Below are 55,844 nucleotides of genomic sequence, written 5' to 3'. Positions count from 1 at the left end.
TCAGGATGACGATGCGCTTCATGGGGCGCGCAGTGTAGCGATCGGGCCACGACGACCTGAGACAATCGACGCTTTCGTTGTCCCGGCAAACCTCCATGCGACCCCGCGTTCTTTCGGGCATGCGCCCGACCGGCTCCCTGCACCTCGGCCACTACCATGGCGCGCTCAAGAACTGGGTGCGGCTGCAGGACCAGTACGACTGCTTCTATTTCGTCGCCGACTGGCACGCGCTGACCACGCACTACGAAGAGCGCGACGTCATCGAGAAGAACGTCTACGAGATGGTGATTGACTGGCTCGCCGCGGGCCTGGACCCGGAGAAGAGCACGATCTTCATCCAGAGCCGTCTGCCCGAGCACGCCGAGCTGTTCACGCTGCTGGCGATGGGCACGCCGCTGGGCTGGCTCGAACGTGTGCCGACCTACAAGGACCAGATCGAGAAGCTGAAGGACCGCGACCTCGCGACCTACGGCTTCCTCGGCTACCCGCTGCTGCAGGCGGCCGACATCCTGATCTACAAGGCCGCCTACGTGCCGGTCGGCGAGGACCAGGCCTCGCACGTCGAGCTGACGCGCGAAGTCGCGCGCCGCTTCAACAGCCTGTACGGCCGCGCGCCCGATTTCACCGAGCAGGTGGCGGCGGCGCTGGCCAAGCTGCCCAAGGACGACCAGCGCTACTTCGAGAAGCAGCGCAAGGCCTTCGGCGAGACCGGTGCCGCCGAGGCGCTGGCCAAGGGCGAAGGCATCCTGAAGAAGGCCGCCGCCAGCGTCGAAGGCTGGACGGCGCACGACGGCGAGCTGCTCGCCGGCCACCTGAAGGGCAGCGGCAAGACCATCCTCGTCGAGCCGCAGGCGCTGTACACCGAGAACGCGCGCCTGCCCGGCCTGGACGGCGCGAAGATGAGCAAGAGCTACGGCAACGCGGTGCTGATGCGCGACGAGCCGGACACGGTCGCGAAGAAGATCCGCGGCATGGTCACCGACCCGGCGCGTGTGCGCCGCACCGACCCGGGAACGCCCGAGAAGTGCCCCGTCTGGGCCCTGCACCAGGTCTACAGCGACACGGCGACCCAGGACTGGGTCTGCAAGGGCTGCACGACGGCCGGCATCGGCTGCCTGGAGTGCAAGCAGCCGGTCATCGACACCATCGTCAAGGAACAGCAGCCCTGGCGCGAACGCGCTGCGGCCTTCACCGCCAACCCCAAGCAGGTGCACTGGATCGTCGAGATGGGCACCGAGCGTGCCCGCACGGTGGCCCGGCAGACGATGAAGGACGTTCGCGAGGCAATGGGCATTTCTTACTGATCCCCCCCCGGAGCGCTCACGCGCTCCCCCCCAGGGGGGCGCCGCCAGCGACCCGGCAAAGCCGGGCCGCGGCGGCCGCTTGAGGCGCCGTGTGCGTGCTGGCGGAGCTTGAAGGTGCGCTGCTCTGGCAAACGCTTCTTCGCGGAGTGAATGCGCGTTGACATCCCGCCGCGGCGGGCGATGGACCGAGCAAGGAGACACGATGGCGCTGCAGACGATCGAACTCGACCCGGGCGTGGCGCCGGTGGCCACGGTCATCGTGCTGCACGGGCTGGGCGCCGACGGCACCGACTTTTTGCCGATGGCCGACGAGCTGCGGCTGGACGCGCTGGGGCCCGTGCGCTGGGTGCTGCCGCGGGCGCCGGAGCGTGCGGTGACGATCAACGGCGGCTACCGCATGCGCGCCTGGTACGACATCCTCGGGCCCGACGCGCCGCGCCGGGAAGACGAGGCCGGGCTGCGCGAGTCCTTCGCCGCGGTGCAGGCGCTGGTCGAGCGCGAGATCGCGCGCGGCGTGCCGGCTTCGCGCATCGTGCTCGCCGGCTTCTCGCAGGGCTGCGCGCTCACGCTGGGCGGCGGGCTGCGCCTGCCGCACCGGCTGGCCGGCCTGGCCGGGCTGTCGGGCTACCTGCCGCTGCCCGAGACGCTGGCCGCCGAGCGCCACCCGGCGAGCAGCGGCACGCCGGTCTTCCTCGCCCACGGGCGCGAGGACGGTGTCGCGCCGCTGGTGCGCGGCCAGGCGGCGCGCGAGGCGCTGCGCCGCGAGGGTTTCGAAGTCGAGTGGCACGACTACCCGATGGAGCACTCGGTCTGCCTGGAAGAGCTGCAGGCGCTGCAGCGCTGGCTGCTGAAAGTGCTGGCCTGAGCCGGCTTCGTCAGCCGAACCAGCCCTGCAGGTACCAGCCGCCGGCCGCGTCGTCGGCCGGCAGGCGTTCGCGGTAGACCCAGACCAGCGCGCCGTCCTCGGCCTGGGCGACGAAGTAGTCGCGCACCGCCAGGGCGCCGTCCCACCAGCCCGATTCGATGCGCTCCGGCCCGGCCAGCACACGCAGCGGCCGGCCCAGCCATTGCGGGCGCTCCTGGCGCTCGGGCAGCGGCTGCGGCGTGTCCAGCAGCCACACCGGGCGGTGCAGCGCGGCACGGCGGCGGCGTGCGGCCTCGGGCACGACCGGCGCCGCACGCGCCAGCAGCGAGGCGACCAGGGCCTGTGCCGGGTCGGCCGGCGCTGCCGGCGCAGGCGCCGGCGAGACCCCCTTCGCCGCCGCGGGCGGCGCTGGCCGACGCAGGGCGCCGGCGGCGGGCCGTGCTGGGCCGGACGCCACGCGCGCGGCACGGCCGGGCGCGGCCTGCAGCGGCAGCAGCCGCGCGCCGCATTCGGGCCGGTGGTCGGGCTGCGGCACCAGGCGCAGCACCTGCTCGTCGCCCAGGCGCGCACGCAGGCGCTCCAGCAGGCGCACGAGGCCCTGGGCCTGACCCTGGCGCGACGGGAACAGCTCGGCGTTGGGCGCCGGCGCGTGCAGCGTCTCGTGGCATTCGAGTTCCAGCTCCAGCGTCGGCGCCACCAGCTCCAGCCGGCCCAGGCGTTCGCGCAGCAGCAGCTGCAGGTGCCCGGGGTCGAGCGAGGCCTCGGCCAGCTCCAGCCGCAGCCGCGTGGCCGGCGGGGCGTCGCCGCGGTGGCGGTCGTGGTGCATCACCAGCGTGAAGGCGGCGATGCGCACCTGGCGCGCCTGCGCCCAGGCCAGCAGCCGCGCCAGCAGCACGCCGGCGCCGTGCAGCACCTGGGCCGCGGTGTCGGCACGGGCGAACAGCTCCAGCCGGCTCTCGAAGACCGCTGGCGGCACGAGGGGCTCGCGCGGGTCGGCGGCGCGGCCCAGCGTCTGGTCGAGTTCGGCCAGCAGCGCGGTGCCGAAACGGCGTGCGACGCCGTCGCGCGGCAGCGCCTGCAGTTCGCCCAGCGTGTGCACGCCCATGCCCTGCAGCACCACGGCGTGTTCACGCCCGGCGTCCAGCAGCGCCAGCGGCACTTCAGCGAGCAGCGCCTGCAGCGCCTGCAGCCGGTCGCCCGGTGCGAGCATGAAACCGGCGTGCTCGCCGCGCCAGCGCGCCAGCAGCGAGGCGCCGCGCGCCGTGGGTGCGCTGGCAAGGGCCAGCGCATGCCCCAGCGGCTCGACGGCCGCCTGCAGCCGCTGCAGCAGCCGCGGCCCGCCGCCGAAGCAGCGCAGGCTGGCGGCCACCTCCAGCAGCACCGTGGCCGGCGGCTCGGGCACGACCCTCGGCGTGAAGGCCAGCGCGGCGTGCGCCAGCGCCGTCAGCGCGGCGGCGTCGCGCACCGCATCGGCCTCGCCGTGCACCAGATCGGGGGCCAGCGCCAGCGCGGTGCCACGCCGCATTCCGGGCTGGACACCACGTTCGGCGGCCCGGGGGTCGACCGCGGCGATGCGGTGCGCCGCCACCAGCGCCAGCGGCCGGGCAGCCTCGGCCGCGCCCAGCGTGGCGCGCCAGGACTCCAGCGACAGCCGCGGGGCATGCAGTGCGATCCAGAACACGGAGCCTCCGGCGGGACGGCAGGGGAAGGCGGGAGGGCCGGCGGGAGGGCGGCCGCAAACGCCGCCATCAGGAACGCCAGCGCCGGCGCTGCCCGGGCCACCCGGTGCTCGCCCGCGCGCGAACGACGCCCGGGCTCAGCCGCCCTCGCCCTGCGCGTCGTCGATCGGCTCGGCCAGGTGGGCGCGGTTGGACGGCGCGGCATAAGGCTCGGGCCAGAACTCGACCAGGCGGCGCACACGGCCAGCGGCGAGGTCGCAGTCGAAGAACGAGATCACGCGCGCCTGCTGCACGCCGTCGGTGACACCGACGTCGGACACCGCGTCGTGCGCGCCGCCGACGACGCGGTGCACGCGAAAACGCCAGGGCCCGTTCGCCGGGTACTCCTGGTTCATGCGCACGAAACGCCCGGGACCGCGGAAACGTTCGCCCGACTGCGGCCAGTCGAGCACGAAGTCCTCGGCCAGCAGCTCGCCGACCGAAGCGAAGTCGTTGCTCGCCATGCGGCGCCAGAACTCGTGCACCAGCGCCGCTGCACCCACGGCGGGGCCGCCGGCGGCCGAAGGCGGCGAAGCATCGATCCCGGGCGGGGCCGGCACGGCAGCGCCACCGGAGAGAAAGGCGGGAGAGCTCATGCTTGTGGGTCCTCCTGTTGATGCGCCAACTCGTAGTCCAGATCGTAGAAGTGGCGGCCGTCGGGCGTGACGCGTGTGCCCGGCCGCCCGGCCAGGCTGGCGAGCGCGCCGGTGCCCAAGTCGGGCACGACGATGAGCTCCAGCCGCGGCTGGCCGAGGGCGTCGAGCGGGCCGGGGTAACGCTTGTCCAGCCGCCGGGCTGGCCGGGAGCTTGTCCAGCCGCCGGGCGGCCGGAAACTCGCCGATGCGGGTGTCAGCCTGAGGCCGAAGACGCCGGCGGCATGGTTCATCGCGGGACCTCCTGGGCGAACACGGGCCGCACCACCGCCGGCGCCGCCGCGCGGGCGCGTGCCGCGGCCGGCAGCACCGGGGGCAAGGCCAGCGCGAGCGGCTGGGCCAGCGGCGGGCCGCGGCGCTTGAGCAGGTGCACACGCAGCGCGTCGGCACCGGCGGCGCACAGCCACAGCCGCAGCGGCGCGACGCTGGGCCGGGTGCGCGCGGCGTCGTCGCGCAGCACGAAGGCCGGGCCGTCGTGCGTCTGCGCGGCCAGTTGCAGCCGGCGCAGCGCGTCGGCCGGCAGCCGCGCCGGCAGCCAGGCGAGCACGGCACCGACCTGGCCCGAGCGCAGCGCCTGCTCCAGCGCCCAGAGCACGTCGGCGGCCGGCAGCGGGCCACGCGCCCGGCCGCGCTGCGCCTGGCGGCTGCGCACGACGAACAGCCGCCCAAGGTCGAGCCCGCATTCGGCCAGCGCCCAGCCGAAAGGCAGCGCCGGCGGGTCGAACAGCATCACGCAGCCCTCGCCGCGCTGCACCGCGGCCAGCGCCGGCGCCAGCAGCCGCATCTCGCCCAGGCCGGCACGCGGCAGCAGCAGCTCGGTCAGCACTCGCGAGGGCCAGCCGCCGCCCGGCAGCACGGCGTCGAGCGCGGCGAAACCGCTGGACCAGGTGGTCTCGTGCTGGCGGCCGAGCTGGTGCGCACGCCACAGCGCCGGGTGCAGGTCTTCCAGCGCCGCGGGCCGCGGCGGCACGGCCGGCGATGCCGGCGACGGTGCTGGTGACGGTGCGGGCGATGGCGCAACCGGGGCCGCCAGCCCGGCTGCCGCACCGCCGGCCACGGACGGCGGCGACACGGGCCACGAGCGCCGCGCACGCCGCCCCTCCGCCGGCACGGCGACCGGCGGCGACGGGGCGAACAGGGGCAGCGTCTCCATGGGGGAGACTGTATGCCCATACAGTATTCGCTGCAAGCACCGCACGCCGCCCCCGGCGGCATCCGGTCACGGTCAGCCGGGCCGCGCCTCCAGCGACAACACCGCCGGTCGCCCCGGCACGTAGCGCACTTCCAGCACCGGCACCGGCTGACGCGCGAGCACCGCCGCCAGCGTCGCCGCCCGCCCGGCCTCGTCGGCGACGAAGAGGCCGACCAGCTCGCCGGCGGCCAGCGCCTGCGCCGCACGCTCGACGGCTTCGGCGTGCGCCGCCGCGTCCTCGTGCGCCGGCACCCAGGCGACGGCGCCGGCACGGCGCAGCAGCGCGCCCAGGCCGGGGCCGGCGAGCCGGCGGCGGTCGACGACCCAGCGCAGCGGCCGTGGCCCGGCGGCCGCCGGCAGCAGCAGATCGGCGCCTTCGGGCGCCGGGCCGACGAGCAGCGCGGCGCCGTCGGCCGGCGGCGGCACGCCGGCCACGCCCAGCCGGCGCAGCAGCCGGCCGTGCAGCAGCGCCAGGCAGCGCAGCAGGTACTCGGGCACGAACCAGAACACCGCGCCGGCGACGAGCGCGTTGACAACGCCGGCGACGAGGAACACGCCGGGAATCGACAGCCCCGCGCCGAGCAGCGCGCCGGCGCCCAGCGCGCTGGCGATCATGAACAGCGCGTTGAGGATGTTGTTGGCGGCGATGATGCGGGCGCGGTGCGTCACCGGGCTGCGCAGTTGGATCAGCGCGTACATCGGCACGCTGTAGACGCCGGCGGCCAGCGCCAGCAGCGTGAGGTCGGCCATCACGCGCCAGTGCGCCGGCTGGGCGACGAAGGCGCCGACCGGCATCAGCGCCGAGGCCGGCAGCGCGTGCGCGGCAAAATACAGGTCGACGGCGAAGACGCTCATGCCGGCCGCGCCCAGCGGCACCAGGCCGATCTCGACGTGGCGCCGCGACAGCGTCTCGCACAGCAGCGCGCCGACGCCCACGCCCACCGAGAACAGCACCAGCAGCAGCGAGGCCACCTGCTCGTCGCCGTGCAGCACGTCCTTGGCGAAGGCCGGGAACTGCGACAGGAAGACCGCGCCGAAGGCCCACATCCACGAGATGCCCAGCAGCGAGCGGAAGACCACCGGGTCCTCGTGCGCCAGCCGCAGATTGCGCCAGGTCTCGCTGAACGGGTTCCAGTTGATCACCAGGTCGGGCTGCGGCGCCGGCGAACGCGGCACGGCCTGCGCCACCAGCCGCCCCAGCAGCGCCACGCCCAGGCAGGCGAAGGCCACCAGACGCGCGCCGGCCTCGGGCACCGCCATCAGCAGGCCGCCGGCCAGGTTGCCCAGCAGGATGGCGACGAAGGTGCCCATCTCGACCAGTCCGTTGCCGCCGGTCAGTTCACGCTCGTCCAGGTGCTGCGGCAGGTAGGCGTACTTCACCGGGCCGAAGAGTGTCGAGTGCAGCCCCATGCCGAAGACGCAGGCCAGCAGCATGACGGCGTCGGCGTGCACGAAGCCCCAGACCGCGGCGGCCATGATCGCGATCTCCAGCGACTTGACCCAGCGCGCCAGCAGCGCCTTGTCGTGCTTGTCGGCGAGCTGCCCGGCGGTGGCCGAGAACAGCACGAAGGGCAGGATGAAGACCGCGCCGATCACCAGCCCGGCCAGCGACGGCGGCATCCAGGCGAGCTGCAGCTGGTAGGTCGCCATCACGGTGAAGGCGAACTTGAACAGGTTGTCGTTGCCCGCGCCGAGGAACTGCACGGCGAAGAACGGCGCGAAGCGGCGCTGGGCCAGCAGCGCGAACTGGTTGGGGTGGCCGCCGCTCATCGGCGCCCCCGCTGCGAAGCGCAATGCACGCTCAGGCCGCCACCGGCGCGAGCGCCTCGCGCAGGAAGGCGCCGGCCAGCGCCAGCGCGGTGTGCGCCTCGTCGAGCACGCGCCCCATCGTCACGAAGCCGTGGATCTGGCGCTCGAAGCCGACGTACTGCACGCGGTTGCCGGCGGCCGACAAGGCGTCGGCGTACTGCAGGCCCTCGTCGCGCAGCGGGTCGTAGCCGGCGGTGATGACCAGCGCACGCGGCAGCCGGCTCAGGTCGGGCGCCAGCAGCGGCGAGGCGCGCCAGTCGGTCCACGAGGCCTCGTCGGGCACGTAATGGCCTCGGAACCAGGCGATGCTGTCGCTGGTCAGCAGATAACCCTGGCCGTTGGCGGCGTGCGAGGGCGCGATGGCGCGCATGTCGGTCACCGGGTAGATCAGCAGCTGCGCGGCCAGCGGCTCGTGCGCGTCGCGTGCGGCGATCGCCGCGACGGCGGCCAGGTTGCCGCCGGCGCTGTCGCCGCCGACGGCCACACGCGCCGGGTCGACGCCGAGCGCGACGGCCTCGCGCCGCGCCCAGCGCACGGCGGCGACGGCGTCGTCGACGGCGGCCGGGAAACGGTGTTCCGGCGCCAGGCGGTAGTCCACCGACAGCACGGCGCAGCCTGAGGCCAGCGCCAGCGTGCGGCAGACGACGTCGTGCGTGTCCAGGTCGCCGATCGTCCAGCCGCCGCCGTGGAAGTAGACGAGCAGCGCCAGCACGCCCTCGCCCGGCCGGACCAGGCGCAGCGCGAGGCCGGCGTCGGTGGCCAGGTCGCGCACCTCGGCCACCGGCGGCGCGTCAGGCTGGGTGAAGGCGCGGCGCTCGGCATAGAAGCGCCGGGCCTCGGCCGGCTGCAGCGTGTGCACTGGCGGCACGCGCTTGTCGATCATCAGGTCCAGCAGCGCGCGGGCTTGGGGGTCGAGCATCGGGAGTTCCTGGCGGGACGGTGGTGTGCACGCGACGCGTGCACGAGCCGGCTGCGCCCGAGTGTAGCCAGCGCATTCCGGCCGGCCGCACGGCGCCGTATGCTCGCGCCGCCCGAGGACGAGACGATGACCCCCTGCCCCTGCGGCCTGAAGGCCGACTACGACGACTGCTGCGGCCGCTGGCATGCCGGCGCTGCGGCGCCGAGTGCCGAGGCGCTGATGCGCTCGCGTTACAGCGCCTACGTGCTGGAGCTGGAGCCCTACCTGCTGGCCACCTGGCACGCCAGCACGCGGCCCGAGCGCGTCGAGTCCGAACCCGGCCTGAAATGGCTGGGCCTGGAGGTCCGCCGCGCCCGCGAAGACGGCGACGCGGCGACGGTCGAGTTCGTCGCCCGCAGCAAGCTCGCCGGGCGCGCCTTGCGCCTGCACGAGACCAGCCGCTTCGTGCGCGAAGACGGCCGCTGGTATTACGTCGACGGCGAAATTCGATAAGAACCAGCGCGCAGGCTGGACCCGGCCGCCATCGTCCTCCTGACTGGAGCCTGCCTCTCGGAGGGAGGCTGGAGGGAGCCGTCGAACGAACTGGAGCACCCTCCCGGAGGGGGCTCGGGGGAGCCGTACGTTCACCCGCAGGTTAGGGGCTTGGCCGCCGGCCAGGCTCCTAACCGAATCGCACGGCGTGGATCGGCGGCAGCGTCGTCGCCACCGTGTGCCACTGCTCGCCGCCGTCGACGCTGGCCCACAGGCCGCCGGTCGTGCTGCCCAAGAGCAGGCTCGTGCCGTCGGCGGCCACGTCCAGCGCGTGGCGGTAGACGAGCTCGTAGCAGTCGCGCTGCGGCAGCCCGGCGCGCAGCGTCTCGAAGCTGGCGCCGCCGTCGCGCGTGCGGTTGACGGCCAGCGCGGCGCCCACCGGCACGCGGCATTCGTCCTTCACCGCCGGCACGAACCAGGCGGTGTCGGCGTCGCGCGGGTGCACCGCGACGGCAAAGCCGAAGGAGGACAGCGGCGCCTGCACACGCTGCCAGGAACGTGCGCCGTCGGACGAGCGCCAGATGCCGTTGTGGTGCTGGCACCAGAGCACCTCGGGCACCGCGGCGCAGCGCACGATGCGGTGCGGGTCCTGCACCGCCGGGTCGGCGGCGCGTTCGGGCGGCATGTACTCGGCGTGCATGCCGCGGGCGGCCAGCGTCCAGCTCGCGCCGTCGTCCTCGCTCGCCCAGGCGCCGCCGCAGGACACGCCGACCAGCAGCGCGCCCGGGCGCGACGGGTCCGGACAGATCGAGTGCAGCCCCGGCACCTCGTAGCCGCCGCCGAACCACTCGGGCCGGCCGGGCGCGTGCCACAAGGCCTCGACCAGGTGCCACGAGGCGCCGAAGTCCTCGCTGCGGAACAGCCCGCCGGGCAAGGTGCCGGCCCAGACGGTGTCGCGGTCGCGCTCCAGCGCCCAGACCTTCACCAGCGTCCAGGCCGGCCCGGGTGCCCCCTCGGGCTGCGGCGGATAGGCCGGCGTGGCGAGCTCGCGCCAGCTCGCGCCGGCGTCGTCGCTGGCGTGCAGCTTGACGCCGAAATGGCCCAGGTCCAGCGCGGCCAGCATGCGCCCACGCGCGTCGGGCGGCAGCAGCATCGACACCGGCTCGCCGAGGAAGGAGACGCCGGCCACGCGCCAGGCGCCGGCGCCGTCGTGGCGCAGCTCGAACAGGCCCTTGCGCGTCGCGGCCCAGGCGCGGTCGTGGTCCATCGTGGTCCCCTTTCAGCCTCCGGACAGCGCCTGCAGCACGTGCACCGTGCTGGCGGGCACGAGCGTGTCGTCCAGCGCCGTGCGGCGCTGCCCGTCGACGAAGACGGCGACGTTGACGCGCAGAGCACCCTGGTCGTCGAGCACGTAGCCGCGCAGCCTCGGGTGGCGCGCGAACGCGGCGGCGAGCGCCTCGCCCAGCGTGGCCGCGTCGGCCTGCACCGCGTCGACGGGGCCGACGAAGCGGGCGAGCTGCGGGGTGAAGACGACACGCGGCACCACCCCATCATGCGGCCGGCGCGGCCACCGCGCCGAACGCGAGACCGCGCCGGCGTCAGGGGATCACGGGAGCACCCTTCGGCCTGGCGGCCGGTCCCGCCCAGCGGGAGTGAGCCCCGGACAAGTCCTGAGGTCTCAGGCCACCTCGTGGCCCATGCTCGCCTGCCAGACGCGGTACCAGGCCTCGGCCGGCAGGCGCAGCGCGAGCGCCGCCGTCGCCTCGGCCAGCGCCTCGACGCGCGACGAGCCGGTGATCGGCACCGGCCGCGACGGGTGGCGCAGGATCCAGGCGTAGGCGACGGTGGCCGCCGGGACGCCGTGTTCGGCGCCCAGCGCCTGGAGCACCGCGCGCACGCGCCGCGCCTGCCCGTCGTCGCCGCGGAACAGCCGGCCGCCGGCCAGCGGCGACCAGATCATCGGCGGCAGCCGCAGGTCCAGCGCCTGCTCCAGCGTGCCGTCGGCCAGCGCCTGCATCTGCAGCGGCGACAGCTCCACCTGGTTCGTCACGAGCGGGAAACGCCGGTGCAGCAGCGCGAACTGCGAGGGTGTGTGGTTGGAGACGCCGAAGTGCAGCACCTTGCCGGCGCGGCGCAGCGCGTCGAAGGTGGCGGCGATCTCGTCGGGGTCGGCCAGCAGGTCGGGCCGGTGCAGCAGCAGCAGGTCCAGGCGGTCGGTGCGCAGCGCGCGCAGCGAGGCCTCGACCGAGGCGACGACGTGGCCGCGCGAGCTGTCGTAGGACTTGATCGTGTGCGCCGGCCGTGCGTCGCCGACCAGCTTGATGCCGCACTTGGTCACGAGGCGGATGCGCTCGCGCAGCCCCGGCGCGGCGGCCAGCGCCTCGCCGAACAGCGCCTCGACGCGGTAGCCGCCGTAGATGTCGGCGTGGTCGAAGGTCGTGATGCCGAGCTCGAGCGCCCGCTCGATCCAGCGCACGCGCGCCGCGACATCCAGGCCCCATTCGTGCAGCCGCCAGCAGCCGGCGACGACGGGCGACAGCAGGCCGTCGTGCGGCCCGGGCAAGGTGTTCGGGTCCATGCGGCGACGATAGCGCCGCCGGTGTGCCGACGTGTCGCGGGGCATCGACTTGATGACAAGCCCGTATTTGGTGCTATACTGCTAGCTGTTTCGGGGGCGTAGCTCAGCTGGGAGAGCGTCGCGTTCGCAATGCGAAGGTCAGGAGTTCGATCCTCCTCGTCTCCACCAAAACAACAAAGCCGCTGATCGCAGGATCAGCGGCTTTTTCGTTTGCGGCCGGCCCGAACCGCCGGGCGGCTCGGGCGGGGTTCAGGCGGACACGCGGGAGGCCTCGGCGTCGAGCTTGAAGATCGACACCACACGCGCCAGTTGCTGGGCCTGCTGCTTCAGGCTCTCGGCCGCGGCGGCGCCTTCCTCGACCAGCGCGGCGTTCTGCTGGGTCACCTGGTCCATCTGGCTCACCGCGTCGCCGACCTGCTGGATGCCGCTGCTCTGCTCCGAAGTCGCCGAGCTGATCTCGCCGACGATGTCGCTGACACGCCGGATCGACCCGACGATCTCGTCCATCGTCTGGCCGGCGCGATCGACCAGCGACGCCCCCTGCCCGACCTGCTCGACGTTGCTCGTGATCAGGGCCTTGATCTCCCGGGCCGCCTCGGCACTGCGCTGGGCCAGCGTGCGCACCTCGCTGGCCACCACCGCGAAGCCGCGGCCCTGCTCGCCGGCACGCGCCGCCTCGACCGCGGCGTTGAGCGCCAGGATGTTGGTCTGGAACGCGATGCCGTCGATGACGCCGATGATGTCGCCGATCCTGCGGCTGGAGTCGCTGATGCCGGCCATCGTCGTCACCACCTGGCCGACGACCTCGCCGCCCTGGGCGGCCACCTGCGCGGCAGCCCGGGCGAGCTGATCGGCCTGGCGGGCGTTGTCGGCGTTGTTGCGCACCGTGCTGCCCAGTTGGTCCATCGTCGCCGCGGTCTGCTGCAGCGCGCTGGCCTGCTCCTCGGTGCGGCCGGACAGGTCCTGGTTGCCGTGCGCGATCTGCGTCGACGCGGTGACCACGCTGTCGCTGCTGGAGCGCACGGTGCCGACGATCTGCGACAGCTCCTCCTTCATCGTGCGCAGCGCCGCCAGCAGCTGGCCGATCTCGTCCTTCGACGAGCCCTCGACCCGTGCCCCCAGATCCCCCGCCGCGACCGCCTGCAGCGCGAGCACGGCCCCCTGCACCGGGCGCGTGATGGACCGGGTGATGACCAGCCCGCCGACGGCCGCCAGCATCACCGAGACCAAGGTCACGCCCAGGATCACCGCCTGGGTCCAGGCGTAGGTCGCGGACGCGGCGTCGACATCCTGCTTGGCCGCACGCAGCTGCAGCTCGGTGATCTCGGCGATCTTGGCGCTGATCGGGTCGACGGTGTCGTAGAGCGCCCCGTCGAGCTGGACGAGCTGGCCGGCCGCGGAACCCGACAGCGCCAGCAGCGCCTGGCGCGCACGTTCGATGTCCCGGTTCGCCGGTTCGAACAGCTGCTCGGCCTCGCGTGCCAGCCGCGCCTCCTGTTCGGTGAGCCGCGTGCCCATGTAGTCCTTCCAGGACTGCGCGATCGCGGCCTGGGCCGCCGCCAGCTGCTGCGCGGCCTCCTGGGCCGGCATGCGTCCGGCGTTGGCCTTGTTCACCGCGTCGATGACGTTGACGGCATAGGCGTCGGCGATCAGCTTGAGCTGCCTGAGCGGCACCACGCGGTCGCCGTAGACGGACTCCAGCCTCGCCTGGGTAGCCTGCAGGCTGCTCAGGCCGATCGCCCCGGTCACGGCGAGCAGGACCACGAGACCGAGAAATGCGCCGCCCAGGCGTACGCCGATGCGGATGTCACGAAGAAGTCCCACGGATCTCCCCCAGGATTGATGGCTGCGAAAGCCGGTCCAAGGAGCCTGACGGACCTCTCCCCAGCGTTTGCCCTTGTATCGGCACCGACCGGATGCGCTTGAGGACGCCGTACGGCAGCATCGCACGCCGCGGCGCGCCCGCGGCCCGCGGCGGCGGGCGGCTACAGCGGCCGCAGCACGCCCAGCAGCAGCTCGCTCGCGCCGTCCCAGACGATCTGCACGCCCAGGCACAGCAGGATGAAGGCCGACAGGCGCAGGAAGACCACCGCGCCGGCCTCGCCCAGCGGGCGCAGCAGCAGCCGGGCGTAGCGGAACGCGACGTAGAGCACGACGCCGATCAGCACCAGCGCGGCGATCGCCCCGCCCATGCGCGCCAGCGACACCGAGATCGTCGTGTCGTGCAGCGACACGCCGACCGTGATCGCCGCGGCGATCGAACCCGGCCCGCAGCTGATCGGGAAGGTCAGCGGGTAGAAGGCCTGGCGCCGCGCCTGTTCGGGCGTGAAGGCCTGGGCGATCTCGCTGCGCGACTCGATCGTCGCCGGGGTCACGCTCAGCATGCGCCAGGCGGTGGCGGCGACGATGAGGCCGCCGCCGACACGCACGATCGGCAGCGAGATGCCGAAGAAGTCCAGCACGTAGGAGCCGACCAGCATCGAGCCGACGAGCAGCGCGAACATGTTGCGTGCGATGCGCCGCGCCAGCAGCGCACGCGTCGTGTCGCTCGCGCCTTCGGTCAGGCCGAGGAAGATCGGCGCCGTCGCCGCCGGGTTCAGGATGGGCAGCAGCGTCGCGAGCGCGAACAGCAGCGCCTTGCCGAAAGCCAGCAGCAGCGCCCCGACCTCGAGTCCCATCAGTTGAGGCCGGGGCCGACCATCTCGCGCAGGCGCCGGCGCAGCTCGCGTTCGCGGCGCTGCTCGGCCTGCCAGTCCTCGCGCACCGCGCGCCACAGCGCGGCGGTCATCAGCACGATGACGATCGTGAACGGCAGCGCGAAGACGATGGTCGCCGTCTGCACCGCCTTGATGCCGCCGGACAGCAGCAGGCTGGCGGCGATGCCGGCCACGAGCAGGCCCCAGACGAGCTTCACGCGCCCCTTCGGATCGGGATCGCCCTTGGAACTCATGATGCCCAGCACCAGCGTCGCCGAGTCACCCGAGGTGACGAAGAACACCAGCACCAGCACGGTGGCCACGACCGACAACGCGGTGCCCAGCGGCAGCGCGTCGAACATCGCGAACATCGCCGTCGAGACGTCGGCCTTGACCGCGTCGGCGATCGGCACGCCGCCGAAGATCTGCAGGTTCAGCGCCGTGCCGCCGAAGATCGCGAACCAGAGGAAACCGGCCAGCGTCGGCGCGAACACGGTGCCGACGACGAACTCGCGGATCGTGCGGCCGCGCGAGACGCGGGCGATGAACAGGCCGACGAAGGGCGACCACGCGACCCACCAGGCCCAGTAGAAGATGGTCCAGCCGCCGACCCAGCCGCTGTCGCGGAACGGCGTCATGCGCAGGCTCATGCGCACGAACTCGCTGACGTAGGCCCCCAGCGTCGTCGTGAAGGTGTCGATGATCGCCACCGTCGGGCCGACGGCGAAGACGAACAGCCCGAGCGCGGCGGCGATCAGCAGGTTGACGATCGACAGCCACTTGATGCCGCGCGTCACCCCGGTGAGCGCCGAGCCCAGGAACAGTGCCGTCGTCACCGCGATGATCAGGATCTGCGGGACGATGCCCACCGGCACGCCGAAGACGGCGTTCAGGCCGCTGTTGATCTGCAGCGCGCCGATGCCCAGCGACGCCGCCACGCCGAAGGCGGTGGCGATCACCGCGAGCACGTTGAACAGCGGCGACAGCATGCGCACGCCGCGCCAGGGCAGCGACTCGGTGGCCGAGCTGATCAGCGCGGCCTGGCCGCGGCGGAAGGTGAAGAAGGCGATCGCCAGCGCGACGACACCGTACACCGCCCACGGATGCAGCCCCCAGTGGAAGAAGGCGTAGCGCATCGCGGCGTTGGCCGCCTCGGGCGTGCCCGGCGTGATGCCCGGCGGCGGTGCGCCGAAGTGCGAGATCGGTTCGGCCACGCCCCAGAACACGAGGCCGATGCCCATGCCGGCGGCAAACAGCATCGCGAACCAGGTGCCGCGCGAGAACTCGGGCTCCTCGTCGTCGGCGCCGAGCTTCAGGTCGCCGTAGCGACTGAAGGCCAGCAGGGCGCAGACGACGACGAGGCCGAGCACGACCCACAGGTACAACCAGCCGAAGTGCACGGTGATCGTCGCCAGGGCGCGGTCGAAGACCAGGCCCAGCGACGCCGGGGAGACCAGGCCCCAGGCGACGATCGCCGCGATCAGGCCGGCGGACAGGAACAACTGCATCGGGAACATCCTCCTCTTGGTATGCCGGCCGCGCACCACCGCGCACGGGCTCCGGGGAGGAACGATGCAGGACGGTCGGCGCGCTCCGGAGGTTCGCGTCGGCGGCCGCTCCATCGGCGGGCCGCACCGCTACAAGAGTCCGCGATCGCGGCCGAAGTTCCGCGCGCGCTGCGCCCGGGCGCTCAGCCGCCTTCGACCTGGAAGCGCGCGACCTGTCCCGCGAGCTGCACCGACTGGTCCTCCAGCGCCTTGGCCGCCGCGCTGGTCTGCTCGACGAGCGCGGCGTTCTGCTGCGTCATGCGGTCGAGCGCCGCCACCGCGACGTTGACCTGCTCCAGGCCGTCGCTCTGCTCGCCGGTCGCCGCGCTGATGCGGCCCACGAGCGCGGCCACGCGCCCGACCTGGCCGACGATGTCGCGCATCGTCGTGCCGGCATCGGCCACCAGGCGCGAACCGGCCTCGACGCGGTCGACCGAGGCGCCGATCAAGGACTTGATCTCGGTGGCCGCCTGCGCGCTGCGCTGCGCCAGCGCCCTGACCTCGCCGGCGACGACGGCGAAACCGCGGCCCGACTCGCCCGCACGTGCCGCCTCGACGGCCGCGTTGAGCGCCAGGATGTTGGTCTGGAACGCGATGCCGTCGATGACGCCGATGATCTCGGCGATGCGCGTCGAGCTGCCGTGGATGGACTCCATCGTCGTCACCACTTCCTGCACCAGCGCGCCGCCGCGCGCGGCCACACCGGCAGCCTCGGCGGCGCAGGCGTCGGCCTCCTGGGCGGCCTGCGCCGACTGGCGCACCGTGCCGGTGAGCTGCTCCATCGAAGCGGCCGTCTGCTGCAGGTTGGCGGCGGACTCCTCGGTGCGCTGCGACAGGTCGCGGCTGGCCGCAGCGATCTCGCGGCTGGCGCCCTGGATGCCCTCGGTTCCGGCGTGGACCGAGCCGACGAGCGTGCGCAGCGACTGGCGCATCGACTCCAGCGCCCGCAGCAGGTCGCCGAACTCGTCGCCGCGCGTGGACACGACCGGGCGCGTCAGGTCGCCCGAGGCGATGGTGTCGGCGACGGCCATCGCATCGAGCAGCGGGCCGTGGATCGAGCGTCGCAGCGCGATCGTGCCGAGCACCGCCGCGACGATGACGACGGCGATCAGCGCGCCGGCCACGCCGACGATGCGCAGCCGTTCGGCGAGCACGCGCTCGCGCACCGCGTCGGCGTTCGCACGCTGGCTGGCGATGAACTCGCGCACCGCGGGGATGAAGATGTCCATGGCCGGCAGGAAGCGCGTCTCCAGCGCGGCACGCGCGCCGGCGTTGTCACCGCGGTGCTTGAAGTCCGAGATCGCCAGCGCCGCGGCACGGGCCGAGGCGTGCTTGACGTCGATCGCCTTGAGCATCTCCCTCTCGGCCTCGCTCGTCGCCAGGGCATTGATCTGCGGCTTGATGTCGGTCTTCATCTTCTCGACGTTGGCCTCGTTGAGCGGCAGGATGGCCGCGTGCACGGCCGGTTCGGTGCTGAGGGCCGCGGCGTACTCGCGCCCGATGTTGACCTCGACCAGATGCAGCCAGGCGTTGGCGAGTTCGACCTTCCGTACGGCCACGGAGATCGACTGCTCGGCCTCCTGCTCGGAGACGTAGAGCCAGCGGCCGGCAATGCCGACGACGGCGATGACGAGGAGCGCGAAGGTGCCGACGAACAGCCACAGGCGCTGTCCGACACGCAGGGAGTTGAGCTTCATGTGCAGTGCTTTCCGGTAGGCGACGCTCGGGTCGCCTCGGATGCGCTCGGTGGACGTTCCACGCGAGCCGCCCGCTGGTGCCGCGCCGCTGTCCGCAGCTTCGACGGCCAGCCGCCGCGCCTTGAGGCGAGGCCCCGCCACAATGTCAACGCTTGACAGTTGACGCCGACTTTCGTGCCCGGCCGGCCCGCCGCGGACGGCCGCTGGCCCCCGATCCAGGGGTCGCCGGCCGGGGCGTCGAAGCCCGGAGATCGGGCCCCCGAGCGCCGGCACACCAAGGGCGCGACAGCAGGCACGCGGCTGGCCCCGAACTTGCATCGCACGGCAGGAGCGTGGACAGGCGCTTCCGTTCCAGGGCAAGCCCCCGGCCGGGAGCCCTTGACTTTCGCGCTATAGTCCCGCGCTTCGCGGTCGACCAGGCCGCCTGCGGTCCACGAGGCCGCGCGAGCATTTGGTCACGGGTTCCGGCTCCGGATGGCGGAGCGGGAACTCCTGGAGGATTCTGAGTGGATTACGCCCAGCAACAACGAAACCCGGGCAAGCACGCCGTTGGGATCGGCATCGTTCTCGCCCTGCACCTGCTGCTCGGCTGGGCGCTGCTCTCGGGTCTCGCACAGCGGATGGTCGAGGTCATCAAGGCCCCGATCGAAACCAAGATCATCGAGGAGGTCAAGCCGCCGGAGCCCCCGCCGCCGGAGAACCTCCCGCCGCCGCCCAAGTTCGCGCCGCCGCCGCCGTCGTTCGTGCCGCCGCCCGAAGTCAACGTCAACCCGCCGCCGACGCCGGCGCCGACGATCACGACGACCACGGTGGCGCCGCCGCCGCAGGCCGTCACGGTCCCGCGCGCCGAAGCACCGCCGGCGCCGCGCAACGTGCGCCCGACGATCATCAGTGCCCGTTCCTGCGCCCCGACGCGCGACGACTACCCGCCCGCGGCGGTGCGCGCCGAGGCCACGGGTACCACCAAGGTCCGGTTCACCGTGGACGCGAGCGGTCGCGTCGCGAAATCGGAACTGGTGCGTTCGGCAGGCCCGTCGCGTGAGCACAAGCTGCTCGACCGCGTGGCCGTCAGCAAGCTCAGCCAGTGCCAGTTCAAGCCGGGCACCGACGAGCAGGGCAACCCGGTCGGCGGGCAGGCCGAAGTCGAATACGTCTGGAACCTCGAGTAACGAGGCACCCTGTTGTCGCGTCTCGCCGCGTCCGCGCGGCGACGCTCTTACCCACGTGCGGCGCTCGAGCCGGCGTTCTTTCCCCTTGGAGGCACGATGTCCTTGATGAAACTGATGCGATCGTCGCTGGCGGCGATGATGGTCGCGCTGGTCGCCGCGTTCGGCACCCAACCCGCCCTGGCCCAGGCTGACACCGCCGCCCCGCCGGCCGCCACGGCGCCGGCCGACGCCACCGAACACGAAGCGGTGGACAACCCCTACGGCCTGCAGGCCCTGTGGCAGCAAGGCGACTTCGTCGCCAAGGGCACGCTGATCATCCTCGTGATCATGTCGATGGGCAGCTGGTACATCATCTTCACCAAGCTGTACGAGCAGCGTTCGATGATGAAGAGCGCGCGCGAGTCGGCCGAGGCCTTCTGGAAGGCGAACTCGGTGAAGGCCGGCGTCACCGCACTCGAGGAAGGCTCGGCCTTCCGCTACATCGCCGAGTCGGGCATCAAGGCCAGTGATCATCACGAAGGCACGATGGTCGAGTCGATCGACAAGCACACCTGGGTGACGATGAGCGTCGAGCGCGCCGTCGGCAACATCCAGGGCCGCCTGACCGACGGCCTGGCCTTCCTGGCGACCGTCGGCTCGACCGCGCCGTTCGTCGGCCTGTTCGGCACCGTCTGGGGCATCTACAACGCGCTGGTGCGCATCGGCATCAGCGGCCAGGCCTCGATCGACAAGGTCGCCGGCCCGGTCGGTGAAGCGCTGATCATGACCGCCATCGGCCTGGCCGTCGCCGTGCCGGCCGTCATGGGCTACAACTGGCTGATCCGTCGCAACAAGGCCGTGCTGGACCAGGTCCGCAGCTTCAGCGCCGACCTGCACAACGTGCTGATCGCCGGCAAGCGCTGACGTGATGCCGATCGGCCGCCGCCGCCGTGACGGCCGTGCCTGCGGGCACGGCAGCGCGTGCGGCACCGGGCGGCCGTCGTCCTCCAGGAGATCGCGATGGCGATGCAAGTAGGCCCCGCCGAGAACGGCGGGGAGGAGCAGCTCAACAGCTCGATCAACACCACGCCGCTGGTGGACGTGATGCTGGTGCTGCTCATCATCTTCCTGATCACGATTCCCGTGGTCACGCAGTCGATCAAGCTCGAACTGCCCAAGGAACGCAACATCCCGCTGCAGACCAAGCCCGAGAACATCGTCATCGCGGTCAACCGCGACGGCGAGATCTTCTGGGGCATCGAACGTCTGCCGGACATCGAGGCGCTGGTGAACCGCCTGAAGACCGAATCGGTCAAGGAGCCGCAGCCCGAGGTGCACATCCGCGGTGACGGCGAGGTGCGCTACGAGTCCGTGGGCCGTGTCGTCGTGGCCTGCCAGCGCGCCGGCATCTTCAAGGTCGGCTTCATCACCGAGCCGCCTGCCGGCGTCGCGCCGCGCTGAGGAGAACAACCATGGCCATGCAAGTAGGTTCCGCCGCCGAAGACGACGTGATGGTGGACATCAACACCACGCCGCTGATCGACGTGATGCTGGTGCTGCTGATCATGTTCATCATCACCATCCCGATCCAGACGCACGCGGTGAAGATGAACATGCCGACGCCGAACAACGCGGCGCCGCCGCCGCAGCCGCCGGAGATCATCCGCATCGACGTCGACTTCGACGGCACCATCGGCTGGAACGGCGAGATCGTGCCCGACCGCGCGACGCTGGAAGCCAAGCTGGCCTCCGTCGCCGCCGCGGCCGACCAGGCCGAGGTGCACCTGCGCCCGAACAAGCTCGTGACCTACAAGGTCGTCGCGATGATCATGGCCAGCGCCCAGCGCCTGGGCGTGACCAAGATCGGCATCGTCGGCAACGAGCAGTTCATGAATTGACGACCACCCCCGAAGCGGCTGCGCCGCTCCCCCTCGAGGGGGCGACGCCAGCGGGCGGGCAGAGCCCGTCCGCGGCGTCCGCTTGACATTACCGCACCCCTCCACCTGGCGTGCCGTTTGCTGGCAGGCGGTTCGCCGAGGAACCCAAGAGATGAAGACCAAGCTGCGAACCCTTGCCCTCTGCCTCGTCACCGCCGGCTGGCTGTCCGTCGCCGGGGCCCAGGGGCTGCGTGCCGAGATCGGCAAGCCGCTGCAGCAGGCGGGCGAACTGCTGAAGGCGGGCAAGGCGCGCGAGGCGCTCGCCAAGGTGCGCGAGGCCGAGAGCGTCGGCGGCCGAAGCGCTGCCGAACAGCAGACCATCGACCGCATGAAGGCCGCCGCCGCCCAGCGCGCCGGTGACTACGCGGTCGCTGCCCAGGCCCTCGAGGCGCTCGCCGCCAAGGCCGGCGGCAACGAGCTCGGCCAGCTCGCCGAGCAGCTCGCCGCCGCCTATGCCCAGCTGCGCAACACCGCCAAGGCCAACGAATGGCTGAACAAGGCGGTGGCTGCGGGCAACAACAGCGCCACGATCAAGCAGCTGCAGGCCTATCTGCAGTCGGCCAGCGGTGACTACAACGCGATCGCGCGCGACGCCGGCGCGGCCGTGGCCGCCGCCGAGCAGGCCGGCCGCAAGCCCGACGAAGGCGACCTGCTGCGCCTGGCCGACGCCCAGCAGCGCACCGGCAACACCAACGGCTACGTCGGCACGCTCGAGAAACTGGTCACCTATTACCCGAAGAAGGACTACTGGACGGCCTACCTGGGCCGACTGCAGCGCAAGAGCGGGTTCGCGGACCGTTTCGCGCTCGACGTCATGCGGCTGAAGCTGGCCGTCGGCGCGCTGGGCAAGACCGACGAGTACATGGAGATGGCGCAGCTCGCGCTGCAGGCCGGCCTGCCGAGCGAGGCCGTGCGCATCGTCGAGCAGGGTTACAAGGCCGGCGCGCTGGGCAGCGGTGCCGAGGCCACGCGCCACCAGCGCCTGCGCGACCTGGCGCTCAAGCAGGAGGCCCAGCTCAAGGCCGACATCGCGCAGCAGGCTGAGGCGGCCGCTGCCGAGAAGAGCGGCGACGACCTGGTCAAGGTCGGTTTCGCCTACGCCTCGATGGGCCAGGCCGACAAGGGTGCGGCGCTGATCCAGAAGGGCATCTCCAAGGGCGGCCTGCGCCGCCCCGAGGACGCCAAGCTGCGACTGGGCCAGGCGCAGGCACAGGCCGGGCAGAAGGCGGCCGCCGCGCAGACGCTGCGCAGCGTCAAGGGCCACGACGGCGTCGCCGAGATCGCCCACCTCTGGCTGGCGGCCCACTGACCAGCCCCGAGCGGCCCGCTGAAGGCGGGCCGCCTGCACGGTCTGGCGCCACCCGGGCCGCGGCCGCGCCGACAATCGGCGCATGAGTGCCACCGCCCTTCCCTCCTTCGTCGAGCCCTGCGGGCACGACATCTACGCCGTCGACACCGGCTTCCACCGCCCGCGCTTCGACGCCGCCTACCTCGTGCTGCACGGCGGCCGCGCGGCGATCGTGGACGCCGGCACCAACCACGCGCTGCCGCGCATCCTCGAGGCGCTGGCCGCACTGGGGCTGCCGCACGACGCCGTCGACTGGGTCATCCCCACCCACATCCACCTCGACCACGCCGGCGGCGTCGGCCTGCTGATGCAGGCGCTGCCGGCGGCACGCGTGATGGCGCACCCACGCGCCGCACGCCACCTCGTCGACCCGTCGCAGATCTGGGCCGGCGCCAGCGCGGTCTATGGCGAGGCCGAGATGCAGCGCAACTACGGCACGCTGGTGCCGGTGCCCGCCGATCGCGTGGACAGCAGCAGCGACGGCCAGCGGATCTCGCTGGCCGGCCGCACGCTCGAGTTCGCCGACACGCCGGGCCACGCCCGCCACCACCATTGCATCTGGGACGAAGCCTCGCAGGGCTGGTTCACCGGCGACACCTTCGGCCTGTCGTACCGCGAGTTCGACAGCGAGCGCGGCGCCTGGCTGCTGCCCACCTCGACGCCGGTGCAGTTCGAGCCCGAGGCCCTGAAGGCCTCGGTCCGGCGCCTGCTCGCACGCTCGCCGCGCTCGATGTTCCTGACCCACTACGGCCGCGTCGACGACGTGCCGCGCCTGGGCGCGCTGCTGCTGGCGCTGCTGGACGAGATGGTGGCCCTGGGGCGTCGCGTTGCCGGGGTCGGCGAAGCCCGCCACGCCGCGCTTCGCGAGGGCCTGGAGGCGATCTACCGCGCCAGCCTGGCCGAGCACGGCTGCACGCTGGCGCCGGCGGCACTGCGGCAGCTGCTGGAACTGGACATCGAACTCAATGCCCAGGGCATGGCGATCTGGCTGGACCGCGAAGCCGGCGCCAGCCGGTAAACGTTCGCAACGTCGCTCAAGTCCAGGCGCACCCGGCCGACCCCTTGCCGAGCAGCATCACCTCGGCCCTATTCGCAAAAATCAATCAGCGATTCGCACACTTTTTCGCATCCCTAGCAGGCATCGCATCTTTATCGTCGAGCGTCTGGACCGATTCCAGCAATCACTGATGCCAGTGGAGGATGTCGATGCGTGTGAACCTGCCCGTGAGCAACGAGGAGTATCCGTTTCCCAAGGGTGAAACCCTCGTCTCGACGACCGACCTGAAGGGCCGGATCCTCTACTGCAACCCGGCCTTCATCTCGGTCAGCGGCTACGTCAAGGACGATCTCCTGGGCCAGCCGCACAACCTGATCCGCCACCCCGACATGCCGGAGGAGGCCTTCCGCGACATGTGGGCCTGCATCGGCGCCGGCCAGCCCTGGTCGGCTCCGGTGAAGAACCGGCGCCAGGACGGGCGTTACTACTGGGTGATGGCCAACGTCACGCCGCTGATGCGCGACGGCCGGCCGGTGGGCTACATGTCGGTGCGCACCGAGCCCACGCGCGAAGAGGTGCGTTGCGCCGAGGCGCTCTATGCCCGCATGCGCAGCGAGAAGGAAAGCGGCCGCACGACGCTCAAGCTCGCGGCGGGCACCCCGTACCGCGCCACGGCCCTGGGGCGGCTGCGGCGCCTGTCGCGCCTGCGCCGGCACGTGCCGCTGATGCTGGCGACCGCGCTGCTGGCGGGCAGCAGCGCCATGGTCGGCCACTTCATGGGCTGGTACGCCGTCATCGCCTGCGTGCTGCTGGGCTGCACCGCCGGGGCGGCCGTGTTTGCGCGCCTGGTGCTGGCGCCGCTGTCGCCGCTGCTCAACTTCGCCAACCGCATGGCCGCCGGCGACCTGACGGAACGCCTGCCGAAGCCGGGCAACGACGCCTTCGGCAACCTCGCGAAGGCGCTGAACCAGCTCAACGTCAACCTGCGTTCGATCGTGCGCGACGCCCGCAACGAGGTCGAGCACATGCGCGACGCCACCTGCGAGATCGCCACCGGCAACCAGGACCTGTCGGTGCGCACCGAAACCCAGGCCTCCAACCTGCAGGAAACGGCCTCGTCGATGGAGCAGATCACGAGCACGGTGCGCCAGAGCGCCTCGGCCGCCGCCGAGGCTGCCAAGCTCGCCGACGAGGCATCGGCCGTCACCCGCCGCGGCAGCGAGGCGGTCGACCAGGTGACGCAGACGATGCAGGTGATCAGCGACTCGTCGCGGCGCATCGGCGAGATCATCCAGGTCATCGACGGCATCGCCTTCCAGACCAACATCCTGGCGCTCAACGCCGCCGTCGAGGCCGCACGCGCCGGCGAACAGGGCCGCGGTTTCGCCGTGGTGGCCGGCGAGGTGCGTGCGCTGGCGCAGCGTTCGGCCACCGCGGCCCGCGAGATCAAGCAGCTGATCGTCGACTCGTCCGAGAAGGTCGAGGCCGGCAACCGGCTGAGCGCGGCCGCGCGCGAGACCATCGCCGCGGCCGTCGGCACCGTGCAGCGGGTGGGCAGCGTCGTCTCGGGCATCAGCCACGGCGCCGACGAGCAGCTGCAGGGCATCTCGCAGATCAACACCGCGGTCGCGCGCATCGACGGCATCACGCAGCAGAACGCCGCGCTGGTCGAGGAGATCGCGGCCGCCGCGCAGCAGCTGCGCTTCAAGGCGGACACCGTGACCGAAGCGGTGCAGCTGTTCCACCTCGACGCCGGCCGCGATGCCGCGGCCGCGCCCGCCGATGCCGTCTCGCTGCGCCGCGCCGCACGCACCGGCGCGCACGCGGCAGCGCTCGCGTAGCAAGTCCGCCGGGGACTCTTAGACCGCGCGGGGCCGCCACCGCAGCTGCAGGGGTCGACACGCCTGGCGCGCCGGGCGTGCTTACACTGCGGGCCCGTCGAACCCGCCGCGGCCCGGCCGCCCGTCCCCATGCAGCAAGGCGTTCATTTCGGCCTCGATGGCCGCGTCGTCGTCATCACCGGCGCCTCGCAAGGCATCGGCGAGGCCTGTGCCCGCCGCCTCGTGCGCGACGGCGCCGCGGTCGCGCTCTGGGACGTGGCCGACGACGCCGGCCGGCGCCTGGCCGCCGAGCTGACGGCCGCCGGCCACCGCGCCGTCTACGCCCATTGCGACGTCTCGCAGAAGACCGAGGTCGAGGCCGCGCTGGCGGCGACGCTGGCGGCCTTCGGCCGTGTCGACGGCCTGGTCAACAACGCCGGCATCTTCAAGGCCGCGGACTTCCTGGAGGTCGACGAAGCCGACTGGGACGCGGTCATCGCCGTCAATCTGAAGGGTTCGTTCCTCGTCGGCCAGGCGGTCGCGCGCGAGCTGGTCAAGGCCGGGGGCGGCGCGATCGTCAACATGAGCTCGGTCAACGGCCGGCTGACGATCCCGTCGATCGCCAGCTACAACGCCAGCAAGGGCGCCGTCGACCAGCTCACGCGCGTGATGGCGCTGTCGCTCGCCGACCGCGGCGTGCGTGTCAACGCCGTCGCGCCGGGCACCATCGCCACCGAGCTGGCGAAGAACGCGGTGCTGACCAGCGACGAGGCCAAGGCGCGCATCATGAGCCGCACGCCGATGAAGCGCCTGGGCGAGCCCGGCGAGGTGGCCGACGTCTGCGCCTGGCTGCTGTCGGACGCCGCCAGCTACGTCACGGGCGAGATCGTCGTCGTCGACGGCGGGCGCATGACGCTCAACTACACCGTGCCCGTCTGAGGGCCGCAGCGGGCTGCGGGACAATCCGCGCCATGAGACTGCTCCACACGATGCTGCGCGTCGGCGACCTGCAACGGTCGATCGACTTCTACACGAAGGTCATGGGCATGACGCTGCTGCGCACCAGCGACAACGCCGCCCACGGCTATTCGCTCGCCTTCCTCGGCTACGGCTCGAACCCCGAGCACGCCGAGATCGAGCTCACCTACAACCACGGCGTGTCGTCGTACGAGATGGGCACGGCCTACGGCCACATCGCCATCGGCGTGCCCGACGCCTACGCGGCCTGCGACAAGATCCGCGCCGCCGGCGGCAACATCACGCGCGACGCCGGCCCGGTCAAGGGCGGCTCGACGGTGATCGCCTTCATCACCGATCCCGACGGCTACAAGGTCGAGCTGATCCAGCGCGCCGAGGCGGCCGCGCCCGCGGACTCGCTGCGCGCCTGACGGGCGCACCGGCGGCCGGCAGGCCGCCGGGTCGATCTCAGTCCTCGCGCAGCGCCTGCGCGGCGCGCGCCAGCCGGGTGATCTGCGCCCAGTCTCCGGCGTCGATCGTCGCCTGCGGCGACAGCCACGAGCCGCCGCAGACCTTGACGTTGGGCAGCGCCAGGTACTGGCGCGCGTTCTCCGGCGTCAGGCCGCCGGTCGGGCAGAAGGCGATGTCCGGGAACGGCCCGGCCAGGGCCTTGAGCACCGGGATGCCGCCGGCCGCGGCGGCCGGGAAGAACTTCAGGAAGTCGTAGCCGTCGGCCATCGCCGCCAGCACCTCGCCGGGCGTGGCCACGCCAGGCAGCAGCGGCAGCCCGATCTGGCGGCAGGCGCGGCCGATCTCGGCGGTGTAACCCGGGCTGACGGCAAAACGTGCACCGGCGTCGAGCGCCGCCTGGGCGTCGGCGACGTTGCGCACGGTGCCCGCGCCGACCAGCGCCTCGGGCAGTTCGCGCGCGATGCGGCGGATCGCCTCCAGCCCGGCCGGTGTGCGCAGCGTGACCTCGAGCACGCGCACGCCGCCGGCCAGCAGCGCCTCGGCCAGCGGCAGCGCGTCCTCGACACGCTGGATGACGATGACCGGGATCACGGGTCCCGGGGCGGCGAGTTCGATCGGCTTCAGAGCCATGTGACGGCGCCCTCCTCGGCGCAGCGGGCGTTGCGGCGCAGGCCCGCGAACAGTTCACGGCCCAGGTCGTGGCCATTGGCGGCCGCCTGGTCCGGGGTGATGGTGGCCGGCGTGCGCGCGGCCCATTCGACGGCGTCGACCAGTGCCTGCAGCGTGCCGGCGTCGGCGTCCAGGCGCAGCAGGTCGCCGTCGCGCACCCGGGCCAGCGGGCCGCCGGCCAGCGCCTCGGGGCTGACGTGGATCGCCGCGGGCACCTTGCCCGAAGCGCCGCTCATGCGGCCGTCGGTGACCAGCGCGACGCGGTAACCCTTGCCCTGCAGCACCGCCAGCGGCGGCGTCAGCTTGTGCAGCTCGGGCATGCCGTTGGCGTTGGGCCCCTGGAAACGCACGACGGCGACGAGGTCGCGGTCGAGTTCGCCGGCCTTGAACGCCGCCTGCAGCGACTCCTGGTCGTCGAAGACACGCGCCGGCGCCTCGATCACGTGGCGCTCGGCCGGCACCGCCGAGACCTTGATCACCGCGCGGCCCAGGTTGCCCTGCAGCAGCTTCAAGCCGCCGGTCGGCGAGAACGGCGCGTCGGCCGGGCGCAGGATCGCGGCGTCGCCGCTGGCGCCGACCGGCGTCCAGTCGAGAGCGCCGGCCTCGGTGGCCGCCGGCCGCGTCGCGTAGCGCTCCAGGCCGGGGCCGGCGACGGTCGCCACGTCGGGGTGCAGGCAGCCGGCGCGCAGCAGCTCGCCGATCACGTAGCCCGGGCCGCCGGCGGCCTGGAACTGGTTCACGTCGGCGGCGCCGTTGGGGTAGACACGCGCCAGCAGCGGCACCTCGGCCGACAGCGCGGCGAAGTCGCTCCAGTCGATCGTGATGCCCGCCGAACGCGCCACCGCCACCCAGTGGATCAGGTGGTTGGTGCTGCCGCCGGTGGCCAGCAGCGCGACCATCGCGTTGACGATCGCACGCTCGTCGACGAGGCGGCCGATGGGCGTGAAGTCGCCGCCGGCGCCGATCGCCAGCACACGGCGCACGGCCTCGCGTGTCAGCGCCTCGCGCAGGCCTTCGTGCGGGTGCACGAAGGCGGCGCCGGGCACGTGCAGGCCCATCGCCTCCATCAGCATCTGGTTGCTGTTGGCGGTGCCGTAGAAGGTGCAGGTGCCCGGGCCGTGGTAGGCGGCGGACTCGGCGGCCAGCAGCGTGTCGCGCCCGACCAGGCCTTGCGCGTACTGCTCGCGCACCTTGGCCTTGTCCTCGTTGGCCAGCCCGGTGCTCATCGGCCCGGCGGGCACGAAGACCGTCGGCAGGTGGCCGAAGTGCAGCGCGCCGATCAGCAGCCCCGGCACGATCTTGTCGCAGATGCCCAGCATCAGCGCGCCGTCGAAGACGTCGTGCGACAGCGCGATCGCCGTGCCCATCGCGATCGTGTCGCGCGAGAACAGGCTCAGCTCCATGCCCGGCAGGCCCTGGGTGACGCCGTCGCACATCGCCGGCACGCCGCCGGCGACCTGCGCGCTGGCGCCGTGGCGCCGGGCCTCGTCGCGGATCACCGCCGGGAAACCCTCGAAGGGCTGGTGCGCCGACAGCATGTCGTTGTAGGCGGTGACGATCGCGAGGTTGGGTGCGTGTTCGGCGACGACCCTCAGCTTGGCGTCGCCCGGCAGCGCCGCGAAGGCGTGCGCGACGTTGGCACAACCCATGCGGTCGGCGCCGCGCGGTCGGCGCGCGAGGCGGTCCACGCGTTGAAGATAGGCCGCACGCGTGTCGGCGCTGCGTTCCCGGATGCGATCGGTGATGGCTTGGATGGCGGGCTTCATGCTGACCTCCAGCCGTAACCATAGCACCGAAAACGGGGTAATCTAGTTACATCGCGATTTCGTGAAGGGCTTCCCGGGGACATCGTGGCGCCGGCTGCGGCACCGTCATTGCAATGCTTCCGTTGCCGACAATGAAGACCATGAACCGGCTCTCGCGCCCCAAGGCGCGCTCGCACCCGTGAGCGCCTGCCCGCACGATCCCGCCGCCCGGCTGGCGCTGCTGCGTGCGCAGTGGGGCGGGCGCGGCGACCTGTGGGTCTTCGGCTACGCCTCGCTGATCTGGCGCCCGGAGTTCGAGGCCGCCGAGCACCGCCCCGCGCTGGTGCGCGGCTGGCACCGCGCCTTGCGCATGCGCTCGCAGATCAACCGCGGCACGCCGCAGCAGCCGGGCCTCGTCTTCGCGCTGATGGGCGGCGGGGCCTGCCGCGGCTTCGTCTACCGCATGCGCCCGGAAACCGCCGAGGCCGAACTCGAGCGCCTGTGGGACCGCGAGATGGTCGGCGGCGGCATCTACGACCCGCGTTTCCTGCCCTGCCAGACGCCGCAGGGCACGGTGGCGGCGCTGGCCTTCACGCTCAGCCGGCGCAGCGAGCACTACACCGGCCGGCTCTGCGACGAGGACGTCGTCGCGATCCTGCGCCACGCCCGCGGCCGCTACGGCACGACGCTGCAGTACCTGGCCGAGACCGCCGGTGCGCTGCGCGAGCGAGGTGTGCACGACCGTGAGATCGAGCGCCTGATGCGGGTTGCGGCCGGCGCCGGGCTGCCGGTGCACACCGACGATCAGCCCGCTGCGGCGCGGCGCGTCGGCCGGCGCAGCGAGTCCAGGTCGTCGTCGGTGTCGTCGTCGGCCAGCACGCCCGGATCCTCGACCTCGACGCCGACGGCCGGATAACGCGCCAGCAGGCGACGCGCGCCGTCGTCGCCCCGCAGCGACGCCAGCTCCGAGTACAGCTCGGCGGCGAACCCCACCGGGTGCCCGCGGCGTCCGCCGTGCTGCGCGAACGCCACCGCGTGCAGCGCGACCGAGCGCGCCACGGCGGCCATCGTCTGCGGCCGCACCATCGGCATGTCGCCGGGCAGCACCAGCCAGCCCGCGGAGTCGGGGCTGTCGCGCACGCCGGCGGCGATCGAGTGGCCCGCGCCGCGCTGGGCGTTGGCCTCGTCGAGCACCAGCAGGTCGCGCAGATTCAGCTGCGGCAGCACCAGCGGCACTAGACGCTCGGTCGTGACGACGAGCACGCGCAAGCCGGTCTGGCGAGCGTGGCCCACCGTCGTGCCAAGCACCGTGGAGCCGGCCAGCGGCTGTTCCAGCTCGTGCCGCGCCGGGTGGAAACGTCTCCCCTGCCCGGCAGCCAGCACGACGATCGTCGGGCTCGTGTTCATGGCGCTCGCCTTCCCGTCGGCTCCCCGTGGCGCCAAGAATGGCCGCGCCGGGGGGCCGCCGGCAGTGGGGCCATCACCTACGGCGTTCCACGTAAGGGAAGCACCGCGGGGGCGCGCGCCGGCGGGGGCGGCGCCGGCGGCTTCCTATACTCGGCCCATGGACCTGGCTGCCCTCCGCAAGAGCTACGAGCGCGACGCGCTCGACGAAACCGCCTCCGACGCCGACCCGCTGCGCCAGTTCGAGCGCTGGATGAAGCAGGCGATCGACGCCCAGGTGCCCGAACCGAACGCGATGACCGTGGCCACCGTCGGCGCCGACGGCCGGCCGTCGACCCGCGTCGTGCTGATCAAGGGTTTCGACGCACGCGGCATCGTCTGGTACACCAACTACGAGAGCCGCAAGGGCCGCGAGCTGGAGATCCATCCCTTTGCCGCGCTGCAGTTCCACTGGATCGAGCTGGAGCGTGTGGTGCGCATCGAAGGCCGGGTCGAGAAGACCGAGCCGGAGCTGTCGGACGCCTATTTCGCCTCGCGGCCGCTGGACTCGCGCATCGGCGCCTGGGCCTCGCCGCAGAGCCGGGTGATCCCCTCGCGCGCGACGCTGGTCGCCAACGCGGCGAAGTACGCGGCGAGCTACGCGCTGTCCCCGCCGCGGCCGCCGCACTGGGGCGGCTACCGCCTCGTGCCCGATGGCTGGGAGTTCTGGCAGGGCCGCAAGAGCCGGCTGCACGACCGGCTGCGCTACCGCCTGGACGGCGGGGCGTGGGTGCGGGAGCGGCTGGCGCCTTGAGCGCGAGGCCCGAGGCAGGAGTCACCCCTCGCGCGTGAAATCGCGCTCGGGCCTGAGTCCGGCGAGCAAGGCCTTCCGGCCTCCTTGGGGACTCAGCCCTCGCGCGTGAAATCGCGCTCGGGCCTGAGTCCGGCGAGCAAGGCCTTCCGGCCTTGCTCGTCCGGACTCAGTCCTTTCCGTAGTTCGGCGAGCGGGGGCCGTAGAGCACGCCGTTGGGCTTGTGCGGCGTGAGCAGGCGCGCATCGGCAGTGCCTGCGTACTGATAGCTGGCGTCCGACACGGTGTGCATGATCTGCTTGACCACCGCCTCGACCAGCACGCCGATCAGCCCCGCCTGATTGCTGCTGCTCTGCTCGGCCGACGACGCGCGTGCACTGCCCTCCCAGAGCACACGGCCGCTGCGCAGGTCGACGATGCGGCCTTCGACCGCGACCGTGGTGTCGCTGCTCAGCACCTTGTAGGTCGTGCCGTACTGCGTCACCTTCAGGTAGACCGCGGCGTCGGCACCGAAGATCTCGCGCAGCTTGGCCGTCGACACCTCCTGGATGTCGGCCGCCTGGGTCAGGCCGTTCTGCCTGAAGGTCTCGTCGACCAGACCCACCGGCAGGACGTAGTAGCCGGCCTCGGCCAGAGGCTGGGTCGCCTGGGCCAGCACGCCGTGGGTCGCCTTCACCTCGTTGGTGTTGTTGACCGGCGGCAGGATCAGCATCGACGCCGGGCGGCTCTCCCTGAACGCGGTGTAGTCGTAAGGCGCGGTCGTGGCACAGCCGCCCAGGGCAGCCGCCACCGCGGCCACCAACGCCCAGCGCGGGGCACGGGCAGCGGACAACTTGGAAATCGTCATCGGGTCACCTCAGCGCGCCGCAGCCTGGGCGGGCTGCAGGCGTCGCAACAGGAAGTCCATGTAGGCGGTCGACTCGGGGAACGCCTGCTTCTCGGCCTGGAACTGCGCGGCCGCGTCGGCATCACGCCCGAGGCGCAGCATCAGCAGGCCGACATGGGCGCGGAAACCCGGCGGCAGCGCGGCATTGCCGGCGCGCGCCTTCTCGGCCTGCTGCTGCAACTGCTGCAGCTGCTCCTGAGGACTGCTGTCGTCCGCGTTCAGCGACTGGTAGATCTGACGCTGATAGTCGCCCCAGTGATAGAGCGTCGGGGGCGCCGTGGCGCACCCGGCCAGCGTCGCGGCCAGCACGGCCCCGAGCGCGGCGAGGGCGCGACGGCTCATCGACGCGCTCCCGCACGGCCCCACTGGCCGCCATCGACCCCGCCCACGAGGCGCTCCACGGCCTCGCGGATGGCGAGGTCCAGGACCTTGCCGTTGAGCGTGGCGTCATAACTGGAGGTGCCGCCGAAGCCGACGACTTCCCGCGTCGACAACTGGTACTCGCCGGCGCCCTGGACCGAATAGACCACCTCCGACGTCGAGCTGTCGACGACGTTGAGCGTCACCTTCGCATAAGCCACCTGCGACTTGCCCTTGCCGAGCAGCCCGAAGAGCTGATGGTCACCCACCTCCTTGCGGCCGAACTCGGTGATGTCGCCCGTCAGCACGTAGTCCGCGCCCCGGATCGCCTGCGCCTGGGACTTGAACTGCGCCTCCTGGCGCGTCTCGCTCAGGTTGTCACGATCAAGCACGTTGAAACGCTGCGACTGCTGCAGGTGCGAGATCAGCGTCGACTTGGCCTGGCTGCCCAGCCGGTCGACGTTGTCGGTGAAGACGCCGCGCATGAAGTTGGAGCGGTTGTCGAACTTGCCGATCGACACCGGCAGGCGCACACCGACGTACGGTGCGGCGGCGGTCGAGACCTTCGCCACTTCGACGGTGCGCGACGACTCCGTCGCGCAGCCGGCGAGCATGGCGGCGGCGGCAAGCGCCGTCCATTGAATTCGTTTTGACATCAGTTCTCCCTCGTTGGAACGGCGCCGGGCGCCGCTCGATCGAGTGTAACCAGAGGTCACCCGGCGACCTTGACGCAGCGTCGTGGCCGGGCGCCACGCCGCCATTCGTCGCGGCAGGCGTGCATTTCGTCGCAGATCACGGGCGCCGGCACGCGGTGCACGCGACCATGCGCCGATGGACAGCGCGCAAACCCTGTCGCGGACACTCCCGAGGCGCGGCCGGTGGCGCTCGACGCAGAATCCGGCGTCCGCCGCCACCGGGGGGGTCCGCGGCATGAGCTTCGCCCGCACCAAGATCCAGCCGCCGCGGCCACGCGCCGGCAGCGCCGGCACCTGGATCGAGCGCCCGGCGCTCGACGCCCGCCTGCTCGGCGCATTGCTGTCGCAGCGGCTGGTGCTGGTCTGTGCCGCCGCCGGCTATGGCAAGACGACGGCGCTGGCACGCCAGCTCGCCCGGCTGCCCGCCGGCACCGCCCTGGCCTGGGTGTCAGCCGACGCCGACGACGACCTGCACCGCCTGCTCGCGTGCCTGGTCGCCGCGCTCGAACCCTATGACCTGCCGTGGCGCACCGCGCCCGAGGCGCTGCTGGCGCGTGTCGACGACGCTGGCGGCCGCGCCCGGATGGCTGCCGAACTGCTCGACGCGCTCGAATCCTGCGAGGTGGCGCATGGCGTCATCGTCTTCGACGACCTGCACCGCGTCGCCGATCCCGCCTTCTTCGAGCTGCTCGACGGCGTGCTCGAGCGCCTGGGCCCGCGCTGGACGGTGGCCGTCGCGGCGCGCGAGGACCCGCCGCTGTCGCTGGCACGCTGGCGCGCCGCCGGCGAGCTGGCCGAGTTCCGGCGCCACGAGCTGCAGTTCGCCGCCGAAGAAGCCGAGGCGCTGGCCGGCGTGCTCGAAGCCGCCGGCCCGGACACCAACCCGCTGGCAGCACGCACACGGGGCTGGCCCGCCGGCCTGCGGCTGGCGCTGGCGCACGGCGCGCGCAGCGCCGCGGCCGGCGAACGTGCGATCCGCGACTTCCTCGACGAGGAGGTGATCGAGCCGCTGCGGGCCGACCTGCGCGACTTCCTGCTGCGCAGCGCGGTGCTGCCCGAGCTCACCGCCGCACGCGCTGCCGCCGTCACCGGCGACGCCCGCGCCGCGGCGCTGATCGAACGCCTCGAGCGCCTGGGCCTGTTCGTCAGCAGCCTGGAGGCCGCCGAGCCGACGCTGCGCCTGCACGACCTGTTCCGCGAGACGCTGCTCGAACGCCTGCGCCTGGAGCGGCCCGACGAGTGCGCCGCGCTGTGGCAGCGCGCTGCCGCCGGCGAGAGCGACCCGGCACGTCAGCTGCCGATGCTGCTGAACGCCGGCGACGTCGACGGCGCTGCGGCCGCGCTGCTGGCGCAGGCACCGACGCTGCTGACCGAAGCGGCGCTGGCCACCGTGGCGCATCTGCTGGCGCTGTTCCCGCCCGAGTTCGCCGCCGGTTCGCCGGCGCTGCACGAGGTGCGCGGCCTTCTGGCGTGGGCGCGCTGGGACTTCCAGGCGATGCTGCAGTCGATGCGTGCCGCCGAGCGCGGCTGGTGCGCGCGCGCCGAGGCCGACCGCGCCCGTGCCGCGGTGGCCTACCAGTCGCTGGCGCTCAACGCGCTCGGCCGCCACGTCGAGAGCGCGGCGCGGCTGGGGCCGCTGCGGCGCGAAACGATGTCGCGCGAGACGCGTGTCGTCGTGCTCGTCGCCTGCACCTGGCATGCGCTGGACCTGGGCTCGCTGCACCGGCTGGGACCGCTGCTCGACGAACTGGTGGCGCTGCTGGAGACCTGCGACGACGCCTCGCTCTGGTACCGCGCGCATCCGCTGCCGCGGCTCAACGGGCTGCCCGGCACCGAGGCCGCGCTGCAGCGCTACGTGCGCGGCGCGCTGGGCGTGGCCGGCGACCGGCCGCTGCCGCTGCGTGCGCTGGCACGCGTGCAGGCCGGCTGGCACCACGCCTGGCAGCGCGGCGACCTGGCCGCCGCCGAAGAGGAACTCGCCGCCGTGCTGGAAGACTGCCGCTGGCTGGGCGAGCCGCCCAACGTCGCCGGCAGCGCGCAGTTGCTGGCGGCCTTCGTGCACGCGCTGCGCGGCGAACGCGAGCCGGCGCTGGCCGCCGCCGAGCGCATGGTCGACGAACATCCGACGGCACGCGGCCCGGCCTCGCTGTGGGTGCAGCGGCTGCATGCGGCCCGCGTGGCCGCACGCTTCGACGACCGCGAGCGCCTCGTGCGCCATCTCGACTGGCTGCAAGGCCATCCGTCGGCCGACGGCTTCGCCGCCGCCGCGCAGGCGAGCCAGCTGGAGGCCCTGGCGGGCCACGTCCAACGGCTGGCGGGCCGGCGCGATGCGGCCATCGACTGCTGGAGCCGGGCGCTCGAATGCGAGGAGGCCATCGACCGCCTGGGCCACGCCGTCGAGCTGCGGCTGTACCGCGCCGCGGCGCTGCTGTCGCAGGGCCGGCGCGAGTCGGCTGCCGCCGAGCTGGCGACCGCGGTGCGCCGCGTGGCCGGCGGCGCCGGCGTGGGCGCGGCGCTGTTCGCTCGCCCGGCGATCGAGGCCCTGGCCGCCGCCGACTGGAGCGGCGCGCTGCCCGACGAAGCCGTCGGCGTGCTCGGCGGCTGGCTGGGCCGGGCCTTCACACGGGCGGCCGCGCAACCGGCACCGCTGCCCGGCGGCCTGAGCACGCGCGAGTGGGAGGTGCTGGAGCGCATCGCCGCCGGCGACAGCAACAAGCTGATCGCACGCGCGCTGGACCTGAGCCCGCACACCGTCAAGCGCCACGTCGCCAACATCCTCGACAAGCTGGGCGCCGGCTCGCGCGGGCAGGCCGCGGCCTGGTACGCCGTGCAGCGCGGCTGAGCCGCCGCCGATGGCCCGCCGCTGCTGCCCCGATGGCTCCAGCGGGCGATGCCGGCACGACGGCCGGTCTCCAGACTTCGGTTCCACGCCGGCCGCAGGACGCCGGCGATCACGAGGAACCCCGATGGACACGATCTCCGCCCTGCCGGGCAACACCTACGCCGCCGCCGACGCGCCGGCCGCGCGCTTGGACATCTACGTCTTCATCCACAAGGCGCTGCGCGAGTTCATGCACCACACGCTCGCCGCCGTCGGCGCGATGGACGTGGACGACTGCAGCGAGCGCGCCGACGTCTGCGACCAGGTCGAGCTGCTGCTGACCACGCTGCGCGGCCACGTGCAGCACGAGAACGAGTTCATCCACACCGCCATCGAAGCCCGCCGCGCCGGCGGCGCCGCCGAGACCGCCGGCGACCACGTCGAGCACCTGGAGGCGATCGCCAACCTCGAGGACGAGGCCCATGCGCTGCGCACGGCGGCACCGGCGCAGCGCGCGCTGCTGGCGCTGCGCCTGTACCGCCACCTCGCCGCCTTCGTCGGCGAGAACCTGGTGCACATGCAGGTCGAGGAGACACGCAACAACGCCGCGCTGTGGGCGCTGTACCGCGACGACGAACTGGCCGAGCTGCATGACCGCCTGATGGCGACGATCCCGCCGCAGGAGATGGCGCTGACGGTGCGCTGGCTGGCGGTGGCGCTCAGCGTGCCCGAGCTGGCGATCCTCTTCGCCGATCTGCGCGCCAAGGCGCCACCGCAGGCCGTCGAGGCGCTGCTCGGCGTGGTGCGTGCGCAGGTGTCGGCGCCGCGCTGGGCGCGGCTGGCCCAGGCGATCGGCCGCCAGGCCTGATCATCACGCCGGGGGCTGGGCGACCTGGTGCACGACGCGCTGCGGGAACGGGATCTCGACGCCTTCGGCGTTCAGCAGGCGCAGCAGCGCGAGGTTGACCGCCGAGCGCACGTTGCCCTGGCCGTTGTGCGGGTCGCCGATCCAGAAGCCGATCGTCAGCTCCAGGCCGTCGGCGGCAAAGCTGCTGAGCTGGACCGACGGCGCCGCGTCCGCCAGCACGCGCGGCACGGCGGCCACCGCGGCGCTGATGAGCGGCATCAGCCGGTCCAGGTCGGTGCCGTAGGCCACCTGCACGACGGTCGACAGCCAGACCCGGGTGTCGGCCAGCGAGGCGTTCTCGACGCGCTGCACGATCATCATCTCGTTGGGCACGATGGACTCGCGGCCGTCGAGCGCGCGGATCACCGTGTAGCGCGTGTTGATGTCGGTGATGCGGCCGGCAAAGCCGTCGACCGTCACCATGTCGCCGATGCGCACGCTGCGCTCGGCGAGGATGACGAAGCCGCTGACGTAGTTGGAGGCCAGCTTCTGCAGGCCGAAACCCAGGCCGACGCCGATCGCGCCGCCGAGCACGCCGAGTGCCGTGAGGTCGATGCCGGCGGCCGACAGCGCGACCATCAGGCCGACGAACAGCAGCACCGAGCGCAGCAGGTTGGCCGCCATCTTGCGGACCGACAGGTTGTCGCCCGCGCCCTTGAGCAGGCGCTGCTCGAGCACCTGCGAGATCCACAGCGTCAGCACCAGCACGATCGAGGTGTTGAACACCGCCTCGATGACGCTGCCCACCGACAGCCGCACGCTGCCGACCTTCCACTGGATCTGGTCGAGCTCGGCCATCAGCAGCGGCAGCACGCCGGTGATCCACAGCACCGCACCGATCCAGGCGACCCAGGAGACGCTGCGCTCGACGACACGCATCACGCCCGACTGCGGGAAGGCCTGCTGCAGCACGCGCACCGTCAGCCGGATCAGCAGCAGCGACAGCAGCACCGGCACCGCGAGCTGGAACACCGCGCGCGGCACCGCGTCGCCGAGGATCCACTCGCCGGCGAGCGCGAAACACAGCGCCAGCACCGGAAACAGCACGCCGTCGACGCCGCGGCTGCCGAGCCAGATCGAGCCCTTGTGCTCGACGCGCGAGGCGATCTGGCGCACCAGCGCCCAGGCCAGCGCCAGGCACAGCACGATGATGCCCAGCTCGACGAGCGCACCCGGCGCACGCAGCGAATCGAAGATCTGGCCGAGGCGTTCGGCCGTCGTGGCGCGGACCATCAGACGTCGGCGAGCACCCGGATGTGCGCGGCCACGCTGCGCGCCAGCGCGCTCAGGTTGTAGCCGCCTTCGAGCACCGAGACCACGCGCCCGCGCGAGCAGCGGTCGGCGACGCCGACGACCTGGCGCGTGATCCACTCGAAGTCGGCCTCGACCAGGCCGAGCTGGCCCATGTCGTCCTCGCGGTGGCCGTCGAAGCCGGCGGAGATGAAGACCATCTCGGGCGAGAACTCCTCCAGCCGCGGCATCCACATCGCCATCAGCGTCTCGCGCAGTTCGCCGCCGCGCGTGTACGGCGGGATCGGCACGTTGACCATGTTCTCGCCCTTGGGCACGGCCCCGCTGTACGGGTACAGCGGGTGCTGGAAGAAGCTGCACATCAGGATGCGCTCGTCGCCGGCGATGATGTCCTCGGTGCCGTTGCCGTGGTGCACGTCGAAGTCGATGATCGCCACGCGCTTCAAGCCACGCACGTCCAGCGCGTGGCGCGCCGCGATGGCGACGTTGTTGAAGAAGCAGAAGCCCATCGTCTCGTCGCGCGTCGCGTGATGGCCCGGCGGGCGCACGGCGCAGAACGCGTTGCGCGCGCGGCCGTCGAGCACGTCGTCGGTGGCGGCGACGCAGGCACCGGCGGCGCGCAGGGCGGCACGCCAGGTGTCGGGGCAGGCGATCGTGTCGTGGTCCAGCGCCCGCGCCTGGCCGCTCTCCTGGATCTGCACCAGCGCGTCCTGCAGCTGCAGCACGTAGCCGGCGCTGTGCGCGCGTTCGATCTGCTCGAGCGTGGCCGGCGGTGCGTCGCGGAAGTCGAGCGCGACGTCCAGCCCGGTGGCCAGCAGGTGGTCGGAGATCGCGTCCAGCCGCTGCGGGCACTCGGGGTGTCCGGGCCCCATGTCGTGCAATCGGCACTCCGCATGGCTGTAGAACGCGGTCGTCATGAGTCGTCGTTATCGTTTCGGGGTATGGTCCCGCGCATGGATTCGAGCCTTGCGCGCCAGATCTCCGGGCTGGTCGACCAGATTAGCACGATCATCGTCGGCAAACGCCCGCAGATCGAAGACAGCGTGGCCTGCCTGCTGGCCGGCGGCCACCTGCTGATCGAGGACGTGCCCGGCGTCGGCAAGACCACGCTGGCGCATGCACTGGCGATGTCGCTCGGGCTCTCCTTCTCGCGCGCGCAGTTCACCGCCGACCTGATGCCCAGCGACCTGGTCGGCGTCAGCGTCTTCGACCGCCAGCGCGACGCCTTCGTCTTCCACCCCGGCCCGGTGTTCGCGCAGGTGCTGCTGGCCGACGAGATCAACCGCGCCGGCCCCAAGACCCAGAGCGCGCTGCTCGAGGCGATGGAGGAGCACCAGGTCTCGATCGACGGCGAGACACGCGCGCTGCCGCGGCCCTTCTTCGTCATCGCGACGCAGAACCCGAGCGACCAGCTCGGCACCTACCCGCTGCCCGAGAGCCAGCTCGACCGCTTCCTGCTGCGCATCACGCTGGGCTACCCCGACCGCGCCAGCGAACGTGCGCTTCTGGCCGGCGAGGACCGGCGCGAGGCGGCGACGCGGCTGCCGCCGGTGATGGACCCGGCCGGGCTGCTGGCCGCGCAGCAGGCGGTGCAGCGCGTCAAGGCCAGCGAGCCGCTGCTGGACTATCTGCAGGCGCTGATCGCCGCGACGCGCTCCGGCCGGTGGTTCGTGCAGGGCCTGTCGCCGCGTGCCGGCATCGCCGTGCTGCGTGTGGCGCGTGCCCGCGCGCTGATGGCCGGGCGCGACTGGGTCGCGCCGGAGGACCTGCAGGCGCTGCTGCCGCAGGCCATCGCCCACCGCGTGCAGCCGGTGCCGGGCGCCGGGCGCGGCGCCGTCGAGCAGGTGCGCGCGCTGGTCGAGGCCACGCCCGTCCCGTGATCGCCGCCGCGCATGCCGCCTTCGAGCGCTGGCTCGAGCGCCGCCTGCCGGCCGCCGACAGCTGGGCACTGACCCAGCGCAGCGTCTACATCGTGCCCACGCGCGCCGGGCTGGCGTTCGCGGCCACGCTGCTGGCGATGCTGCTGGCCTCGATCAACTACCAGCTCAACCTGGGCTACGTGCTGACCTTCCTGCTCGCCGGCGCCGGCGTGGTGTCGATGCACCAGACGCACGGCACGCTGCGCGGGCTGGTGCTGCACCTGAAGCCCCCTCGGCCGGGCCACGCCGGCGACGCCGCCACGGTGGAGATCGTGCTCACCAACCCCGGCCGGCGCACGCGCCACGGCATCGCGCTGCACTGGCGCCGGCGCGCCGGCGGCGACGGCGGCTTCGCCTGGTGCGACGTCGCCGCCGGCGCCCAGGCCGCGGTGCAGCTGGCCTTCGTGCCGGCGCAGCGCGGCTGGCACCCGCTGCCGCAGGTCGTCGCCGAAACGGTGTTCCCGCTCGGCCTGTTCCGCGCCTGGACGGTCTGGCGGCCGGCCTCGCGCGTGCTCGCCTGGCCGCGGCCGGAGACGCCGCCGCCGCCCTTGCCGACGGCCACGGCGCAGCCCGGCGAGACCGCCGCGCCGGCCACCGGGCAGGGCGGCGAGGAGTTCGACGGCGTGCGCCACTACCGCCGCGGCGACAGCCTGCGCCGCATCGTCTGGAAGAAGGTGGCGCAGACCGGCGAACTGGTCAGCCGCGACGCCCGCGCCGACGGCCGGCGCGAACTCTGGCTGGACTGGGCCGACACCGGCGGCGACACCGAACGCCGGCTGGCGCGGCTGGCCGCCTGGGTGCTGGCCTGCGAACGCGCCGGCCGCCCCTGGGGCTTGCGCCTGCCGGGGCGCGAACTGGCACCGGGCAGCGGCGACGAACGCCGCCGCGCCGCGCTGGACCTGCTGGCGGGCTGGCCCGGATGACGATCGCGGCCCGCATGACGCGCGAGGCACGCGACACCCTGTTCCTGCTGGCGGTGATCGGCTGGACGCTGCTGCCGCACGCCGCCCACGTGCCCGCCTGGTGCAGCCTGCTGGCCGGCGTGATCCTCGCCTGGCGGGGCTGGCTGGCGGTCGGCAACCGGCCGCTGCCCGGGCGCTGGGTGCTCGTCGCGCTGCTGCTGGCCGCCGGCGGGCTGACCTTCTGGAGCGAACGCACGCTGCTGGGCAAGGAGGCCGGCGTCACGCTGCTCGTCGTGCTGATGACGCTGAAGACGCTGGAGCTGCGTGCGCGGCGCGACGCGCTGGTCGTCTTCTTCCTCGGCTTCTTCGTCGTGCTGACGAACTTCCTGTACTCGCAGAGCCTGCTGGTGGCGGCGTCGATGCTGCTGTCGGTCTGGGGGCTGCTGGCGGCGCTGGTGCTGGCGCACATGCCCGTGGGCCGGCCGCCGCTGGCGCGCGCCGGCGCGCTGGCCGCACGCGCGGCGCTGCTGGGGGCGCCGGTGATGGTGGCGCTGTTCCTGCTGTTCCCGCGCCTGGGCCCGCTGTGGGGCGTGCCCGAGGACGCGGCTGGACGCACCGGACTGTCGGGCACGATGCGCCTGGGCGGCGTGGCCAGCGTCGCCAACGACGAATCGATCGCGCTGCGCGTGCGTTTCGACGGCGCAGCGCCGCCGCCCGAGGCGATGTACTTCCGCGGGCCGGTGCTCGCCCGTTTCGACGGCCTGGACTGGACACGCCTGCCCGAGCCGCCGCTGCGCGCGCGCGTGCAGACGCTGGGCGCGCCGCTGCGCTACGAGATGACGCTGGAGCCCAGCCGCCTGGCGATGCTGCCGCTGCTGGAGGCCACGCCGGCGGACGGCGGGCCGCAGATCGACGGCTGGAGCCTGCGCCTGCGCACCGACCTGCAGTGGCAGCTCGACCGGCCGCTGACCGACCGCGTCCGCCTGCAGGCCACGGCCTGGACCACGTACCGCCACGGCCCGCGCACCGCGACGCCGGCGCTCGACGACTTGCGCCGCCTGCCACCGGGCTACAACCCCCGCACGCTGGCATGGGCGAGGGAACTGCGGACCCGCCCCGAACTGGCCGGCGCCGACGCGCGCACGCTGGCTGCGGCACTGATGCGCCACGTCGCCGACGGCGGCTACGGCTACACGCTCGAGCCCGGCCCCTATGGCCGCGACGCGATCGACGAGTTCTGGCTCGAACGCAAGCTGGGTTTCTGCGAGCACTTTGCCGCCGCCTTCGTCGTCGCGATGCGCGCGATGGACGTGCCGGCGCGGGTGGTCACCGGCTACCAGGGCACCGACCCGGTGGCCGTGGACGGCTGGTGGATCGTGCGCCAGAGCAACGCCCACGCCTGGGCCGAGTACTGGCAGCCCGGGGTCGGCTGGCTGCGCGCCGACCCGACGGCCGCCGTCGCGCCCGAACGCGTGCAGCGCGGCCGCAGCCTGCCGCCGACGCCGGGCCTCGTCGCCGGCACCATCGGCGCGGTCAACCCGGCGCTCGCCGCAGGTCTGCGCCAAGCCTGGGAGACGCTGAACAACCGCTGGAACCAGGCGGTGCTGAACTACTCCCGCCAGCGCCAGTTCGACCTGCTGCGTGCGCTGGGCGTCGAGTCGCCCGACTGGCAGGACCTGGCGCGTGCGCTGGTGCTGCTGGCCGCCGCGGCCGCCGCCGCGGGCGCCGGCTGGGCGCTGTGGGACCGCCATCGCCAGGACCCCTGGCAACGCCTGCAGGCGCGTGTGCAGCGGGCGCTGGCCGTGCGCGGCGTCGAGGTCGGCCCGCAGCACGGGCCGCGTGCCCGTGCCGAGCGCGTGCGCGCCGCGCTCGGCACGGCCGGCGAGCCGCTGGCCGCGCAGCTGGAGGCGCTGGACCGGCTGCGTTACGGCGACGGCGTGGTGCAGCCGGCGCGACGCTGGTGGCCGGGCTTCGCGAAGGCCCTGCGCCAGGTGGGCCGCCCATAATCGGCCGATGCCCGCCCCGAAGTCCGCCCTCGCGAGCATCGCGCTGATCGCCCTGGCCCTGGCCGCACCGCCCGTGGTGCACGCCGCCGACAAGCCCGCCCGCAAAGCCACCGCCGCGAAACACGCCGCGGCGAAGAAGAAACCCAAGGCCAAGGCCGTGGCCGCCGCGCCGCTCTACGGCGAACGCGAGGACATGCGCCGCTTCGCCGCCGAGGTGGCCGAGCGCCGCGGCCTGGACGCCGACTGGGTGGCCGCCCAGCTCGCCCAGGCGCGCCGCCTGGACAGCGTGCAGCGCCTGGTGATGCCGCCGCCGGCCGGCACGGCCAAGGACTGGGCGGCCTACCGCGCGCGTTTCGTCGAACCGCGGCGCATCGCCGCCGGGCTGGCGTTCTGGCAGGAGCACGAGGACGCGCTGGCGCGCGCCCAGGCCCGCTGGGGCGTGCCGCCGGAGATCGTCGTCGGCATCATCGGCGTCGAGACCTTCTACGGCCGCATCATGGGGCGCTTTCGCATCGTCGACGCGCTGGCGACGCTGGCCTTCGACTTCCCCGGCGGCCGCAGCGACCGCAGCCCCTTCTTCCGCCGCGAACTCGAGGAGTTCCTGGTCTGGGCCGACCGCGAAGGCCTGGACCCGCAGGCCGTGCGCGGCTCGTTTGCCGGCGCCATCGGCCTGCCGCAGTTCATGCCCAGCAACCTCAACCGGCTGGCGCTCGACTTCGACGGCGACGGCCACGTCGACCTGGGCGGCAACGGCATCGACGCCGTCGGCAGCGTCGCCCACTTCCTGTCGGCGCACGGCTGGCAGCCCGGGATGGCGACGACACACGCGGTGGCGCCGCCGGTGGACACGGCGGCGCGTGCGCGGCTGCTGGCGCCGGACATCGAGCCCAGCTTCACGGCGGCCGAGTTCGCCGCCGCCGGGGCCGAACTCGACGCCGCCGGCCGCGCGCACGCCGGCCCGATGGCGCTGGTCGAGCTGCAGAACGGCGCCGCGGCGCCGAGCTACGTCGCCGGCACCGCCAACTTCCGCGTGCTGACGCGCTACAACGCCTCGTCGTACTACGCGATGGCGGTCATCACGCTGGGCGACGCGGTGGCCCAGGCGCATGCCGCGACCCGCGCCGCAGTGGCGGCCGACCCGGCGGCCAGCAGCGCGTCGGCCGCGCGCTGAATCAGGCCGCCACCGGCACCAGGAAGTCGCGCCCGATGCCGGCGCCGAGGTCGTTGACGCGGTCCATGAACTGCGTCAGGTAGGCGTGCAGCCCGGTGGCGAGGATCTCGTCGATGCGGCCGTACTGCAGGTCGGCGCGCAGCCGGCCGGCGCGGCGCAGCGTCTCGGCGCTCTGCTGGTTGGCCACCGGCTCCAGGTTGGCGACGACCTCGTTGAGGCAGGCGGCGAGCGAACGCGGCATGTCCGGGCGCAGGATCAGCAGTTCGGCGACGAGTTCCGGGCGGATCACGTTGCGGTAGACCTTGCGGTAGATCTCGAAGCCGGAGACCGAACGCAGGATCGCGCTCCAGTGATAGAAGTCGACCTCCTGGGTCTCCTTGACGTTGCCGTTGCCGAAGTACTCGGAGGACAGCGCGTGGAACTTCACGTCGAGCAGCCGCGCGGTGTTGTCGGCGCGTTCGAGGAAGGTGCCGACACGCAGGAAGTGCATCGCCTCGTCCTGCAGCATCGTGCCGACGGTGACGCCGCGCGACAGGTGCGAGCGGTACTTGACCCACTCGAAGATCATGCTCGGGTCGCGTTCGAAGCGGCCTTCCTTGAGCAGGCGGTTGAACTCCAGCCAGGTCTGGTTCTGGGTCTCCCAGACCTCGGTGGTCAGCGCGCCGCGCACCGCGCGTGCGTTCTCGCGCGCCGCGCGCAGGCAGCACAGGATGCTCGACGGGTTGGTCTCGTCGCGCACCATGAAGTCCATGACGTTGCGCGGCGTGAGCTCGCGGTACTTCTGCTGGAAGCTCCAGCTCAGTTCGCTGATCGACAGCAGCCCCTGCCAGCCCTGCTCGGCCATGTCCGCCGACTGCGGCAGCAGCGAGGTCTGGTAGTTGACGTCGAGCATGCGGGCGGTGTTTTCGGCCCGCTCCATGTAACGGGCCATCCAGAACAGATGATCCGCAGTCCTAGACAGCATGGTGGTCCTCCATCAGGCCGAAAACCCCGCCGCGCGCTGCCGCGCGCCGCGGTATTTTGGCTTCGCCGGAGGCGCTTCGCGCCTGAACGGCCCGCTCCATGTAGCGGGCCATCCAGAACAGGTGGTCGGCGGTACGAGACAGCATCTTGTTCCTCCTGCGCGCGTCAGTCCTCGAGAACCCAGGTGTCCTTGGTGCCCCCGCCCTGCGACGAGTTGACGACCAGCGAGCCTTCCTTCAGCGCCACGCGCGTCAGCCCGCCGGGCACCATCTGCACCGTCTTGCCCGACAGCACGAAGGGCCGCAGGTCGATGTGGCGCGGGGCGATGCCACGTTCGACGTAGGTCGGGCAGGTCGACAGCGCCAGCGTCGGCTGGGCGATGTAGTTCGACGGGTTGGCCAGCAGCTGCTCGCGAAAGGCCGCGATCTCGGCCTTGCTGGCCGCCGGGCCGACGAGCATGCCGTAGCCGCCGGCGCCGTGCACCTCCTTGACGACGAGTTCGCCCAGGTTCGCCAGCACGTGCTCCAGGTCGCCCGGCTCGCGGCAGACCCAGGTCGGCACGTTGTGCAGGATGGGTTTCTCGCCGAGGTAGAACTCGATCATGCGCGGCACGTACGGGTAGACGCTCTTGTCGTCGGCGATGCCGGTGCCGATGGCGTTGGCCAGCGTCACGTTGCCGGCGCGGTAGACGTCCAGCAGCCCGGCGCAGCCCAGCGTCGAGTCGGGGCGGAAGGCGCGCGGGTCGAGGAAGTCGTCGTCGACGCGGCGGTAGATGACGTCCACGCGCTTGGGGCCCTGCGTGGTGCGCATGTAGACGAAGCCGTCGCGCACGAACAGGTCCTGGCCTTCGACCAGCTCGACACCCATCTGCTGGGCGAGGAAGGCGTGCTCGAAGTAGGCGCTGTTGTACATGCCGGGCGTCAGCACGACGACCGTCGGATCGTCGGCGGCGGTGGGCCGCACCTCGCGCAGCGTCTCCAGCAGCAGGTCGGGATAGTGCGCGACCGGCTCGATGCGGTGGCTGGCGAACAGCTCGGGGAACAGCCGCATCATCATCTTGCGGTTCTCGAGCATGTAGCTGACGCCGCTGGGCACGCGCAGGTTGTCCTCCAGCACGTAGTAGCAGCCGCTGCCGTCGCTCTGCGCGGCACGCACGATGTCGATGCCGGCGATCAGCGAATACACCTGCCCCGGCACGTCCACGCCCATCATCTCGGGGCGGAACTGGCTGTTGCGCAGGATGAGGTCGGCCGGCACGACGCCGGCCTTCAGGATCTCCTGGCCGTGGTAGACGTCATGCAGGAAGCGGTTCAGCGCGGTGACACGCTGCGCCAGGCCCGCCTCCAGCTCGCGCCACTCGGCGCCGGGGATCACGCGCGGGATGACGTCGAAGGGGATCAGGCGCTCGGTGCCGGCGCCGTCCTCGTCCTTGGCGCCGTAGACGGCGAAGGTGATGCCGACGCGGCGGAAGATCATCTCCGCCTCGCTGCGTGCCGACTGCATCGCGTCGGCCGGCTGCTGGCGCAGCCAGCGTTCGTAGCTCCGGTAATGGGGCCGCACGGCGCCGTCGGCGGCGCTCATCTCGTCGAAGCTGGGCTTCATCGTCGGAATCGCTCCTCTTCAGCCGGGGTTAGCAACAACCGGACCCACCACGCGCGTCGTCACGCCGACGGCCAGCGTGTGCTGTGCGCCGCCGCGGATCACGCCGCGCAGCGGCGTCACGTCGCCGAAATCGCGGCCGACGGCCACCCGCACGTGGCCGCTGCCGGGCACCAGGTCGTTGGTCGGGTCCAGGTCCAGCCAGCCGCCGGCGACCCCCGGCGTGTCGGGGCACCAGGCCTGCACCCAGGCGTGCGAGGCGTCGGCGCCGACCATCGCCGCGCCGTCCTCGGGGCCGCGTGTCAGCAGGTAGCCGCTGACGTAGCGCGCCGGCAGGCCGTGCATGCGCAAGGCGCCCGCCAGCAGGTGGGCGAAATCCTGGCAGACGCCGCGCCGCTGCTCGAAGGCCTGGGCCAGCGGCGTGTCGACCTCGGTGCTGCGGCTCTCGTACTCGAACTCGCGGTGCAGCCGGCGCATCAGCTCGATCGCCAGCTCGGCGACCGGCCGGCCCGGCGTGCACGAGGGCGCGGCCCAGGCGCGCAGCGGCTCCAGCCGCGGCACGTAGGGCGAAGGCATGGCGAACTCGGCTGCCGGCTCGAAAGGCGCGCGGGCGACGTAGCGCAGCCGCGCCGCCAGCGCATCCCAGGCCGGCGAGCGCGGCGCCTGCAGCGCGGCAAAACGCGCCGCGAGGCGCACCCGGCTCGCCGCGCGCACGACCAGGGTGCGGTGCGGCCGCAGCAGCGTGAAGTGGCTCTGGTGGTTGCCGAAGGCGTCGGTGTCGTCGCGGCGCTGCTGCGGGCCGGGCTCGATGTCCAGCTCGTGCGCCAGCAGGCGCTGGCCGGCGTCGTCCAGCGGCCGCAGATGCGCCAGGTGGTGCGCCAGCGTCACCGGCGCGGCGTAGTCGTAGCGTGTCTCGTGGACGACCTCGAGTTCGGTCACACGCGTTGGTCCTGTCCGTGCGCCAGCGTGAAGAAGCGCGTGCCGACGTCGTCGGCCAGCGCCATCGCCGCAGCGCGCAGCGACACCGACAGCGCCAGCAGGCGCTCGACGATGACGGCGTCGCTGGCGCCGCGCAGCGACTCCAGCGTCAGCCCGCTGCCCTCGGCCGGCAGGCGCGCCAGCAGCGCGGCGACGCCGGCCGCGTCCAGCGGCAGCTTGCGCAGCTCGGTGCGCAGCCGGCGCAGCACGCCGGCATGGGCGCGCGGGTTGGAGTCGTCGAAGACCAGCAGGTCGGCCAGCGCCAGCAGGTCCTCGTGGCGCTGGTAGCGCGCGCGGAAGGTGATCGCGCTGTCGAAGAGTTCCAGCAGCAGGTCGACACCGGCCGCGCTGCCCAGCGCGCCGGCCTGCAGCAGCGCCTCCAGCCGCGAGCACAGGCCGATCAGGCGCTCCAGCAGCCGGCCCACGGCCAGCAGCCGCCAGCCGTGGTCGCGCGTCATGCGGTCGGTCTGCACGCCGGTCACCGCGGCCAGGCGCAAGGCCAGGCGGTCCAGCGCCGGCAGCACCTCGGGCAGCGGCGGCGGGCGTGTCGGCCCGCCTGGGAACGCGGCCTCGAAGGCCTCGCGCATCGAACGGATCAGCCCCCATTGCTCGGAGGACAGGCGTTCGCGCAGCGCCTGCGACGCCTGCTCCAGCGCGCGCAGGTTGAAGGCCACGCTCCAGGCGCCGTCGGCGTCGCCCAGCGCGCCCAGCAGCGCACGCTCGAAACGCGAGGCCGACTGCTCCAGCGTGGGCACGCCCGGCGGCGTCAGGCCGCTGGCCACGGCCATCGCCGACAGCGCACGCTGCACCGCGAGGTCGGCGTCGCTCTCGGCGTCGATCTGCAGCAGCGTCGCACGCGCCAGGCGCACCAGCTGCTCGGTGCGTTCGGTGTAGCGGCCGAGCCAGAACAGGTTCTCGCCGGTGCGGCTGGACACCGGGCGGCGGCGCGCGGCGATGTCGTCGACCTCCAGCCGCCGCGGCAGCATCGAGAAGGTGTCGACCGGGCCGTCGGTCAGCACCCAGGTGTCCAGGCTGGAGCCGCCGCGCTGCATCGACACCGAGGCATCCTCGCGGCGCGAGACGCGTGTCATGCCGCCGGGCAGCACGTGCCAGCGGCCGTCGCCTTCGGCGATCGCGTAGACACGCACCATCGCCGGGCGTGGATTCAGCGCGCCGCCGCCCCAGATCGGCGCACGCGAGAAGCGCAGCCGGCCCTGGATCGTCCACGCGTCGGGGTCCTCGTGCACCCGAAGTTGGTGCCCATCGTGCACCTGGGACGTGCGCCCGCCCTTCGGGAAGGTGCTGCGCACGAACTTGCCGTCGAGCTGGTCGTGCACGTCGCGCCAGGCGGCGGCTTCGCCGCACCACCAGGTCGGCAGCGCCGGCATGCGCAGCGGCTCGCCGGTCAGGCGTTCGCAGATGCCGGGCAGGAAGCCCTGCACCGCCGGCGATTCGAGGAAGGCGCTGCCCAGCGCGTTGGCCATCACAATGCTGCCGGCGCGGGCGGCCTGCAGCAGCCCGGGCACGCCCAGCGTCGAATCGGGGCGCAGCTCCAGCGGGTCGCACCAGTCGTCGTCCAGGCGGCGCAGCAGCGCGTGCACCGGCTCCAGGCCTTCGACGGTCTTCAGGAAGACCCGCTCGTCGCGCACCGTCAGGTCGCCGCCTTCGACCAGCGGCAGGCCGAGGTAGCGTGCGAGGTAGGCGTGTTCGTAATAGGTCTCGCTGTACGGCCCCGGCGTCAGCAGCGCGAGGCGCGGCGTGGCGCCGCGGGCGACCTCGCGCGCCGCGGCCTCCACCGTGTCGAGCAGGCGCCGGTAGCTCGCCGCCAGGTGCTGCACACGCAGCTCGCGGAAGGCGTCGGGGAACTGGCGCGAGACCAGCAGCCGGTTGTGCAGCACGTAGCCCAGGCCCGAGGGCCCCTGCGTGCGCTGGGCGACGACCCACCAGCGGCCGTCGGGGCCGCGCGCCAGGTCGAAGGCGACGATGTGCAGGCGCAGGCCGCCCGGCACGTGGGCCCCGATCATCGGCCGCAGGTAACCCGGGTGGCGCAGCGCCAGCGCCGGCGGCAGCAGGCCTTCGGCGAGCAGGCGGCGCTCGCCGTACAGGTCGGCCAGCACACGCTCCAGCAGCGCCGCACGCTGCGTCACGCCGGCCTCGATCTCGGCCCAGTCGGCGGGTTCGATCAGCAGCGGCAGCAGCTCCAGCGACCAGGGCCGCATCGGCGCGCCCTGATCGTCGAAGACGTTGTGCGTGACGCCGTCCAGCCGGATCTGCTGGGCGATCTGCACCAGGCGGCGGTCGAGGTCGGCGGCGAGGTCGGCGCCGGCGGGCTCGGGCATCCAGTCGGCGAAGCGCCGCCAGGCCGGCCGCACGCTGCCGTCGCTGTCGCGCAGCTCGTCCCAGACGCCGGGCTCGGCCGGCAGCGCCCGCTCGGCGAGCATCGCCAGCGCACCGCCGGCGGCGGCGTCGGGGTCGAAAGGCAGCGTGCTCTGGGAGGCGTTCACCGGCGCGATCGTGCCACGGCGTTCAGCCGCGGCGCAGGTCCAGCGTGAACGGGAACTCCAGGCTGGGTGCCGCCGGCTCGACCTTCAGCGTGCCGGGCGTGTGGCCGAAGCGGAAGAAACGCGCCAGGCGCCGGCTCTCGGCCTCGTAGGCGTTGACCGGGAAGGTCTCGTAGTTGCGCCCGCCCGGATGCGCGACGTGGTAGCGGCAGCCGCCCAGCGAACGTTCCAGCCAGCGGTCGACGAGGTCCACCGTCAGCGGCGCGTGCTGCGGGATCGTCGGGTGCAGCGCCGACGGCGGCGCCCAGGCGCGGTAGCGCACGCCGCAGACGTACTCGCCGCTGCGCCCGGTGGGCTGCAGCGGCGCCGCGCGGCCGTTGACGGTGACGACGTGGCGGTTGTCGTTGAGGCCCGAGACCTTCAGCTCCAGCCGTTCCAGCGACGAGTCGACGTAACGCACCGTGCCGCCGGCCGCGCCCTCCTCGCCCATCACGTGCCAGGGCTCGAGCGCGGTGCGCAGCGTCAGCTTCACGCCCAGCGCCGCGACCTCGCCGATCAGCGGGAAGCGGAACTCGAAGTGCGGCGCGAACCAGGCGGCGTCGAAAGCGAAACCGGCACGGCCCAGTTCGGCGAGCACGTCGTCGAAGTCCTGCTGCACGAAGCTCGGCAGCAGGAAACGGTCGTGCAGCGCGGTGCCCCAGCGCGTCAGCCGCGTCGCGCCGCGGCCGGTGTAGGGCTCGCGCCAGAACCAGGCGACGAGCGCACGCAGCAAGAGCTGCTGCGCCAGGCTCATGCGCGCATGCGGCGGCATCTCGAAGGCGCGCAGCTCCAGCAGCCCCAGGCGGCCGGTCGGGCCGTCGGGCGAGTACAGCTTGTCGATGCAGAACTCGCTGCGGTGGGTGTTGCCGGTGACGTCGATCAGCAGGTTGCGCAGGCTGCGGTCCACCAGCCACGGCGGCACCGCGCCGCCGTCTTCGGCGATGCGGCGCTCGAGTTCGGCCAGCGCGATCTCCAGCTCGTAGACCTGGTCGTTGCGCGCCTCGTCGATGCGCGGCGCCTGGCTGGTCGGGCCGATGAACAGGCCGCTGAACAGGTAGCTCAGGCTGGGGTGGTTGTGCCAGTAGGCGAGCAGGCTGGCGAGCAGGTCGGGGCGGCGCAGGAAGGGGCTGTCGGCCGGCGTCGCGCCGCCGAGCACGAAATGGTTGCCGCCGCCGGTGCCGGTGTGGCGGCCGTCGAGCATGAACTTCTCGCTCGCCAGCCGCGTGCGGTGCGCGGCGTCGTAGAGGAACTCGGTGTGCTCGACGAGTTCGACCCAGTCGCGCGCCGGGTGGATGTTGACCTCGATGACGCCGGGGTCGGGTGTCACGGCCAGCGTCTTCAGGCGCGCGTCGCGCGGCGGCGGGTAGCCTTCGAGCACGACCTTCAGCCCGGTCTCGGCGCAGGTCGCTTCGACCGCGGCCAGCAGGTCCAGGTAGTCCTCCAGGTGCGGCAGCGGCGGCATGAAGACGTAGAGCACGCCGCTCCTGCCCCCGTGCGCGGCCTCGGCCTTCGGGCCGTTGGCACGCTGCGGGTCGCGCACCTCGACGCACAGCGCGGTGCGCGTGATCCAGCCGGCCGACTCGTGGCGCTGCGGCCGGGTGTCGGGGGCCTGCGGATGGGGCTGGACGGGGACGCGGGCGGCGGCTTGATCGCCCTCTCCCGCGGCGCGGGAGAGGGTCGGGGTGAGGGCTGTGGGCGCGCCGGCCCCCTCACCCCAGCCCTCTCCCGCGAGCGGGAGAGGGGGCAGGCCCGGGCCGCCGTCGAGCGCGCGCCAGGCGACCGTGCCGCCTTCGGCGAAACCGCCGCCTTCGCGGTGCGCGTCCCAGCCGCGCGGCTGGGCGCGCACGCTGGCCGGCGGCGGCAGCGGCGACTGCGGCGCGAAGGGGTCGGGCGCGAACGAGGCCGGCTGGTCGCCCGCCTCGGCCCAGGGCAGCGAATCCAGCGGCAGCCGCCAGCCCATCGGGGAGTCGCCGGGGATCAGCAGCAGGCGGGCGTCGCGCAGGAACCAGGAGCCGCTGATCCACTCGGGCCCCTCGGCCCCGGCGAACCACTCGCGGCGCAGCGGCAAGGCGTAGCCGGTCACCGCGTCCAGCCCGGCGCCGAACACGCGGCGCAGGCGCGCCCGCTCCATCTCGTCGTCCAGCCGCGAGTCGAAGGGGTCGACGTTGCTCGGCAGCCGGCGTTCGCGCCACAGGTAGTACCAGGCGTCCTCGTGGCCGGGCATCAGCCACTTCGGGTCCAGGCCCAGGCGGCGCGCCAGCGCGGCGCCGAAACGTTCGGCGTCGGCCACGGTGTTGGTGTGGGTGTCGCGTTCGTCGGCGAACAGCGAGGCGTCGTGCCAGCAGGGCTGGCCGTCGGCACGCCAGGCGATGGTCAGCGCCCAGCGCGGCAGCTGCTCGCCGGGATACCACTTGCCCTGGCCGAAGTGCAGGAAACCGCCTTCGCCGTAGTGCGCGCGCAGCCGGTGCACGAGTTCGGTCGCCAGGCCGCGTTTCGTCGGGCCCAGCGCGTCGGTGTTCCATTCGGCGCCGTCGCGGTCGTCGACCGAGACGAAGGTCGGCTCGCCGCCCATCGTCAGGCGCACGTCGCCGCGTTCGAGCTCGCGGTCCACCGCCTCGCCCAGCGCCAGCACGGCCTGCCACTGGTCCTCGGTGTAGGGCTTGGTGACACGCGGCGACTCGTGCACGCGCGTGACCTGCATCGTGTGGCCGAAGCTCACCTCGCAGGCGTCGACCGCGCCGGAGACCGGCGCCGCGGTCGAAGGCTCGGGCGTGCAGGCCACCGGGATGTGGCCTTCGCCGGCCAGCAGGCCCGAGGTCGGGTCCAGGCCGATCCAGCCGGCGCCCGGCAGGTAGACCTCGCACCAGGCGTGCAGGTCGGTGAAGTCGGTCTCGGCGCCGCTGGGGCCGTCCAGCGACTTGAGGTCGGGCTTCAGCTGGATCAGGTAACCGGAAACGAAACGCGCGGCCAGCCCGCAGTGGCGCAGCGCCTGCACCAGCAGCCAGCCGGTGTCGCGGCAGGAGCCGGACTTCTTCGCCAGCGTCTCTTCGGGCGTCTGCACGCCGGGCTCCAGGCGGATCAGGTAGCCGATCTCGTGCTGCAGCCGGCGGTTGATCTCGACCAGGAAATCGATCGTGCGCACGCGTTCGCGCGGAATGCTGGCGACGAACTCGGCGAACAGCGGCGTCGCCTCGTCGCGTGCCAGGTAGGGCGCGAGGTCGTGCGCCAGCTCCGGCGCATAGGCGAACGGGAAGTTCTCGGCCTCGGGCTCGAGGAAGAAGTCGAACGGGTTGTAGACCGACATCTCGGCCACCAGGTCGACGGTGACCTTGAACTCGGTCGTCTTCTCCGGGAACACCAGCCGCGCCAGGTGGTTGGCGAACGGGTCCTGCTGCCAGTTGACGAAGTGCTCGCCGGGCTCGATGCGCAGCGAGTACGAGACGATGGGCGTGCGGCAGTGCGGCGCCGGGCGCAGACGCACCACCTGCGGCGAGAGCCCGACGCGGCGGTCGTAGCGGTAGTGCGTGACGTGGTTCAGCGCGACGTGGATGGACACGGACGGAGCTCCTGCGGCGGGATGCCGCGGTGTTGCAAGTGCCGGGCCACGGATGCAGCGCGCGGGCTGCGGCGATGATGCCAGCGCGACGGCGACGGCCGCACGCCGCCGCGCAAGCGCGGCTCAGGCGGCGAGCGCGGCTTCGAGTTCGGCCTGCAGCTCGGCCACCGCGTCGGCCCAGCGGCCGGCCGCCGGGCGACGGAACAGCCGCATCACGCCCGGGTACCAGGGCGTGTCGGCGCGGCCCTCGAGCCAGCGCCAGTCGACGTTGAAGTCGGGCAGCAGCAGCGCGCAGGGCGTGCCCAGCGCGCCGGCCAGGTGGGCGACGGCGGTGTCGACGCTGACGACGAGGTCCAGGTTCTCGATGATGGCCGCGGTGTCGGCCAGGTCGGCGACGGCCGGCATCGGGTCCAGCAGCGCGAACGGCGGTGCCGCGGCCTCGTCTTCGCCGGCGCCCTTCTGCAGGCTGACGAGCTGCACGCCAGGCAGCGTGGCCAGCGGCGCCAGTTCGGCCAGCGAAGGCAGCGAACGCCAGGCATCGGTCTCGAAGCGCGGGTTGCCACGCCAGACCAGGCCGATGCGGCGCCGGCCGCCGGCGTCGCCGAGCACGCCGCGCCAGTGCACGACCAGCGCCGGGTCGGGCCGCAGGTAGGGCAGCATCGCCGGCACCGTGTCCACCCGCGTGCCGAGGTGCCGCGGCAGGCTCATCGGCGGCACCCACAGGTCCCAGTCACCGGCGGTGATGTCGGCCGACAGCGGCACGACCTCGTCGACGCCGTCGGCGCCGGCCAGCAGGCGGACCAGCGGCGCATAGGCCAGCACGCCGACACGCCCGGCACCGGCCGCCTTGGCGATGGCGGCATAACGCACGAACTGGATCATGTCGCCCAGCCCGGCCTCGGTGCCGATCAGCAGCGAGCGCCCGGCCAGCGGCTCGCCGGCCCAGCGGGGCATCGGCAGCCGTGCGGCCAGCGCGCCCGACCAGCGGCGGCCGTCGAACAGCGTCCAGCCTTCGTCCCAGCGGCCCTGGCGCAGCAGCAGCGTCGCGAGGTTGAGCGCGGCGTCGACGTGGCCGGCGTCGAGCTCCAGCGCGCGCCGGTGGCAGCCTTCGGCCAGGCGGTCCAGGCCGGTGGCCGCGTACAGCAGGCCCAGATGCGTCCAGCCCGCGGGAGAGTCCGGATCCAGCGAGACCGCGCGTGTCAGCGCCACCTCGGCGTCGAGCCGGCGCCGGCGTGTCAGCAGCAGCGTGCCCAGCAGGTTCCAGATCGGCGCCGCCTGCGGCGCCTGCGCCAGCGCCTCGCGGTAGGCGGCTTCGGCCTCGTCGGCACGGCCGCGGCGTTCGAGCGTCAGCGCGAGGTTGGCGTGGGCCTCGGCCAGCGTGGGCTGCAAGGCGATCGCCTCCCGCAGCGCGGCCTCGGCGGCGGCCAGGTCGCCGTCGGCGAAGGCACGCGTGCCTTGGGCGAACAGCGATTCTGCGGCGGCGGACACGTTGCGGGCGATCAGGGCGACGACGGCCGATGATGCCAGTAGCGCGGCGAGCGTTCGCGCTCGCAGGAGCCGAGGCCATCGGCCGACAGCGTCCAGGCGCCGCAAGCGTCGCTGCGCAGCAGCGGGATGCCGCGCGCGGCGAAGCGCGCGCTCACCTCCGGCGCCGGGTGGCCGAAGCGGTTGCGGTAGCCGGCCTGCACGACGGCGAAACGCGGCGCCACCGCGGCGACGAAGGCCTCGCTCGAAGAACTGCGGCTGCCGTGGTGGGGCACGACGAGCACGTCGGCCGCCAGCGGCGCGCCGGAGGCCACCAGCGCCAGCTCCTGCGCCGCCGGCAGGTCGCCGGGCAGCAGCACGCTGGCGAGCGAGCCGCGCACACGCAGCACGCAGCTCGTGGCGTTCGACGCCGCGTCGGCGATCACCATGCCGGCCGGCGGGTGCAGCAGCTCGAACTCGACGCCGTCCCAGCGCCATCGTTCACCCGCCCTGCAGCGCCGATGAGGCACGGCGCCGAGCAAGGGGTGGCCGTCGGGCAGCGAACCGACGAGTTCGCCGACCGGCAGCGCCGCCAGCAGCGCGGCGGCACCGCCGACGTGGTCGGTGTCGCGGTGGCTGAGCATCAGCAGGTCGATGCGGCGTTCGCCGCGTGCGCGCAACAGCGGCAGCAGCACGCGCGACCCGGCATCGGCCTCGGGGCCCCAGCGCGGCCCGGCGTCGAAGACGAGCAGGTGGCGCGCGGTGCGCAGCAGCAGCGCGCTGCCCTGGCCGACGTCGGCGGCGACGAGCTCGAAGCGCCCTTCGGCCGGCCGCGGCACCGGCGGCGCCAGCAGCGGCAGCATCAGTGGCACGGCCAGCCAGCGCAGCCGCCACGGCAGCGGCAGCACCGCGAGCAGTCCGCCCAGCAGCCCGGCGGCGACGGCCCAGGGCGGCGCCGCGGCCGCCGTCCACGAGGCCCAGGGCCAGGCCGCCATCGTCGCCAGCCCCCAGCGCAGCAGGTCGAGCAGCCCGGCCGCCAGGCTCCAGAGCGGCGGCAGCAGCACGCCGGCCAGCGCCAGCGGCGTCACGAC

50 protein-coding genes and 1 tRNA gene (2 of these 51 running past the window's edge) are annotated in these 55,844 nt (G+C 73.0%); 21 read left to right on the top strand and 30 right to left on the bottom strand.

The features are described from left to right. On the bottom strand, positions 1–22 hold the 5' portion of the coding sequence (gene purN, locus EV684_RS06065; RefSeq protein WP_132645318.1) for a phosphoribosylglycinamide formyltransferase. The gene continues 608 nt to the left of window position 1, outside the view; only the first 22 of its 630 coding nucleotides appear in the window; its start codon is at positions 20–22; the stop codon falls past the left edge of the window. Between the two features lie 73 nt (positions 23–95). On the opposite strand from purN, the gene EV684_RS06060 reads away from it, so the two are divergent. Together EV684_RS06060 and EV684_RS06055 are read left to right on the top strand one after the other, a co-directional pair. Beyond that, positions 96–1,304, top strand: a complete 1,209-nt coding sequence (locus EV684_RS06060) for a tryptophan--tRNA ligase (protein WP_132645317.1) — start codon at positions 96–98, stop codon at positions 1,302–1,304. A 202-nt stretch (positions 1,305–1,506) separates the two neighbouring features. Further along, positions 1,507–2,169 carry an alpha/beta hydrolase gene (locus EV684_RS06055; protein ID WP_132645316.1) on the top strand — a complete coding sequence of 221 codons (663 nt, stop codon included), beginning with the start codon at positions 1,507–1,509 and terminating at the stop codon, positions 2,167–2,169. A 10-nt stretch (positions 2,170–2,179) separates the two neighbouring features. Here EV684_RS06055 and EV684_RS06050 read toward each other — a convergent pair whose 3' ends face one another. The 6 genes from EV684_RS06050 to EV684_RS06025 all read right to left on the bottom strand — a co-directional run bounded on the left by EV684_RS06050 (position 2,180) and on the right by EV684_RS06025 (position 8,460). Then, on the bottom strand, positions 2,180–3,850 hold the full coding sequence (locus EV684_RS06050) for a Y-family DNA polymerase (RefSeq protein ID WP_132645315.1): 1,671 nt from the start codon (positions 3,848–3,850) through the stop codon (positions 2,180–2,182). Between the two features lie 135 nt (positions 3,851–3,985). Then, entirely contained in the window at positions 3,986–4,483 is a 498-nt protein-coding gene (locus tag EV684_RS06045) for a nuclear transport factor 2 family protein (RefSeq protein WP_132645314.1), read from the bottom strand. Further along, on the bottom strand, positions 4,480–4,773 hold the full coding sequence (locus tag EV684_RS06040) for a DUF3224 domain-containing protein (RefSeq protein WP_132645313.1): 294 nt from the start codon (positions 4,771–4,773) through the stop codon (positions 4,480–4,482). Before EV684_RS06040 ends, EV684_RS06045 begins: the two co-directional genes overlap by 4 nt. Further along, the gene (imuA, locus tag EV684_RS06035) at positions 4,770–5,510 is read right to left on the bottom strand and encodes a translesion DNA synthesis-associated protein ImuA (protein ID WP_243651066.1); all 741 of its coding nucleotides are present in this window, start codon (positions 5,508–5,510) and stop codon (positions 4,770–4,772) included. The genes EV684_RS06040 and imuA overlap by 4 nt, the downstream gene beginning before the upstream one ends. 255 nt (positions 5,511–5,765) lie before the next feature. Next, a complete protein-coding gene (locus tag EV684_RS06030; RefSeq protein ID WP_132645312.1) occupies positions 5,766–7,502 on the bottom strand; it encodes an MFS transporter in 1,737 nt (578 codons plus the stop codon). 31 nt (positions 7,503–7,533) lie between these two features. Next, positions 7,534–8,460, bottom strand: a complete 927-nt coding sequence (locus tag EV684_RS06025; RefSeq protein WP_132645311.1) for an alpha/beta hydrolase — start codon at positions 8,458–8,460, stop codon at positions 7,534–7,536. A 99-nt stretch (positions 8,461–8,559) separates the two neighbouring features. Between EV684_RS06025 and EV684_RS06020 the strand changes: the two genes are divergently transcribed. Next, entirely contained in the window at positions 8,560–8,952 is a 393-nt protein-coding gene (locus EV684_RS06020) for a YchJ family protein (protein ID WP_132645310.1), read from the top strand. A 169-nt stretch (positions 8,953–9,121) separates the two neighbouring features. Here EV684_RS06020 and EV684_RS06015 read toward each other — a convergent pair whose 3' ends face one another. The 3 genes from EV684_RS06015 to EV684_RS06005 all read right to left on the bottom strand — a co-directional run bounded on the left by EV684_RS06015 (position 9,122) and on the right by EV684_RS06005 (position 11,509). After that, complete coding sequence (locus tag EV684_RS06015; RefSeq protein WP_132645309.1) at positions 9,122–10,198, bottom strand: WD40/YVTN/BNR-like repeat-containing protein; 1,077 nt, start codon at positions 10,196–10,198, stop codon at positions 9,122–9,124. A 12-nt stretch (positions 10,199–10,210) separates the two neighbouring features. Further along, the gene (locus tag EV684_RS06010; protein ID WP_132645308.1) at positions 10,211–10,474 is read right to left on the bottom strand and encodes a ubiquitin family protein; all 264 of its coding nucleotides are present in this window, start codon (positions 10,472–10,474) and stop codon (positions 10,211–10,213) included. Between the two features lie 135 nt (positions 10,475–10,609). Further along, complete coding sequence (locus tag EV684_RS06005; RefSeq protein WP_132645307.1) at positions 10,610–11,509, bottom strand: aldo/keto reductase; 900 nt, start codon at positions 11,507–11,509, stop codon at positions 10,610–10,612. A 92-nt stretch (positions 11,510–11,601) separates the two neighbouring features. Between EV684_RS06005 and EV684_RS06000 the strand changes: the two genes are divergently transcribed. Next, positions 11,602–11,677, top strand: a tRNA-Ala gene (locus EV684_RS06000). Between the two features lie 81 nt (positions 11,678–11,758). Here EV684_RS06000 and EV684_RS24585 read toward each other — a convergent pair. From EV684_RS24585 to EV684_RS24580, 4 genes are all read right to left on the bottom strand, one after another. Further along, positions 11,759–13,333, bottom strand: coding sequence for a methyl-accepting chemotaxis protein (locus tag EV684_RS24585; RefSeq protein ID WP_132645306.1), 1,575 nt, complete (start codon positions 13,331–13,333; stop codon positions 11,759–11,761). A 161-nt stretch (positions 13,334–13,494) separates the two neighbouring features. Further along, positions 13,495–14,187 (bottom strand): MarC family protein, encoded by a 693-nt coding sequence (locus EV684_RS05990; RefSeq protein WP_132645305.1) that lies wholly within the window; start codon positions 14,185–14,187, stop codon positions 13,495–13,497. After that, positions 14,187–15,713: a BCCT family transporter gene (locus EV684_RS05985; protein ID WP_132645304.1), complete on the bottom strand. Its 1,527-nt coding sequence runs from the start codon at positions 15,711–15,713 to the stop codon at positions 14,187–14,189. The genes EV684_RS05990 and EV684_RS05985 overlap by 1 nt, the downstream gene beginning before the upstream one ends. A gap of 182 nt (positions 15,714–15,895) precedes the next feature. Next, on the bottom strand, positions 15,896–17,449 hold the full coding sequence (locus EV684_RS24580) for a methyl-accepting chemotaxis protein (protein ID WP_132645303.1): 1,554 nt from the start codon (positions 17,447–17,449) through the stop codon (positions 15,896–15,898). A 506-nt stretch (positions 17,450–17,955) separates the two neighbouring features. Between EV684_RS24580 and EV684_RS24575 the strand changes: the two genes are divergently transcribed. From EV684_RS24575 to gloA, 9 genes are all read left to right on the top strand, one after another. After that, positions 17,956–18,618, top strand: coding sequence for an energy transducer TonB (locus EV684_RS24575; RefSeq protein ID WP_310733544.1), 663 nt, complete (start codon positions 17,956–17,958; stop codon positions 18,616–18,618). A 96-nt stretch (positions 18,619–18,714) separates the two neighbouring features. Continuing rightward, entirely contained in the window at positions 18,715–19,521 is an 807-nt protein-coding gene (locus tag EV684_RS05970; RefSeq protein ID WP_132645302.1) for a MotA/TolQ/ExbB proton channel family protein, read from the top strand. A gap of 96 nt (positions 19,522–19,617) precedes the next feature. After that, on the top strand, positions 19,618–20,058 hold the full coding sequence (locus EV684_RS05965) for an ExbD/TolR family protein (protein ID WP_132645301.1): 441 nt from the start codon (positions 19,618–19,620) through the stop codon (positions 20,056–20,058). A gap of 11 nt (positions 20,059–20,069) precedes the next feature. Next, complete coding sequence (locus tag EV684_RS05960) at positions 20,070–20,495, top strand: ExbD/TolR family protein (protein WP_132645300.1); 426 nt, start codon at positions 20,070–20,072, stop codon at positions 20,493–20,495. Between the two features lie 151 nt (positions 20,496–20,646). Next, a complete protein-coding gene (locus EV684_RS05955) occupies positions 20,647–21,843 on the top strand; it encodes a tetratricopeptide repeat protein (RefSeq protein ID WP_132645299.1) in 1,197 nt (398 codons plus the stop codon). 82 nt (positions 21,844–21,925) lie between these two features. Further along, positions 21,926–22,900, top strand: coding sequence for an MBL fold metallo-hydrolase (locus EV684_RS05950; protein WP_132645298.1), 975 nt, complete (start codon positions 21,926–21,928; stop codon positions 22,898–22,900). Positions 22,901–23,088: 188 nt separating this feature from the next. Then, positions 23,089–24,720, top strand: a complete 1,632-nt coding sequence (locus tag EV684_RS05945) for a methyl-accepting chemotaxis protein (protein WP_132645297.1) — start codon at positions 23,089–23,091, stop codon at positions 24,718–24,720. Positions 24,721–24,849: 129 nt separating this feature from the next. Next, a complete protein-coding gene (locus EV684_RS05940) occupies positions 24,850–25,638 on the top strand; it encodes an SDR family NAD(P)-dependent oxidoreductase (RefSeq protein WP_132645296.1) in 789 nt (262 codons plus the stop codon). 32 nt (positions 25,639–25,670) lie between these two features. Further along, positions 25,671–26,087: a lactoylglutathione lyase gene (gene gloA / locus EV684_RS05935; protein ID WP_132645295.1), complete on the top strand. Its 417-nt coding sequence runs from the start codon at positions 25,671–25,673 to the stop codon at positions 26,085–26,087. A 37-nt stretch (positions 26,088–26,124) separates the two neighbouring features. Here the strand turns inward: gloA and eda are convergent, their stop codons facing one another. Continuing rightward, on the bottom strand, positions 26,125–26,757 hold the full coding sequence (eda, locus tag EV684_RS05930; RefSeq protein WP_132645294.1) for a bifunctional 4-hydroxy-2-oxoglutarate aldolase/2-dehydro-3-deoxy-phosphogluconate aldolase: 633 nt from the start codon (positions 26,755–26,757) through the stop codon (positions 26,125–26,127). Beyond that, positions 26,748–28,562, bottom strand: coding sequence for a phosphogluconate dehydratase (gene edd / locus EV684_RS05925; protein ID WP_132645293.1), 1,815 nt, complete (start codon positions 28,560–28,562; stop codon positions 26,748–26,750). The genes eda and edd overlap by 10 nt, the downstream gene beginning before the upstream one ends. A gap of 178 nt (positions 28,563–28,740) precedes the next feature. Between edd and EV684_RS05920 the strand changes: the two genes are divergently transcribed. Continuing rightward, positions 28,741–29,457: a gamma-glutamylcyclotransferase gene (locus EV684_RS05920; protein WP_132645292.1), complete on the top strand. Its 717-nt coding sequence runs from the start codon at positions 28,741–28,743 to the stop codon at positions 29,455–29,457. Here the strand turns inward: EV684_RS05920 and EV684_RS05915 are convergent. Then, the gene (locus tag EV684_RS05915; RefSeq protein WP_132645291.1) at positions 29,346–29,948 is read right to left on the bottom strand and encodes a nucleotidyltransferase family protein; all 603 of its coding nucleotides are present in this window, start codon (positions 29,946–29,948) and stop codon (positions 29,346–29,348) included. The two genes, EV684_RS05920 and EV684_RS05915, sit on opposite strands and share 112 nt — an antisense overlap. 157 nt (positions 29,949–30,105) lie before the next feature. Here EV684_RS05915 and pdxH point away from each other — a divergent pair, with 157 nt between their 5' ends. Beyond that, complete coding sequence (pdxH, locus tag EV684_RS05910) at positions 30,106–30,738, top strand: pyridoxamine 5'-phosphate oxidase (protein ID WP_132645290.1); 633 nt, start codon at positions 30,106–30,108, stop codon at positions 30,736–30,738. A 166-nt stretch (positions 30,739–30,904) separates the two neighbouring features. On the opposite strand, the gene EV684_RS05905 is transcribed toward pdxH, so the two are convergent. Genes EV684_RS05905 through EV684_RS05895 form a run of 3 tightly spaced genes read right to left on the bottom strand, consistent with a single transcriptional unit; the run spans position 30,905 to position 32,637 of the window. Further along, entirely contained in the window at positions 30,905–31,582 is a 678-nt protein-coding gene (locus EV684_RS05905) for a DUF799 domain-containing protein (protein ID WP_132645289.1), read from the bottom strand. A gap of 9 nt (positions 31,583–31,591) precedes the next feature. Next, on the bottom strand, positions 31,592–31,963 hold the full coding sequence (locus tag EV684_RS05900; RefSeq protein WP_132645288.1) for a DUF4810 domain-containing protein: 372 nt from the start codon (positions 31,961–31,963) through the stop codon (positions 31,592–31,594). Next, complete coding sequence (locus EV684_RS05895) at positions 31,960–32,637, bottom strand: CsgG/HfaB family protein (RefSeq protein ID WP_132645287.1); 678 nt, start codon at positions 32,635–32,637, stop codon at positions 31,960–31,962. Before EV684_RS05895 ends, EV684_RS05900 begins: the two co-directional genes overlap by 4 nt. Positions 32,638–32,911: 274 nt before the next feature. Here EV684_RS05895 and EV684_RS05890 point away from each other — a divergent pair, with 274 nt between their 5' ends. After that, a complete protein-coding gene (locus EV684_RS05890) occupies positions 32,912–35,518 on the top strand; it encodes a LuxR C-terminal-related transcriptional regulator (protein WP_132645286.1) in 2,607 nt (868 codons plus the stop codon). Positions 35,519–35,642: 124 nt separating this feature from the next. Then, a complete protein-coding gene (locus EV684_RS05885) occupies positions 35,643–36,365 on the top strand; it encodes a hemerythrin domain-containing protein (RefSeq protein WP_132645285.1) in 723 nt (240 codons plus the stop codon). 3 nt (positions 36,366–36,368) lie between these two features. Here the strand turns inward: EV684_RS05885 and EV684_RS05880 are convergent, their stop codons facing one another. Both EV684_RS05880 and EV684_RS05875 read right to left on the bottom strand, forming a co-directional pair. After that, the gene (locus EV684_RS05880; RefSeq protein WP_132645284.1) at positions 36,369–37,637 is read right to left on the bottom strand and encodes a mechanosensitive ion channel family protein; all 1,269 of its coding nucleotides are present in this window, start codon (positions 37,635–37,637) and stop codon (positions 36,369–36,371) included. Further along, the gene (locus tag EV684_RS05875) at positions 37,637–38,572 is read right to left on the bottom strand and encodes a histone deacetylase family protein (RefSeq protein ID WP_132645283.1); all 936 of its coding nucleotides are present in this window, start codon (positions 38,570–38,572) and stop codon (positions 37,637–37,639) included. Before EV684_RS05875 ends, EV684_RS05880 begins: the two co-directional genes overlap by 1 nt. 36 nt (positions 38,573–38,608) lie before the next feature. Here EV684_RS05875 and EV684_RS05870 point away from each other — a divergent pair, with 36 nt between their 5' ends. Genes EV684_RS05870 through mltB form a run of 4 tightly spaced genes read left to right on the top strand, consistent with a single transcriptional unit; the run spans position 38,609 to position 43,653 of the window. Further along, positions 38,609–39,535 (top strand): AAA family ATPase, encoded by a 927-nt coding sequence (locus EV684_RS05870; protein WP_132645282.1) that lies wholly within the window; start codon positions 38,609–38,611, stop codon positions 39,533–39,535. After that, entirely contained in the window at positions 39,532–40,497 is a 966-nt protein-coding gene (locus EV684_RS05865) for a DUF58 domain-containing protein (RefSeq protein ID WP_132645281.1), read from the top strand. The genes EV684_RS05870 and EV684_RS05865 overlap by 4 nt, the downstream gene beginning before the upstream one ends. Further along, positions 40,494–42,482: a transglutaminase family protein gene (locus EV684_RS05860; protein ID WP_242478546.1), complete on the top strand. Its 1,989-nt coding sequence runs from the start codon at positions 40,494–40,496 to the stop codon at positions 42,480–42,482. Before EV684_RS05865 ends, EV684_RS05860 begins: the two co-directional genes overlap by 4 nt. A 7-nt stretch (positions 42,483–42,489) precedes the next feature. Next, positions 42,490–43,653 (top strand): lytic murein transglycosylase B, encoded by a 1,164-nt coding sequence (gene mltB / locus EV684_RS05855; RefSeq protein WP_132645280.1) that lies wholly within the window; start codon positions 42,490–42,492, stop codon positions 43,651–43,653. 1 nt (position 43,654) lies between these two features. Here the strand turns inward: mltB and EV684_RS05850 are convergent, their stop codons facing one another. From EV684_RS05850 to EV684_RS05815, 8 genes are all read right to left on the bottom strand, one after another. Further along, positions 43,655–44,617 (bottom strand): alpha-E domain-containing protein, encoded by a 963-nt coding sequence (locus tag EV684_RS05850; RefSeq protein WP_132645279.1) that lies wholly within the window; start codon positions 44,615–44,617, stop codon positions 43,655–43,657. Further along, on the bottom strand, positions 44,607–44,762 hold the full coding sequence (locus EV684_RS05845) for an alpha-E domain-containing protein (RefSeq protein ID WP_132645278.1): 156 nt from the start codon (positions 44,760–44,762) through the stop codon (positions 44,607–44,609). Before EV684_RS05845 ends, EV684_RS05850 begins: the two co-directional genes overlap by 11 nt. A 19-nt stretch (positions 44,763–44,781) precedes the next feature. Beyond that, positions 44,782–46,218 carry a circularly permuted type 2 ATP-grasp protein gene (locus EV684_RS05840; protein ID WP_132645277.1) on the bottom strand — a complete coding sequence of 479 codons (1,437 nt, stop codon included), beginning with the start codon at positions 46,216–46,218 and terminating at the stop codon, positions 44,782–44,784. Positions 46,219–46,236: 18 nt separating this feature from the next. Next, positions 46,237–47,154: a transglutaminase family protein gene (locus EV684_RS05835; protein WP_132645276.1), complete on the bottom strand. Its 918-nt coding sequence runs from the start codon at positions 47,152–47,154 to the stop codon at positions 46,237–46,239. Further along, positions 47,151–49,697 (bottom strand): circularly permuted type 2 ATP-grasp protein, encoded by a 2,547-nt coding sequence (locus tag EV684_RS05830; RefSeq protein WP_132645275.1) that lies wholly within the window; start codon positions 49,695–49,697, stop codon positions 47,151–47,153. The genes EV684_RS05835 and EV684_RS05830 overlap by 4 nt, the downstream gene beginning before the upstream one ends. Positions 49,698–49,719: 22 nt before the next feature. Further along, positions 49,720–53,289, bottom strand: a complete 3,570-nt coding sequence (locus tag EV684_RS05825) for a transglutaminase family protein (RefSeq protein ID WP_132645274.1) — start codon at positions 53,287–53,289, stop codon at positions 49,720–49,722. Between the two features lie 123 nt (positions 53,290–53,412). Next, on the bottom strand, positions 53,413–54,777 hold the full coding sequence (locus EV684_RS05820) for a tetratricopeptide repeat protein (RefSeq protein WP_132645273.1): 1,365 nt from the start codon (positions 54,775–54,777) through the stop codon (positions 53,413–53,415). An 11-nt stretch (positions 54,778–54,788) separates the two neighbouring features. Next, on the bottom strand, positions 54,789–55,844 hold the final stretch of the coding sequence (locus EV684_RS05815) for a DNA internalization-related competence protein ComEC/Rec2 (RefSeq protein ID WP_132645272.1). 1,353 nt of this gene lie beyond the right edge of the window; the window shows 1,056 of its 2,409 coding nt (coding positions 1,354–2,409); its start codon lies off the right edge, out of view; its stop codon occupies positions 54,789–54,791.

Origin of the sequence: Rubrivivax gelatinosus, from assembly GCF_004340905.1 — a bacterium.
Taxonomy (GTDB): domain Bacteria; phylum Pseudomonadota; class Gammaproteobacteria; order Burkholderiales; family Burkholderiaceae_C; genus Rubrivivax; species Rubrivivax gelatinosus.
Note: the sequence above shows the minus strand (reverse complement) of the source record. Positions and strands in the feature narration are given on the sequence as shown.

What these genes read in the sequence shown, in the direction of transcription:
- EV684_RS05970 (WP_132645302.1), top strand. Translation starts at nt 18,715, where the DNA reads ATGTCCTTGATGAAACTGATGCGATCGTCGCTGGCGGCGATGATGGTC.
- EV684_RS05960 (WP_132645300.1), top strand. Translation starts at nt 20,070, where the DNA reads ATGGCCATGCAAGTAGGTTCCGCCGCCGAAGACGACGTGATGGTGGAC.
- EV684_RS05955 (WP_132645299.1), top strand. Translation starts at nt 20,647, where the DNA reads ATGAAGACCAAGCTGCGAACCCTTGCCCTCTGCCTCGTCACCGCCGGC.
- EV684_RS05985 (WP_132645304.1), bottom strand. Translation starts at nt 15,713, where the DNA reads ATGCAGTTGTTCCTGTCCGCCGGCCTGATCGCGGCGATCGTCGCCTGG.
- EV684_RS05990 (WP_132645305.1), bottom strand. Translation starts at nt 14,187, where the DNA reads ATGGGACTCGAGGTCGGGGCGCTGCTGCTGGCTTTCGGCAAGGCGCTG.
- EV684_RS05950 (WP_132645298.1), top strand. Translation starts at nt 21,926, where the DNA reads ATGAGTGCCACCGCCCTTCCCTCCTTCGTCGAGCCCTGCGGGCACGAC.
- EV684_RS05915 (WP_132645291.1), bottom strand. Translation starts at nt 29,948, where the DNA reads ATGAACACGAGCCCGACGATCGTCGTGCTGGCTGCCGGGCAGGGGAGA.
- EV684_RS05895 (WP_132645287.1), bottom strand. Translation starts at nt 32,637, where the DNA reads ATGTCAAAACGAATTCAATGGACGGCGCTTGCCGCCGCCGCCATGCTC.
- EV684_RS06025 (WP_132645311.1), bottom strand. Translation starts at nt 8,460, where the DNA reads ATGCTCGACCCCCAAGCCCGCGCGCTGCTGGACCTGATGATCGACAAG.
- EV684_RS05905 (WP_132645289.1), bottom strand. Translation starts at nt 31,582, where the DNA reads ATGACGATTTCCAAGTTGTCCGCTGCCCGTGCCCCGCGCTGGGCGTTG.
- EV684_RS24580 (WP_132645303.1), bottom strand. Translation starts at nt 17,449, where the DNA reads ATGAAGCTCAACTCCCTGCGTGTCGGACAGCGCCTGTGGCTGTTCGTC.
- EV684_RS06055 (WP_132645316.1), top strand. Translation starts at nt 1,507, where the DNA reads ATGGCGCTGCAGACGATCGAACTCGACCCGGGCGTGGCGCCGGTGGCC.
- EV684_RS06030 (WP_132645312.1), bottom strand. Translation starts at nt 7,502, where the DNA reads ATGAGCGGCGGCCACCCCAACCAGTTCGCGCTGCTGGCCCAGCGCCGC.
- EV684_RS05875 (WP_132645283.1), bottom strand. Translation starts at nt 38,572, where the DNA reads ATGACGACCGCGTTCTACAGCCATGCGGAGTGCCGATTGCACGACATG.
- EV684_RS05965 (WP_132645301.1), top strand. Translation starts at nt 19,618, where the DNA reads ATGGCGATGCAAGTAGGCCCCGCCGAGAACGGCGGGGAGGAGCAGCTC.
- EV684_RS05850 (WP_132645279.1), bottom strand. Translation starts at nt 44,617, where the DNA reads ATGCTGTCTAGGACTGCGGATCATCTGTTCTGGATGGCCCGTTACATG.
- EV684_RS05845 (WP_132645278.1), bottom strand. Translation starts at nt 44,762, where the DNA reads ATGCTGTCTCGTACCGCCGACCACCTGTTCTGGATGGCCCGCTACATG.
- gloA (WP_132645295.1), top strand. Translation starts at nt 25,671, where the DNA reads ATGAGACTGCTCCACACGATGCTGCGCGTCGGCGACCTGCAACGGTCG.
- edd (WP_132645293.1), bottom strand. Translation starts at nt 28,562, where the DNA reads ATGAAGCCCGCCATCCAAGCCATCACCGATCGCATCCGGGAACGCAGC.
- EV684_RS06005 (WP_132645307.1), bottom strand. Translation starts at nt 11,509, where the DNA reads ATGGACCCGAACACCTTGCCCGGGCCGCACGACGGCCTGCTGTCGCCC.
- mltB (WP_132645280.1), top strand. Translation starts at nt 42,490, where the DNA reads ATGCCCGCCCCGAAGTCCGCCCTCGCGAGCATCGCGCTGATCGCCCTG.
- pdxH (WP_132645290.1), top strand. Translation starts at nt 30,106, where the DNA reads ATGGACCTGGCTGCCCTCCGCAAGAGCTACGAGCGCGACGCGCTCGAC.
- EV684_RS06040 (WP_132645313.1), bottom strand. Translation starts at nt 4,773, where the DNA reads ATGAACCATGCCGCCGGCGTCTTCGGCCTCAGGCTGACACCCGCATCG.
- EV684_RS05885 (WP_132645285.1), top strand. Translation starts at nt 35,643, where the DNA reads ATGGACACGATCTCCGCCCTGCCGGGCAACACCTACGCCGCCGCCGAC.
- EV684_RS06060 (WP_132645317.1), top strand. Translation starts at nt 96, where the DNA reads ATGCGACCCCGCGTTCTTTCGGGCATGCGCCCGACCGGCTCCCTGCAC.
- EV684_RS05940 (WP_132645296.1), top strand. Translation starts at nt 24,850, where the DNA reads ATGCAGCAAGGCGTTCATTTCGGCCTCGATGGCCGCGTCGTCGTCATC.
- EV684_RS05900 (WP_132645288.1), bottom strand. Translation starts at nt 31,963, where the DNA reads ATGAGCCGTCGCGCCCTCGCCGCGCTCGGGGCCGTGCTGGCCGCGACG.
- EV684_RS06045 (WP_132645314.1), bottom strand. Translation starts at nt 4,483, where the DNA reads ATGAGCTCTCCCGCCTTTCTCTCCGGTGGCGCTGCCGTGCCGGCCCCG.
- EV684_RS06020 (WP_132645310.1), top strand. Translation starts at nt 8,560, where the DNA reads ATGCTCGCGCCGCCCGAGGACGAGACGATGACCCCCTGCCCCTGCGGC.
- EV684_RS05880 (WP_132645284.1), bottom strand. Translation starts at nt 37,637, where the DNA reads ATGGTCCGCGCCACGACGGCCGAACGCCTCGGCCAGATCTTCGATTCG.
- EV684_RS05860 (WP_242478546.1), top strand. Translation starts at nt 40,494, where the DNA reads ATGACGATCGCGGCCCGCATGACGCGCGAGGCACGCGACACCCTGTTC.
- EV684_RS05870 (WP_132645282.1), top strand. Translation starts at nt 38,609, where the DNA reads ATGGATTCGAGCCTTGCGCGCCAGATCTCCGGGCTGGTCGACCAGATT.
- EV684_RS06015 (WP_132645309.1), bottom strand. Translation starts at nt 10,198, where the DNA reads ATGGACCACGACCGCGCCTGGGCCGCGACGCGCAAGGGCCTGTTCGAG.
- EV684_RS05945 (WP_132645297.1), top strand. Translation starts at nt 23,089, where the DNA reads ATGCGTGTGAACCTGCCCGTGAGCAACGAGGAGTATCCGTTTCCCAAG.
- eda (WP_132645294.1), bottom strand. Translation starts at nt 26,757, where the DNA reads ATGGCTCTGAAGCCGATCGAACTCGCCGCCCCGGGACCCGTGATCCCG.
- EV684_RS05840 (WP_132645277.1), bottom strand. Translation starts at nt 46,218, where the DNA reads ATGAAGCCCAGCTTCGACGAGATGAGCGCCGCCGACGGCGCCGTGCGG.
- EV684_RS05890 (WP_132645286.1), top strand. Translation starts at nt 32,912, where the DNA reads ATGAGCTTCGCCCGCACCAAGATCCAGCCGCCGCGGCCACGCGCCGGC.